Origin of the sequence: Pseudomonas sp. NFACC42-2 (assembly GCF_900116055.1) — a bacterium.
Classification (GTDB): domain Bacteria; phylum Pseudomonadota; class Gammaproteobacteria; order Pseudomonadales; family Pseudomonadaceae; genus Aquipseudomonas; species Aquipseudomonas marginalis.
This window is the reverse complement of the sequence record NZ_FOZO01000006.1, coordinates 113,110-170,780: the sequence shown is the minus strand read 5'-3', so window position 1 is coordinate 170,780 and position 57,671 is coordinate 113,110. Positions and strand designations below refer to the sequence as shown.

The following is a 57,671-nucleotide window of genomic DNA, read 5'->3' as shown; positions in this document are numbered from 1 at the left end:
CAGTCGTACGCCCGACTCCGAGCCGATGGGTGAGATCGTGGCCAATGGCCTGTGGAACACTCCAGTCTTGCCCGGCGAAGTAGCGCGGGGTGCCCATGATGGGAGTAGATCCATCACGCAGCAGCGCCAGACCACCACGAGGATGTTTAATCAGGTTCGAGTTGCCACTAGGATGATAACGTCCCTCAGCATCGAGCAAGTCCTTGAAGAGTCTGTTCGTTGCGTCCAACTGATCAGTAAACGCAAATGCCCGCCAACCGAAAAATGGCATTGCTTTTTTATCAAAAATCCCTGGCGGATCGAGCAAGCGAGCACTCAGCATCAGCGTCTGGATAGTCGTGGACAACAGAGCCGTCTGAGACACTGGATCACCGCGCAGAGCGAGCATGTACTCGCTCCCTTCCTCCTCAATCTCTTCCTCTAGCGGTTTGATCTCCTCAACAACCGTTGGACTCAGTCCTGTTAAGTGGGAGAAAAAGGTTTGGCCTTCCGCGATGGTAGCGGACAACCCGACAAAACTAGAGCGCCGCCCGCTGGCGGCCCACCAACGACGTAACAGGTAGGCCACCTGAGCCCCATAACTGCCGGAATACAGGTGAACCTCGTCCAGCAAGATGAGGTCAGGGGCTCGTTCGGCCTTAGGACCCACACCAAAGACATGGCGCAAGTCGCTGCTAGGTAAATGCCGATTCAGCATTTCCACCGATGTGAAAAGAATGTCCGGTGGGTCAGATTGTATTGTGTCGCGGGTGAATGCCAGAGTACGTCCATCTACGACGGCGCTGCACTTCGGGCAGACGATGCGCTCCAGGCCCTTTTCCACATCACTTTGGCGCAGCACCATTTCCCCGTGCTGACTGTCGTTAGGACAATTAAAGAACGGTACGCGTTTGCCCTGGGAGTGCTTGAGCCATTTGGCCTTGGCGACCTTCGTAGGTGTGTCCCCAAAAAGAACACCTACGCGCAGAGGTCGCCCTCCACGACGTCCGATCCAGCTATCGAACTTGCGACATTGATCATAGACTTCGGCGAGTTGGTCCTTTAGCAATTCATTACGAGGATAGAGAGCTAACACCCTTACCCCACCGACAGTCACTGGCGGCACTCGTTGGGAGGCCAGCCATGACAACGCGGGTAGATAGAATGCGAGGGTCTTTCCGCTACCAGTCCCAGCGGATACCAACGTACCCTGACAGATCCCCTCCTCCAAGCCAGTCAAAATACGTTCAACCGATTTCACCTGGAACTGCGAGAGACCACCCCCCTGATCCATATGATCTAGCCAGGCCTTGAGGGCCTCCAGCAATAGCGGCGATTTCACCACGTCATCCAACCTTGCATAAACGCTGGCGCCATCCACATTTCTAAGGGGGTAACGGCGGGGGCGTCTAAGGAAGCGATAGTCCGCTACCAGTGTGGCGGCTTCGGCCCACTTGTCCGTACCATGCTTGGGAAATAGTTGACGAAGTTGGGCGATCAACCGCACCCCTTCGGCCATCCGCGTACGCCAGCGCACCTCCTGATCACCCGCAAATGGCACTTGAAACAACATATTGCGATCAACCAACAGGTCTCGCAGATCCTTTGGTGTTTGAATGCTGCAATTCGGATCATTCTTGGCAGAAATTGCCTTCGGCGCGCTGAGCGCCCGTTGAAGCGCCTCCGTGACTTCATCGCGACTGAGGGCATTGTCAATCAACCCCCAGATCAGACAGCGCGCTTCCTGCGCCTCAAGCTCATCGAGTGCGAGTTCGGCCAACAGCAAATCTGGAGCTAGAGCCATGACACATTGGCCTTCGACTTCACTACGAATCGGTTGGGGTCATCATTTTCCCGGAGCCATTCCATCACCTCAGGAGTAATCAAATCCAATGAAGCCCCTCCACTCTCTATGGCCTTGAGAAATAACCGAATGGCCTCTGGTGCTGTACCTTTGAGTTGCTCTCGTAGGCCCTGCAGCATGCTCATTGCGCTGATCATCTCGTCCGAAGTCGATGCACTGGCTGGCAAGTCAGCGCGGACAATCGCTGAGTACTTGGCGTAATGCTGCCTGTAAGTCTCCAGAAGGCTCTCGTTGGCGGGTGTTTTGAGCATCCGCCCGTCTAAGACTGAAGGCGTTTCCACATACCCCAGACTCTCAATAAATTGGCGCCATTGGTCGCGGGCAGCGCTGCGGGCGTCCTCATTGGCCGATGCTGCCGCTGCCGTCAGTCGGATCCACAGGTTATCCGTGGCCAAATCCTGCACATTGCCACCTGCAAGGAGCAGCTTTTGCGCTTGCTGCGCCAAACTCCTCACGTTGCAATCAGCTTGGGCGATATCTTCGCGCACGAGTAAGTAGGGATCGACAATGCGGACCTTTTCCATCAGCGCTTGCCTAGTGTCCGCGTGCCGCCCCCACTCGCGTAGGCGCTGCTGAAGCGCTGAAATCTCCTGGCGGGTCTGGTTGGCAATTTTGGCGTTCTGCAGCCCTACACGCAGTTGGCCGCAGGTTTGAATCAGAGTCGACATCAGCTCTCCCACTCTAGGCGCTTAATCAGTTCATGACGTTGGGCGAGTGCATGTTCAGACTCAACCGAACGAGTCTGGCTTTGGATCGAGCTATTAAGGCTGTTGAAGAAGCGGTTCAATTCCGACACATCGCACGCCAATTGGCTTAGACGAGGCAGGGGCACGGCACACAATGCAGCTAGACGTAAAGGTGCCGCTTCGTCGGTCGACGGTATGCTCATTTTATGTATCCGCTGGATAACCGATTCAATTCCGTCCAGTGATAATCGACCAATAATGCCGTGAACTTCAGACTCTTTGATGCCAGATGGCCATGCCGCGAGATCCAAGGCTTCTTTCACCAACTGACGCATCTCTTCGCGCCAAGCTATGCGCGCGTGGTCAGCTTCAAAAGCAGCGCTTGTCAAAGGCAAAAGCGACTGCATCGTGCTCTGCAGAGTGCTCGCCAGCGCAGGCAGGCCAGCAGTAGAAATACGCTCAAGCACATCGGACGCGTCTTCGCTCAGACGATCGCGGCCTTTCAACCCTAGGACCCACCGCTGTGGCAGTTCAGCCCTCCAAGCCTGCCGCAGGCGGTCGCTATCAATCGCCATAACCGTGCCGCCTCGATCGCCTTGGAAGCATCCGATTAGTTGCTTTAACCGATCCTGCAATTCGGATCGCGCGGCAGTTGCCTTACTTCGGACTTCCAAACATCTGGCCACCGATGAGTCTACACGCGAGTCTCGGTAAATCGACTCATCCGGACTGGCAGCGAATAACTCTTTGAAGTTAGGAGCATCCGGTTGGCCACGCGAGCTCAGCCCGAGAAGGAGGCTTTGGGTGTGCAGGGCGCGCGCTAGCATGCCGGTGTCGCACTCTGCTTCAGTGCTGAGCAAGCGTAGCACTTGGCTTTCCAGTTGCTCCAATAGGACGTTAGCCGCCGCATAATCGGCTTCTGCGCCCTCGTAACACCAAGACTTTGCGTTCTTTTCCCAGCGGGCCAACGCCTTGAGTCCAGTCTGGACACTAGCCGGAATCGGCTGATCCTGGCCGACAACTTGAATGATCAAGCCATTGTTGGGATTGCCTACCGTAGTCGTGGGTGGCAACCAAAACCAACTCGCCTCGATTTTCTGGCCTTTCAAGCAGAAATTACCGAGATCCAAGCGAATGTCCAGCGCAGAGGCGATCAGATTGCGCGTTTCTCTAGCGTATGTATTTGGCAACCGATTGTTAGGCGTCCATGCTTCAAGCGCATCCGCGTACGCTGAGATATCAGGAACAGGCAGAGTCGACTCAATTTTGGGAGTCGGTGGCGAGGAGGCAGCGGGGGTAGCAGATTGCTGAGTCCCCACAGTTAAGTTACTTGGCGTGGTCGACACCGTGGGCTGACGCTCGGGAGCGCCGGCAGTGCCAAACGGCCAGGGCAATGAGAATGTCTCGAAAACAACCTTAGAGATAGGCGCACGAGCCGTCAAACTGGTAGGTCTGCCGCCCCAATAATGCAGTACTACTTCAAGCCTTTGCGACTGAACTTGTGAATATCCCTTGCGCTGCAGTTCGGTACGCACTTCAGCAATCAGTCTCGGAGACTTGAATCCGGCCGGCGGGAATTGCCCTTCCACGAAGGAGAGCCGTTCAGCGAGGGTCTTACGCAGAACCTCATTAATGAAGGCCCTTGGGTTATAGTTCCAAACTCCACCCAGTTTCATTGCAACCTCGGCAAGGCCGCGAATAGCGTTCACATTGAACGGAAACAGCGAATAGCCCCTGCCGCTACGACCGAACGCATCCAACCGTTCCGCAGCATCAGTATCCAGCGGCTCATCGAACGTAGGCACCCATGCATACAGATCAGTACCGGCTAGTGAAGCCTTAGAGAACTCACGCTTAAGGTACCTAACCCCCCAGCGCGCGGCATTGAGGTAGCGCCCAGTTAACTCCACAAGTTTGCCGACAATCAGCTCTTCGGATAGCCCCTCGCTAGGGACTACCCACTGCTCCTTAGCGCGAGTCAAGACGGTTTGCCGACCAGCCAGAAAGCCATCAGTCACGGCAACAGCAGTACGTATCGGTGCACGTACCCGACGTCCGTGTTCATCGCTCTCGGCAATCATGATATCTAGCAACGGCTGCTGGATTCCCGACAAGGCCGCTAAGTCCTCAATCAGGAGTACGAGTTCCTTTCCATCCGTGAGAAGTTGTCGGCGAATGTCATCAACCACGTCCTGGATGGACTTTTGTTGCAAAGCCTCAGTGACCCGGAAAACGGTGCGCAAAGCATTATCTAGTACTTCCTGCAAGATTTCCGCGGCAGTGCTTCGATATCGGCCGTTAGCATTGCCTAGAAACGCTAGCGCCGACTGCACTCGATGTGGCAGGTCTTGCCCTGGTGCGTCTTCTGGTGGCTCCAGGTCCACATCGCGAAACTGCCGATCTACTGGGTTCGAAGTGCCGCCAAAGCTTGCGCCGACAATACGAAGCAGCACCTTGCTCAGCCAGAGGTCACGCGCCTCAGGCGACAGTATCAGACTGCGAGCGTGCTCAGCTACAGCAACAAAAGGTTTGAGATCACCGTTTTCCGATGGTGAGTTCTGAACCAGTTCAACGGTACGCTCACGGTATTCCTTCAACCCCTCGCCCATGGCTGCCGCCAGAAGTTCCGCCGCAGTGGACGGTGTCAACGCCTCGGAAGCACGCTGTAGTTCACGCTTTAGAGCTTCGTACTGTTCGTTGGCGAGAGGCTCGAGGATTAACTCAACAACGCGGCGCAGGCTAGCGGTTTTGGGAATCGAAACGACCACCAATTCTTTGCGACGGGGATGTCGCTCCAACTGGGCGCGCAACCAGCGCACCATATGGGACTTGCCAACACCGGAGGCGCCCGTAATGGCGACAACTACAGCGCTACCATCCGTAACGGGGCGCATCAGTTCATCCAGCAGGGCGATCTCATCAGCCGATACCTCAAGCCCACTCTGAGCCGACCGTCGCAACAACGTAGTTGGCTCATGGACGGCTAAGAGCAGGGCCTCATCGACGGTTTCAGCCTCCGTGCGTAGGCACTCGGCGGCATGGTCAGATATCGGCCAATATTGTTGCAGCATGCTCATGCCTCGCCTCCTTGCGCCGGCCGCGTGATCCATTGGAAGGTCAGGTCACTGCGCGCTCCGTTAGCGCCAGTGAGCGTGATGGAACTGCCGAGATCGGCCTTTTGCTGAGGAAGTAATTCACCGCTATTCCAAAGGTTTAGCAGCGCCCGAGACAATGCCGTGGATATCTGCCCAGGCTGGCGCAATGGCAAAGCAGCAAGGTCAACATACTCTAGGACCTCTCGCTGCCAGCGACCTCCATCTAGCACCGGCAAGACTGCACTTAGGCGCTCTACGAACTTTTCCGCGGGCATGCCTGAACCAGGTATGAGAACCTCATTCAAGGCGTCACGTACTGCCACGGTAGGGTCAATGGCAGCAAAGGGATGGCGGCTAAACCCAAGAAACGGCGCCCAGAATTGAAGGCCAGACCGTCGTCCAGAGTTGCGCATCAACAGCCGCTCTGGATCGAGGATCTGCTGTGACTCCTGCATTTCAAACTGGTCGAAGGATGCACGATAGATATCCTGTGCAAGCATCCATGCCAGCGACCGCGTTAAATCGGCAGCCCGAGCACCTTGGCTAGCCCAAATATCCGGATTGTTCTCCTCCGCCAAAGCTTGGCGGCAAGCCATCCGCCGCGTGAATGGTAAGACTTCCAGCATGGAGAGGTTCCGAGAGGGCAGGCGGTCTTTGACGAAAACAAGCCCCTCCTCCCGAACAAACAATCCAAGTTCCACCCAGCGGTTCAAGGTGTTACGTGCCTGTTTCCCTTCGTCGTCAACGAGCGCGCTTGGAGCTACAGCCTCTAGCAACTCGGTTTCGGAAATCGGTTTGGCTGCACGCAACACTGTCGCATGCAGTGCGACGAGGATGTTGGGCAATCCGTCATTGGTAATGTTCAAAAGGCTCATGCAATCAACTTCCGCAAGACCATTTCCTCATCTGCATGGGCAATTATGGAAACCCAAGATCGTTCCGGCCGGTACGGGTCCGGCAACTGGCTGTCGATAAAGACGACAGTCATCGCACTAGGAGAGGTACGCAATGCTGTAGCAGCCTGAGTCGTGATCCTCGACTCAGCCCACAGAATGAATCGGACTTCGTCAGTGGCCCCATGCAAGGCGATGGAATCGAGAGGGTCGAAGCGATCGACAAAGGTGTCGCTGCGCGTTATTGCCATTTGCTCAATCAGCCCTTCGACCAGGACGTTGCTAATCGACTGTGGCACTAGCAAGGAGTGGGGGCGTACCTTTTGCAGCATCAACGCGAAGCACGAGCGGCTATCAGCGCAATTGCGTATCAAATCGTGAATCGCAACAAACACCAAGCTAGGCTGGTCCTGCGGGAAGCTTTGGAGTGTTGGCCATTGCTCGATGCGGAGTGAAAACTGGGCGATTCTCGCTACGAACGGACGCAATCGACGCAGGGGCATGCGATTACCAGCCCAGTGCTGCTTACAGCCTCCGCAATATGCCGTCACCGGCCCCCATTGGTTGGGTAGTGCCAAACCATAGAGTTGGACTAGTGCATGCGATATCTCGACTTGAGACGTGGCAGTCCGCGCCATCAGATCAAATGCCTTATCCGTAGCCAGAAGCAGCCCGGTTCGGGCTGCATTCATTTGCTCTTCAAAGACTGCACGATCACGGTGATTCGGATGGCGGATTCGCAAGCCCGCATAGGCTACTTGGGAATCGCTGTACTCCGTATCCTCACTAGAGTTACCGCTACCGGGTGGCAAAGAACTCAACGCGGTGATTTCGATGAGACCAGCGGTGGCCATTAGGTTGAGCGTTCGCAGATTCCATATCCGGTTCATCCTCCCCTTTACGCTCAATTTGGCCCTCAGCCGATTGAGATCAACCCAAATCTCACCGTCCCGCGTAACCGGGCGAGCCGGATCGTCGAGCAAAGATTCCCATCGGTCATAGCCCAACTCATTACCAATCAGCGTCGGACCAGACATCTCCTTGGCCTGTTCAAAATCCTGCTCTGTGTAAAGCAACAGACTTGCAGAGGCTTTGCCGTCTCGTCCGCTTCGCCCAACTTCCTGATAAAAACGATCGAGCGACTCAGGAAGCGTGGCGTGAATTACCGTCCGTACGTCGCTCTTGTCTACTCCAAGGCCAAATGCTGAAGTCGCTACCATGCCATCGAGCGTGTTGGCGTCCCAGGCCGAGATCAGAGTTTGACGCTGCTGCGGGGGCGTGTCGCCGGTGAAGGCGGCTATCCGACCCAGTCCATTCTCAATCAATAAACGAGTCCATTCCTCAGCCTCATCAGGCCTAGTCACATAAAGGATGAAGGGCCGTGGCGACTTCATCACCGCTTCCAGAACGCGATTCACCTGTTCCGCAGGAGAGACCATCGCCTTCATCGCGTAGCGCGGCTCCGGCCGCAGGTAAATCCCAGAAACCACGCAATGACCGTTAGTCCCAGCAAATAGAGCTTGCAAGCTCGTGACGGTATGCGGAGTAAGGGTGGCTGAGGCTAGTGCGATACGTATGGCCTGCGGCGATTCAGGATTGCGCGCATGACGAAGGCTGGCTATGAAGGCAGGCAGCAACTGGAAGGCCGGACGAAATCCGCTACCCCAAGTTACCACCAAGTGCGCTTCATCGATCACAATGTGTGAGATACGACCTTCATATGCACAGTCGAGCAAGATGCTGCGCAGCGAACCGGTGGCGGCTTCTGGGGAGGTGAAAAGGACCCGCTGCTCGCCACTGCGCAGGGCGAGGAAGATGGAAGCCCTCTCTTCTACCGACAGGCCACTGTGAAAAGACAGATGGCGCTCCGTCCAATGGGAATCGCGAGCTTTAAGGAGTTCTGCCATTCGACGGCCTTGATCGATTGCCAACGCTACAGTAGGCACGATCACCAAGGTCAAAGTGCCTTGACCGCCTAACAGCGGGGGAATCTGGGCCAACAACGACTTGCCACTACCAGTCGGCAAATTGGCAATTAGCGTCATGTCTGCGGGCAGGTGCATCTGCGCTCGAATTGCCTCACGTTGACCTGGACCGGTGTACGCTGTTTTACCCAACAGAGTGCGTAGCGGTGGATCCGCCGTTACCCAGGTGTGAAGGCGCGCCTCGACACCATTGAACGCGTCGTCAAATATATCTTGCTGCTCACCCAGCCACTCTAACCGGGGGTAGATAGGACGTACCTGAGCAGCCCCCCCAATCACCGCCACTTCAAAGCCCTGCTCGTGCCAAACTTCACTGGCTGGCCAAGGTGGAGCAAGGGGAACTTGCAGCCAAGCCCGAGCCCCACCCTTGGCTTGGGCTAGCAGCCAATGTCGTAACAGCGCGATCAGATCAATAAAGGTGGCTGTTCCACGCTGACCCAACAGTTCCCGCAGGCATTGCTGAGCACGGCCCAAAAGGCTGTCAGCGGCGGTCTCACCTTCTAGATAGACATGACTGTCTGGCCAATGGGCCAGGGTTTCGCGCAGGTCGAATTCAGAAAACATAGTGAAGGTCATTCGTTAAAGGGCGAAATAGAAGACAAGAAGACTGCGCCTACCACATCTAAGTCGAGACTAGGATTAGCTATGGCTGCCTCTAGCGCCGCATACATTTCTTCAGCCTGGTGCAGTTCGTCTAGTTCTTGTTGTCGGGCCAGTCCTTGCAGGCGACTAGCCCTCGCCTCACCTTGCGCCCGGCGCAATCGACGCTCCTGAGCGCAGGCGTTTAACGCGCTCTGTATATGCTCAATATATGCCGGTGTGCTCCGCACTGCGGTTGTGGCGATGTCCCTCTGACTCCCGCACAGTCCGCTCCAGTTGCGTAACCAGGTCGACTTGATGCTCGCAGGTAACCTGCGCCAGCGGTGAGAATTCAGATTGAAATCACGTCGAGCGCCCTTCAACGCCGGGGAATACCCGCTAGTCAAAAACTCGCTGGGCTCAGTTTCAATCGTTCCATTACCGTGCACCCAAACTCGCATGACTAGAGGAGGCAGCAAGGTGCTGGCCTTACGAGCCAGTGCATGCCGTTTCAGAGGCAATGTTGTCTCGTTCGCCAGGTTGAGTGCCGGACGCACCATAAAGTCAAAACGAAAGTACAAATCGGCCCCACTGGGATCGCTGACTTCGTACTGCCGATTAGCCCGCCAAACCGCAAATGCACGACCGCGATCGTCAGTTTTGCAGAATTGCTCCAGCGAGGCCACAAGAGGGTCGCCGATGCGAAGTAGGCGTAGTCCTTGCGCCAGCCCTCGACGATTGGTGACGGTGTTTCGCTTGAACGCATAGAGGTGACTCAGCGGAAAACGAGCGCTTCCACCGATCGCACTCTGGTCGACTGTCGCCAAAAAATGTTTGAGGAAACCCGCCAGAGGTAACAGAGTTGCTCTCCCGCCGTCGCGATACGCATAACCAATTCGAAACGGAGTATCCGTAGTTTGGCCGCCTAATTCGCTCTCGTTACGCGAGACAAATTGCAGCGAATCTACCGCTAGCGCGTTGAAAGCGGCACGCCATTCCGCCCAATCGCTATCTACATCCTCCAGCGCGTCCATTCCGGGAATTTCCCGGCTAGCCAGAGCATCCAGGCTATCTTGGTGATTCAACTGCCGCACTTCACGCTGAACCCAGCCGCCTGGTCCGCCGAGTTGATCCGCGTGAACTTGGAGGGCTGCAGTGCCCTGCTCGGACCACCCGCATGCCAACGACTCAGAGGTCGACTCGATTAGGTACTGTAGGCTTGCCACCGATTGACGGAAGACCCCCCAACCGCTATCCAGGACTTGAGCCCAAGCAGCTTCGTCGGAATTCGCCTCATCAAGCAAGACATAGGACACGATAGGGTCGCCGGTTCCGTAGCGATCCAATCTCCCCAATCGTTGCTCAATGCGGTTCGGAGATGATGGCAGATCATAATGGACGGCCACCTTGCGCCCGCCATGCAGATTAACGCCCTCCTCAGCACGTGCATCACATACCAGTACACGCACCCGGTCGGGCAAGTTAAGAAACTGCTCCCACTCAAGCGCAGTTACCTCCCCATCTTCGTCCACTTCGACCGGCTCGTGACGGGCGACTCTGTCACCTATCTCGCGAACCAAGGCATCAGCAACCCGATCAGCATCCTGTAGCCGATCGCAAAAGACGACGACCTGGACCGCCGGGTTTTCTAGGAGCATGCGGACCTGACCGCACAACGCAATTACCCGCGCAGGGTCGGAAAGTAGACGTTCAGCCGCATGATCAACACCTCTCGCCTGAGCGAGCAAGTCAGGCTCATCCAGTCCAGCACGCGTCAACGCCTGGAGTAGCGATTGTCCCGAATGGGGGTGAACGGCTGCCTGGAGCAGCGACTGGGAGACATGGGGAAATGATCCGTAGGCTGCCAACGCCAAGCGCAAGGCTTCCAAACGATCGCGCCACGTCGCAGTAGCCTCACCACTAAAGGCAACTGACTGCATCCCAGCTCGTCGAGGCGTGGCCCATGGTACCGATGTACGACGGTTGCGCAGGAGCCTGCGGTGCAGTCGGTAGCTTTCTACCAAGTGGGTCTTGAGATCCTCCAAAGCAGCTAAGAACCGAGCATCTTCCTCGTCAGGAAAAGTATCCAATACGCTTTGCAGGGTACCGACCTTCTCCACTAGCAGAGGATCGTCAGGATAGCTCTCTAGCAATCGTTCTAGGTCGGGGCCAAGACCCCAGACGTTTTCAGGCAATAGCGTCGAAACCACTTCCGCAATGACTTGGCGGGATGCAATGCGCCGCTTGAAGCCGTCAAGGTCATCAAGCGGAAACACTACCGGGTCCAGTAGGTGTAGAACCCGAAGAAACTCCTCCGCGTTGCCCAAGACCGGGGTCGCCGACAGCAGTAACAGCCGCGGCAAGGAAAGTGCGTGGGATCGCAGTAACTCATACAGTTCGCGCTGTTCAGCGGTAGCTTGCTTGGACAGATGGTGAGCCTCATCAACCACCAACATGCCGGCGTTAGCAATCACCTTAGACAATCGCTTCAGGTCGTCATGCGCAATGACATGCAACAAGTCATCCAGTTCAGCCCCGAGACCGAACCGGACTGTCAACTCACGACGCCACTGGTACACCAAGGCAGGTGGGACAATCAGCACCGCCCTTGCAGCAGGATCGTCGATAAAGTACTGCCGCACGATGATCGCCGCCTCGATCGTTTTCCCCAGTCCCACCTCATCTGCCAATAGATACCGCTGAATAGGGTCCGAGAGGACCCGGCGTACGACATCAAACTGGTAATCTACGAGATCGATCGAAGAACAGAGAGCAGCCGAAACACCTGCCACTGCATGATGTTGACTAGCCACAGCACGGACAAAATTTGCCCTCGCATCGGCTAGGAACGGCGTCTCAGTGGCCTCAACTGCCAATAAAGGCAGAGGATCGTTAAGTGGCCAACTCCACCGGACTTGCAACTGTTCGGCCGCGAGGTTCTCCATCTCCCCATTGGGAAACTGCACAAAAATGATCGCACCATCATCCTCAAGCACACGACCGACCTGCCAATGGAGCTCTGCTGTCCGACGATAGACTCGAGTTTGCGCTGGCAATCTCGCCTGGATGATTTGAGAAAATGGCACTTCGACAGGGTCAGGCAGTATGCCCCCCGGTGCATCAAAGTATTGGACTTTCGCAGTACATTGAGACACCCCAAGGAGCTTTCCAATGCCCCACCCCAAATATAGAGGATTGGTAATCTTTACAAAGATGCCTAGCTTAACTGAGGCTCCTCGACTAGCCATCACAGAGACCTCAAAAGCGGGTATGCCTTACTGTCACCGCTTTTGAGTACCCTTCCACCCCAAATAACGCAATCGTCTCTGACGGACAGACGCGCTTGATTAACAACTTGGGTTAGGCTCATCTTTGCATCCTTGCATCCCAGGGTTAATGGGCCAATACCATTTTTCGAGGCCGATCTTACCCTATAAAAGATGCCAATAGGCCATTTGACTGAGCGGAAGTCGGTGGAAGCGGTCTAGTCAACCTGCGAAGTGGCGCGCTCTTGCTGCTGCGCCCTGTATCACTCCGACCAGGACAGCCCAATTGAGTCGTGTTGCTGGCTAACCCACGAAGGCGAGTTACAACCGCCGCTGACTTTCGTATAGCGCACATTCGATCAACGCCACCTATCCTCTCCTCGGCACTACCTGTTTCATCTGGACCAGGGAACGCCCAAGGCCGATTTGCGCGCTTACTGGTACTCCAAATTGGGACAGCCCATCTGACTCGTGGGGTGGCGCTTATTGAGGGTTGCCAAACGGCTAGCTCAGCACAGGTCTCTAATTTGTACTGATGTGTTCGGAGCCTGGGACAAGCAATGGGAGGTAAGCTACTCGGCACCTAACTCCCTACTACGCCGTCAACCCAATACCCGTGGTATTCCAAACGGTATTCCAAGGACACCATCAAATAGAAAATAGACCTTAAAATCAAACCATTACGTACACAGTTCAGATTACCCCGGCCGTCCACGGACGTCTTTTTTTGTGCCTGAAATCCAGTGAAATCAAGGGTTTCTGGGCCATTGAGGGCTTTCGAGGCTTTTAGTGTTCCAGGCGATTGGGTACTCCCAGTGATATTCCAGTCAGGGTCTTAATAGCCCGGATGATCCCTAAGCACACGCCGGTGGCCACTTGCAGGCTGGTGGCCGTTTTGATGAGGCAATCTGCCCGCCTAAGCCTTATCAACGCAGATATTAGCCAAAGAAATCCCCCCTCCTGCTTCACGAGAAGACTGGTTCTGTCCGAGCGCGAACGCCTGCGGCAACCATCAGGACGATGGCGGGCACAATAAGCACGCTGGCCGATAGCAATGCCCCCTTGAATCCGGCCACATTCAACGCACCTCCACCGATAATCACACCCAGCCCGATCGCGCTATTCAGTACAGCGGTATGGATTGCCGTGGCCGGTACCGTGTGATCACCGGCAATCCTCAAGACCCAGGTCTGCAGGCCAGTAAACAAAGCGGAAATGGCCACCCCCCAGATCACCAGCAAGATAACCACCGGCGCGATGCCCAGAAGAGGACCGTAAATGCCCAGGGTCACCAAGGCCAATGCCATCGCAATCAACGCTATCAGAATGAAAGCGCTCAAGTAGCGATCAATAAAGAGCGCACTAAGCAGATTGCCGAGGAAACCTGCGGCCCCGAAGGCGAACAGCAAGACAGCAATCAAGTACGCCGTAATCCCAGGTACCTGGCCAATAAACGGTTCGACGAAAGTGTAGGCACCAAAATGCGCAGCCGCTGTCAGGCCGGTAATGACGTAAGTGATCAACAGATCCTTACGCCGCAGCACCGCTGCGAACCCGCCCCCCCTGGCAAGCGAATGAATCTGCATGCGGGGAAGCACCAGTGCTATCGCACCGGCGCTGGCAACACACATCAAGGCCAGGCACACAAAGGCCGTGCGCCAGCCATCGTATTGGCCCACCAGATTGATCAACGGAACGCCCATGACCGTGGCGATCGTTATGCCGCCCAACACGATCGAGGTGGCTAGCCCCATGCGATGCAGCGGCACAATATGCGCGGCAGTGGCAGCCACGATTGCCCAGAACACACCATGGGCCAATGCGCCGACGGCGCGGGCGCCGAGCAACGTCGAAAATTCGGGGGATAACGCCGCCAGGCCGTTGGATACGGCCAGTATCAGCATCAACGCGATCAGCAGCGTCTTGCGCGGAATCCAGCGGTTCAGCCAGTTGGATAACAAGCCGCTGGCAGCGCCGATCCATGCGTACAACGTCACCGTCAGCCCGACGGTAGACGGGGGTTGACCCAGGTCGGATGATATCTGCGACAACAAACCAATGGGGGCGAACTCGGACGTCACCATCGTGAACGAGGCCATACACAGCACACTGACTGCACACCCTATCCGCAAGGCTGAGCTGACCATCGGTAATGTCCATCCCTGTTCACTGCTGAGTCATGGTGAAGCCACTCGCGTTGCCGGCGCTGCGCGGGTGGGTTCGACACCTTCTACGTTAGATATCCACGGACACATCATACTCGGCGAGCCGAAGGCCGAAACATCGTCCAGATACGTTGAAGGTTAACCGACTGGCGACAGCGTTCGCGAGCGTCGCCAAACCGCCTGCTTGCCTGTGCTTCTCAAGCCAAAGCCGGGTTTATCTCCAGTGAGGGACGCACTCCAATCAGGTTCGTCTTCCAATCATTATGCCGGGTCACAAAACCCCAGGGCATGTGAACTTCAATGCACGCCCGCCTTATCAGTTACGACGTGCGCTGCATGACAACCGGCGTTGCAGTAGAAAGACAGCACTCAAGTTAGGCGAACTCGGAAGTCGTCACTTTCAACTCGGGGCTGGCGGCACCGCAGGACGGGCCTTCGGAATTTTCCTGCAAGATGTCGCGCGCTTGATGAACTGGCGCGCACCGCGCCACAACGCTAACTTCCTCCGGTCGCTGCTCATCAGCGACCGGCTTTGACAGGCCGAAAAGTGTAACCTTTCACACCCCTTGATAAGACGGCATGCTTTACGCGTTCCGCTTCGTTCATGGCGGCTGTGCGTGGGGCATCTTCGGGTGCGCCGGGTTCCTACACTTCCGGTCTGTCAACCCGCGTACAGCTGCCACCCAATCCTGTTTGACAGCAGGGGGCGGTAGCTCCTTAAACAGTGTGGGAGCTTCATCATGAAAAAAATCACCCCCAATCCCCCTTCAACCGCCCTCTTCACCCTCGCCCAGGACATCTCCCCCGAAACCCTGCTGATCCAGGCCAGCGAAACCCTCGCCTCACTCAACGCCATGACCACCGACCTGGCCTTCGAACTCGAAGGCGCCAACCGTCACAAGCTACTGGGCGCCCAACAATTGATCGTGCTGGGTGAACTGTTGGTCGAGCGAGCGCTGGTACTCACCCAAGACGCGCAAACATTCCAGTAACCAAAAAGGCCGAGGCGCATTCCGCGTCTCGGCCTTTTGATGGCATCGAAGTATTTCTTGTCGAGCAGGTCGTTGACGTTCTGCGAGGCCGACCGTGTCGAGTGCTTCAAGCCCCCGCAAACGGGTTTACAATCTTAATCATTATCAACACTCAAACCAGCAAGTTAGCCAACTAACTAATTTCAAACATCCGCCTGAATAGCTAATCATCCGCGTCGCTATTGCTTTAACGATAAACCTCTCGATAATTTTTATTTCACATATATTTTACATTCCCCTACATATGCTAATGTCATTAAGACATCAACGCTGTTCCAACCAGAATCAAGGGGTGTGTATGGCAGGTGTAATGGCATCCGTTAACAGCCGTACACAACTGGTCGGTCAGAACAGGCTGGAATTATTGCTATTCCGCTTCAACGATCAACAGCTGTACGGAATCAACGTCTTTAAAGTCCGAGAAGTTATCCGCTGCCCCAAGTTATCTCTACTACCAAAGTCTAATAACAATATTTGTGGCGTTGCCAATATACGCGGCGCTTGTATCCCTATTCTAGACCTCGCGATGGCAACAGGGCTGCCCGGGATCACGGATAAAGAAAGCGCCTTTATTATACTTACGGAGTACAACAACCGTGTTCAGGGCTTTCTGGTGTATGCGGTTGAACACATCGTCAATTTGAACTGGGAAGATATCCATCCGCCCCCCAAGGGCAGCGGCGACAACAATTACCTGACAGCCGTTACCCGTGCCGATGATCGTCTGGTCGAAATCATCGACGTGGAAAAGGTGCTGACGGAAATCTCGCCCTCCTCCGAGGAAATATCGGTCGGCGTGGTGGATGACGCCGTCACCCAACAGGCCAGGCATCTGCGTGTGCTGACCGTGGACGACTCGATGGTGGCGCGTAAACAGGTGACCCGCTGCCTGGAGACGGTAGGCGTCGAGGTGGTCGCCTTGAACGATGGGCGCCAGGCGCTGGATTACCTTCGGGCCATGCTCGAGGAGGGGCGCAACCCGCACGAGGAGTTCCTGATGATGATTTCGGACATCGAAATGCCGGAAATGGACGGTTATACCCTGACCGCCGAAATCCGCGGCGACCCGCGCATGGCCAAGTTGCATATCGTGCTGCACACCTCCCTGTCGGGCGGTTTCAACCAGGCCATGGTCAAGAAAGTCGGGGCCGATGACTTCCTGGCGAAGTTTCGCCCGGATGACCTGGCAGGCCGCGTAGTCGCGCGTATCAAGGCCGCGAGCCCGATCTGAAAAGCAAGACAACACTGCTCAAGCCAGGGAGGCTGATGAGACACGTATAAGAAGAACATCAACAGAGGGCATACCATGTTGAAGTGCAATGAACTCAATCTGCAGGCGCCTGACGGCGAGGCAAAGCCCTTCTGGCGGGACGGTGCACCCTCAGAGGGGCCGTGCGCCCTGGGCTGCGGCGCTCCGCCAACCACCCAGCCCCCAACAGCTGCTCCGGTCATCACCGTCATCCCCACCTCCATGCAGGACGAGTTGGTCGCCGCACAGGAAATCTGTAGCCGCGCCAAGACCGCCGTTGTCGAAATGTTCGGCCATGCCCGCATGGGCCGGGCCCTGGAGCTTGAAGACGTCAGTGCACTGGTGGACGACATTTCGAGCTCGATCGCCCGCCATCCCAACGCCTTTATCAGCCTGGCACGCCTTAAATGCATCGACGACTACACCTACATGCATTCGGTCGCCGTGTGTGCGTTGATGATTGCTCTGGGCAATCAATTGGGCCTGTCCTCCGCACGGATTCGTCGGGTCGGGATGGCCGGGTTGCTGCACGACATCGGCAAAATGGCCATACCAGGTGCCATCCTCAACAAGCCTGGCCGGTTGAGCAGTGACGAATTGCAGTTGGTGCGCACCCATCCACTGGAGGGGGAGAAAACCCTGCTGGCGGCCTCGCAGATGTGCGAAATGGTCGTGGATGTGTGCCTGCATCACCACGAAAAGTTCGACGGTACCGGCTACCCCCATCAGTTGGCGGGTGACCAGATCAGCCTGGTGGCCCGGATGGCGGCGGTATGCGATGTCTACGATGCAATCACCTCGGACCGTTCCTACAACCAGGGCTGGGACCCCGCCGTCGCCATCCAGCAAATGTCCACATGGGACGGACACTTTGATGATGAGGTATTTCGTGCGTTTTTGAAGTCCGTGGGTATTTACCCGATCGGTTCTATCGTTCAATTGAAAAGTGGCAGTATCGGCGTAGTCATAGAACAACATCCTGATTCTTTATTGACGCCAAAAATAAAAGTGTTTTTCCTGCCCGTTCTGAATATCCATGTAACGCCGAAAATAATAGACCTGAGTGATCCCGCACAACCCGACCGGATTGTCGCGAGGGTGCCGCACCAGCGTTACGGCTTTAAAAACACCGACCGTTTATGGCTCGATGAAGAGACGCCCAAAGAGCATTAAGCAACACCCAGCGCTGTACCGCATGTATATGCCTAAGCAGCCAATGATAAAACACTATGCCTTGTGCAAAGAAAGTACCGAAATGTCGACATTCGATGATGTTGGCGACTATTAGCATGGGCAGGAAATATCATGAAATTCAACTCACTGCAGACTCGAATTTGCTTCACCGCCGGACTCTGCCTGTTTATCTCCTGTGCGAGCCTGGTGCTGTATGGCCTGTATTCCTCGAACGCCAACCAGGCCTATGTAGGTGCTGAAGTTTCAACCCTGATTGAAAGCGCCACTATCCGCGAAGTGCAAAACCTGGCTGAGTCGCGTGCCAATGCCATCCAGGCAAAACTGCAGAACGCCTTGGACTCGGCACGCACAATGGCCAATACCGTGGGAGCGAGTAAAAGTGCCCAGAGCCCGCTGAGCCTGGGCCGCGAGCAGATCAATACGATGCTGCTCAGCGTGCTCAAGGACAACCCCGACTTCAACGGCACGTATTCATGCTGGGAGCCGGACGCGCTGGACGGCCAGGACCAAGCCTTTCGTATCAATGAAGGCGGTAACAACCCGTTGACGGGCCGCTTCACACCTTACTGGACACGCAGTTCAGACGGCCATATCGCCGTGCAACCGCTGGTTGAGTACGATTCCGATGCCCGCCACCCCAATGGTGTGCTGAAGGGCGGCTGGTATTCCGGCCCGCGGGACACCCAGAAAGAAAGCGTGCTGGACCCACTTCCCTACGTGGTGCAAGGCAAAAATGTGTGGTTGACCACGCTGTCGGTACCTATCACCGCCAATGGCAAGTTCTACGGCGTGGTCGGTGCAGACTTCGACATTTCGTTTATCCAGAAACTCAGCGAGCAAATGTCCGCCGACCTGTATGGCGGCAAAGGCTCGGTGTCGATCCTGAGCAATCAAGGGTTGGTGGTGGCCGACAGTAAACGCCCGGAACTCATTGGCCAGTCATTGAAAGCGTTGTTGCCCGGCTCTTGGGAGAACGTGTTGAGCAATGTACAGAAGGGTCAGGGAGACAGCCGGTTCAACCCGGATTCCCAGGAAATCGAAGTGCAGATGCCGATCAACCTGGGCCGCACCGGCAAGCCCTGGGCGATCGTGATCCATCTGCCCAAGGCGGTGGTCATGAGCCAGGCCATTGCCCTGGAGCAGGAACTGCAGTCGCGCGGCGTCAAGAGCAGCATCTGGCAGGTCTCGGTCGGCGTGGGTATCTCCTTGCTGGCATTGCTGGCGCTGTGGTTGGCCACGGCGAAAATCGTCGGTCCGATTCGTGAAGCCGCGGCCCTGGCCGCCAACATCAGCCTGGGGGATTTCTCGCGCCGGCTGGTGCAAAAATCTGAAGATGAAGTGGGCCAGTTGTCCTTTGCCTTGAACGATATGTCGGAAAGCCTGCAACGCCAGGTGCGCGTGGCCGAGCGAATTTCCGAAGGGGACCTGGATCTGGAAGTGCGCCTGTCCTCGCCCAATGACACCCTGGGCAAGTCGTTGGAAAAAATGGTCGGCAACCTGAACACCTTGATTTCCCAGGTGCAGGCCAGCGCCACGCAAATCACCGGCAGTTCCGCGCAGGTCACCGAGTTGAGCCAGTCGCTGTCCGACGGCGCGTCCAACTCTGCCTCGTCCATCACTGAAATCAGTGCGGTGATGACCCAGATGGCAGCGCAAACCACCGACAACGCCGCCAATGCAAAGAAGGCCGACGAGCAATCCCAGGCTTCCCGCGCCGACGCCGGGGAAAGTGACAAGTTGATGAGTGAATTGATCGCCGCCATGGCGGAAATCGACAACTCGGGCAAAGACATCACGGCCATTATCACCACCATCGACAACATCGCCGCTCAAACCAATCTGCTGGCGCTGAACGCAGCCATCGAAGCGGCACGTGCCGGCGAACTGGGCCGTGGCTTTGCGGTGGTCGCCGATGAGGTCAGGAGCCTCGCCGCCCGCAGCGCCGAAGCCGCCCAGCAAACCGCCGCGCTGATTGCAGATTCCTCGACCAAGACCCAGCGCGGCATGATCATCGCAGGCCGCACAGCCGACTCGTTGAGAAATATCGTCACCGGCACCAGCACGGTGTCCAGCCTGGTGTCGTTGATCTACCAAGCCTCCAGTGAACAGGCTTCCGGCCTGCAGCAGGCGAGCATCGGCCTGGAGCAGATCGACGAAGTCACCCAGCAGAATCAGGTCAATTCCCAGCAATGTGCGGTGGCGGCCAAGAACCTGTCGGAACGGGCCAGCTCCATGCAACAGGGCCTGAGCCGGTTCAAAGTCAAAGCCTCGTAATGTCTACCGCGAAGCCAGGGGAACGTTCCCCCTGGCCCAGCCCCTTAAATCCCTTCTTTGTTCATCAAATATTAAGAATCGCCCCCCTATACTCGCCGATTGCGGGCCGTTCCCCCGAGCGGTCCCCTGCCCCGGTAGCCAGACTCCATGACGCGCCCCGCTCCCCTGCTGCTCCTGCTTGCTGCTCTATTGTTCTTCTTTGCCCTGGGTAACCACGAACTGCAAGGCTCCACCGAGGCCCGCGTCGCGGGGATCGCCATGGCCATGCACCTGGACAATGACTGGGTCGTGCCGCAACTGTTTCGTGAACCTTTCCTGGAAAAACCGCCCCTGAGCCTGTGGCTGGACGCCGGAGCGATTCGCCTGTTCGGTGGCACGCCTGGGGCGGTCCGCCTGGCCTCGGCATTTGCCGGTCTGTTCAGCGTGATGCTGTTCTATGGAATGCTGCGCCGGTTCGGGCGCCCGAAAACATTGGCCTTCAGTGCGGCGCTGATCCTGGCGACCATGGCCAGCTACTGGAGCAATGTGCGCGGCGTGGGGGAAGACTCACTGCTCAGCCTCGGCGTGACCACCGCGCTGCTGGCGTTCTACCAGGCGATGCGGCCTGAGTCCGAGCGCCAAGGCTCGACGACCTGGGCCTGGGCGCTGTTTACCGCCGGCATGGTGATCGCCACCTTGAGCAAAGGCGTACTGGGCCTGGCGATGCCGGGCATCGTGATCTTTGTGTACCTGGCCAGCACCAGCCTGATGGACAAGCGCCTGCGCCTCGCCGATTGGCTCAAGCCGGCGCTGTTCACCCTGTTGGCATTGGTGCCGCTGATGATCTGGTTGTGCTTCCTGTTCCAGCGCGGCGGGATGCAGGCCGTGGGCGAAGTACTGTGGACCAACAGCGTCGGGCGCTTCAGCGGCTCGTTCGTGGAGGCCGGGCATTACGAACCGTTCTACTACTACATCGCCAAGCTGCCCGAGGCCTTCCTGCCGTGGAACATCCTGGTGTACCTGGGCCTGTGGCACTTCCGCAGAAGCCTGGTGCGTAACCGCTACCGCCTGTTTTTCAGCGTATGGCTGGTGGCGCAATTCACCCTGCTGACGCTGGCCTCAAGCAAGCGCACGGTTTACTTGATGGCCCTGACACCGGCCGCCGCTGTACTGGCTGCTGAATATGTGCGGGTGCTGCTGGAATGGCTCAAGACCCACAAGCCGGGGTTGTATAAACACCACACCAGGCTGGTGGGCGGCGTGTTCACCCTGGCCGTCGCCTGCTACCTGATAGCCGCCTTCTGGTTCGCGCCCAAAGCCGACGTGCGCCAGTCGTTCGTGCCGTTGATCAGTCAGATCCAGGCACTGCAAGCCGAAGGCAAGGAGGTGGTGTTGTTTCAGCCCAATGAGCGGATTGCCGGCGCCAGCGTGTTCTACACTCAGGCCTACCTGCCGATCCTGCAGACCGAAGCCGAGCTTCAGCGCTTTTTGACCGCCAAGCCCGGCAACGTCGCGCTGCTGGACCATACCAACGACTTGACCACCAAGGTCACGGTGATCAAGGAGATGGCCATCAACCGCCAGCCCTACTACTTCATCGAGCAGTAAGGCCAGCGCGGGGCATCAGTGTTTGGTGAGCTTGTCCAGGTAACCCATGGCGAACGCCGAGATCACGAAGGTCATGTGAATGATCACGTACCACATCAGGTGTTGCGGATCGACGTTCTTGGCGTCCATGAAGATGCGCAGCAAGTGGATGGAGGAAATCGCCACGATGGAGGCCGCCACTTTCATCTTCAGCGACGAAGAGTCCATGGTGCCCAGCCAGTTGAGCTTTTCCTTGTTTTCATCGATGTCCAGCTGCGAGACGAAGTTCTCGTAGCCGGAAATCATCACCATCACCAGCAAGCCGCCGACCAGGGCCATGTCGATCAACGACAGCAGCACCAGGATCAGCTCGGACTCGGCCATCGAGAACACGCTCGGCAGCAGGTGAATCACTTCCTGGAAGAATTTCAGCGCCAGCGCCAGCAACCCGAGGGACAGGCCGAAATAGATAGGCGCCAGCAGCCAGCGCGAGGCGTACATAGCATTTTCGATAAAGCGTTCCATTGGATCTCACACAGCATGGCTAGAAATGGCGGCGAGTATACCAGCCGCTATAAGACACCTGTAACCACGAGAAAACTGACCTGGGCGGCATCTGTAAGAGAATTTTTCTGCTAGTGTCGAGCCCAATAACTCGGCTCGATGACGTCGGACAGGAAAAAACTCAGATGATGGATGTGCGATCCCCTTTGGCCAGCGTTGGCCTGTGCGCCGCCTTGTTGCTGGCCGGCGGCTGTTCCCCAAGCGATGAGCAGAAACAGGCCACCCTCGAAGAGAAAACCGCGAAGTTCGAGCAGTCCCTCGACAGCATCCAGGATCCGAAACTGCGCGACGCCATTGCCGACCTCGGCGGCTCGCTGCTGCTGCTGGAACGGGCGCGGGTCAAGCTCGCCACCAAGCCCATCGAGGCCGAATACGGCGAGGACAGCCTCGCGCTGCTCAAGCACTACCCCACGCCGCAAGGGCTGGTGGACACCTACATCAATGGCTTGTTCGTACTGCGCAAAGCCTCACATTCCGACTACCTGACCGATCTGCAGCCGGTCTTCCCGTTCAACTTCAATGTGCCGGACCAGTTCCCCTTCCCCCACGGCCTGGAATGGCAGTCCGTCACCTTGAGCAACAACAAGGTCGTGCCGTTCCAGCCGGAATGGTCGGAAACCGATCCCGGTATCCAGTTGAGCCCCAGCAGCTCCAACCTGACCAACCCGGATGACCTGACGGTCACCTACCCGTTCATCGATGGCATCGAGACGGAAAACAAAAGCCAGCCGCAACCCGTTCGCCTCAAAGGCGCAGTGGAAGTGATCGCACCGGGCAAAGTGCTGACCTTCGACTTGTCGAAAAAGGACGTGGGCCACAAACGCACCGAAGGCAATATCACCGTCAACCTGCTGCTCCTGGAAAAGAACTACGCCGAAATCGAACTGACCAACAGCCAACCACTGGCACCCGAAGTGGGTGACGAATCGCCCAACCCCTTGCTGGTACAGGCGCGGGACAGCACCGGGCAATTCCTCACACGCTCGGGTTCGATCAACGAAAGCAGCGCGCAAGTCGAGTTCTACCAGAAGCAATTGGCCGAGATGCAAAAGCAGAAGGCCTGGTCCGATGGGTTTGAAAAGCAACTGCTCGATGAGCAGAAAGCCTTCGAACACAAGCAGGGCAGCCATTACGCCAAGGTCTATTTCAATGGCCTGATCGACACCCTGCAGATCAATGTGCTGGACTTCTCCACGGCCACGGTCACCCGCAAGGACCTCGACCTGCCGGTCCTGCGCTTCGACAAGAACAGCCTGGAAAAGACCGTACAAGCCTTGCCCATGCCGGTTACCGTGTACGACGACGGCGCCGCCAGCTGGCTCAAGGACGCCTCGTTGACCGAGGAACAACTGAAGAACAGCGTCACTATCAGCCAGTCCGTCGAAGACGCCAGCGCCGCCCATATCGTGTTCGACCACCCATTCACCTTCAATGACGACCTGGTGGGCAGCGAGCGCAACAGCAGCGAATCACCGGTGACGTTCTTCACTGCCGACGAGAAAGGTGAACGCGGCGAGCCCATCGAATTGCCGACCGAGGCGTATGAATTGAACCCGGCCCGCGGCACCCTCACCTACGACCTCAACCTGTTCCCGGAAAACCCGGCGTTTGTGGTGGGTTCGATCCCGCTGTTCCTGGCGACTATCGAGAAAGGCGACATCGATGCGGCCAAGCTGCCCAAGGGGTTGTCGCTCAAAGACAACGCATTGATCGTCGACCAAAAGGAGTTCCCCGCCGACAGCTGGCGCTTCTATGCCAAGGACGCCAGCGGCAACTACCTCAAGGAAATCCTCGGCGTCAGCCATCGCGCCGAGGAATACGGCACGGCCTTGTTTGACGTGCATTACTTCTACGGCCAGCCGACCGCACTGGAAAGCTACCAGCGCACCGACCTGAGTACCGTGCAATACGGCTTTGAGGTCAAGCTGGACAAACCCGAGAGCAAATAACCGCGCCTACAGCGCCAGTTGCTCATGGCTGCCATTGAGCTGCCGCAAATGGGCCTGCATGTGCAGGCACCAGATCTGCGGGTCACCCGCCAGCTCATAGCCGTGCAGGGTCAGGCTGTCGACGATCGATTGCAGCATGCTTTCTGCCACGAAGGGCCCATGAAACGGGCCCTGGGACTTGATTGTGGAAGGCTGCTCACCCGTCATTCCGGCGGCGAACAACAAGGTCCACATCCCATTATCCCCCGCGAGCGGGCGAACGGAACATTCGATTCGGGTAACCAGGCCGAAGCACTGGCGGGTAAGGCAAAGGTTGCGCGGCATGGCGGCGACCCTCGGTAGATCGGTGTTCAGCCTCAACCTATGGCGAGGCTGTTTCTATCCAGCGACTCCTGTGGATATCCCTACGCTCAGAATAGAATAAAAACACGACAAACCAAGGCTGTAGGGACCAACGGGCGTTGGCCCCTCGGAAGAACGTCAATTTAGTGACGCAACCAGATCCAAATGTGGGAGGGGGCTTGCTCCCGATGCAGTGTGTCAGTCGACATCTACATGACTGACCTATCGCAATCGGGAGCAAGCCCCCTCCCACAGGTTTGATCCGGCCTGGCCTCAGAACTCAGGTGGGCTTGGCTTCGGCCAGCGCCTGCTGCGCCAACTCCTTCTCGGCTTCCTTCAGGTCTTCCTCGCTGATCATCTCGGCAATCGCGCGCAAGCGCTCGACCACGCGGGCATTGACCGTGCCTTCCGGGAACTGCCCCTCGGCGTCCGGCTCACCGGCATCCTCGCCCACCAGAAGGCTCAATGCCTCGTCGGCCTGACGCACCGCGTAGATGTGGAATTGCCCGGCGCGCACGGCCTGCAACACCTTTTCATCCAGCATCAACGTGGCCACGTTCGCCTGGGGAATGATCGCCCCTTGCTCGCCGGTCAAACCGCGGGCTTCGCACAGGCGGAAGAAGCCTTCGATCTTCTCGTTGACCCCGCCCACGGCCTGCACTTCACCAAACTGGTTGATCGAACCGGTGATCGCAAAGCACTGCTTGAGCGGCGTCTTCGACAAGGCCGAGATCAAGGTACAGGCCTCGCCCAGGGACGCGCTGTCACCGTCCACGTAACCGTAGGACTGTTCCAGCGCGATACTCGCCGAGATCGCCAGCGGAAATTCCTGGGCATAGCGGCTGCCCAGGTAACCGGTGAGGATCATCACGCCTTTGGAGTGAATCGGCTGCCCGAGGTTAACTTCACGCTCGATGTCGACGATTCCGCTGCCGCCCGGGTACACCGTGGCGGAAATCCGCGCCGGCACACCGAACGCCGAGTCGCCGACCTCCAGCACCGTCAGCCCGTTGCACTTGCCGACCGCTGCGCCGGCGGTGTCGATCAGGATCACCCCGGCGAGCATATCGTCGAGAATCCGCGCCGACACACGCCCGGTGCGCGTGGCCTTGGCCTTCAGCGCGCGCTCGATATGGCCGGCATCGGTCATCTCATCGCCCGCCAGGTGCCGGATAAAGTCCGCTTCGCTGACCAGCTGGAACAAATCCCCAATACGTGCCGACAAACGGCCCTGGTGCTCCGCCAGCCGTGCGCTGTAGGTGGCCAGCCGCGCGACCGCGTCAGAAGTCAGCGGCGCCATGCCTTCTTCCGAAGTGCGGGTCTTGAGCAACTGGGCGAACTGCTCCAGGCTCTCGTCCACCATCGGGATGTCTTCGTCGAAATCCACCAGCACCCGGAACATCTCCTGGAAGTCCGGATCGGCGTCCTGCAGCGCGTAATACAACTGGCGCGAACCGATGATGATGACCTTGACCTGCAATGGGATCATCTGCGGGTTAAGGGTCACGGTGGCCAGGCGGCCCAGTTCGCCCAGGGGCGATTCCATCTTCAGCTTGCGCGACTGCAGGGAACGCTTGAGGGCGTCCCACACAAACGGCTCGCTGAGCATCTTCTCGGCTTCAAGAATCAGAAAACCGCCGTTGGCACGGTGCAACGCACCCGGGCGTAACTGCCGATAGGTGGTGTACAGCGCGCCCTGGTCGGTGCTGTATTCGATACGGCCGAACAGGTTGTCGTAGGTCGGGTGCGGTTCAAACACCACCGGCGCGCCACCGTTGACCGCATGGCCCACCACCAGGCTCGGGCAGTATTGCTCTTCGAGCAGCTTGCGGGCCTGGGCGTCGGTCTTGGCGTCGTCCACCAGTTGCTCGACCACGGTTTTCAGCAGGTACACCTGCATGGCCTGCAGGTAACCGCAGACACCGGCGTTCTCCGCGTACTTTTCCGACAGCGGTGCGAGCAAAGGCTGCAGGGCCAGGGTGATGGTTTCTTCGTTGAACTGACGCAGTTGGTTATTGGACTCGCGCTTCCACTGGGGCAGGCTGGCCAATTCCTCGTTGAGGCGTTCTTCCAGCTCGGAAATATCCGTGTGGAAACGCTCGCGATCCACTTCCGGCAGCTGGGAGAACTCGGCCTCATCCAGGGCCTTACCGTCGAGCATCGGGGTGAAGGCAATGTTGGAACTGTCGCGGTACAGCGCCACGTCCTTTTCCAGGGCCAGGCGCTCGATCACGTCCAGGGCCTTGTCATAGCGCTGGTTGAAGGCGCGGTCGATGGCACTCTTGCGCTGTTGATAAGTCGGGTGTTCGAACACCGCCGGGAAGGTCGCGACGAGGTTGTCGACCAGGCCATTGATATCGGCAATGAACGCTGCCGCACCGCCGCCTGGCAATTCCAGGGCGCGGGGTTCGCGAGGCTCGTCAAAATTGTTCACATAGACCCAATCCGCCGGGGTCTGCAGGCGCTTGCCCTCGGCTTTCAGGTAGCGTTTGACGAACGAAAAGCGGCCGGTACCCGGCTCGCCCATGACAAATACGTTGTAACCGGGGCGTGGCATGGCCACACCGAACTGCAACGCTTCAACCGCACGTTCCTGGCCAAGCACACCGCGAAAGGGCTCCAAATCATTGGTGGTCGAGAAGCTGAACTGTTCAGCGGAGAAAGGGCGAGTCAGCGCTTCGGGCGCTAGACGCAAGCTGGCAGCAACAGGATCAGGCATCGGGCTTCCTTACATCAGGCGGGGCAGATGACGGCATTCTGGCTCCCTGTTGCGCGCTCTGGCAAGGCGCGCCGTTGGGAAACCCTGGACACGGGAGGCGCCCTGCAAAAAAAATCGCGACATTGCTGATTGTTTTATAAAAACACACGGAACCCTTGGAACGTGCCTAAACTCCAAACTGCGCGGGTTGGACTAATAACCGATCCCTAGGGCGCTATGAAGTGCCTGAACCCTTGTCCATTGGTTTGCACACAAAGAGAACAAAGCTATGAAACGGATCCTTCTCGGTACTCTCTTCACCGTCGTCTCCCTCAATGCAATGGCTGAAGCACCAGGTGGCCCGAACTGCGGTTGGGGCAACATGTTGTTCGAAGGCCAGCGCGGTACTCCAGCTCACTTCCTGGCTTCCACCACCAACGGTACTTCGGGTAACGCCACCTTCGGCATGACCTCGGGCACCAACGGTTGCAGCACCAACAGCGCGCTGACCTACGGCGGCAAGTCCTGGATTGCCATGAATGGCATGATGAACGAGCTGTCCGAAGACATGGCCAAGGGTAATGGCGAAGCACTGACCACCTACGCCGTGGTACTGGGCGTTGCCCCGGAAGATCGCGAGCACTTCGCTGCCGTGGCTCACGAACACTTCCAGCAAATCTTCAGCAAGGCCGATGTGACCGCTGAAGACGTGCACAACAACACCCTGGCTGTACTGAAAGGCGATGCCCGTCTGGCGAAATACGCTACCCAGGCTTAAGCTCGTCCTGCCCGCGCCTACCCAGGCGCGGGTTTTATTTTTGGACCCGCCTCTCCTTGGGTCTCTCTAATTTCCGACTTAAGTTGCCCCTATGCTCAAACGCTTTGCCTGGATGGCACTCTTTGCCTGCGCCCCGCTGTACGCGGCACCGCATCTTGATGATCAACGTTTGCAGCAACTGGCCAATGATCCGTTCTGGCTTTCTCTGGGCCATTACGAAGCCGGCAAAGTCAGTGGCTGGCGCAGCTATGTCAGTGAAAAGAAATTCTTTCTCGCCGCCGATGGCGCCCACCACCCGGATGCAGAACTCAAGGCCACCGTTGAAGCGCTTTACGCTCCGGCCAGCCTGGGTGAAAAACACGCTCAATGCGTTTACCCCGCACGTACCCGCTGGCTCAAGGATCAGTTGCACCTCACTGACCTGCCCGCCGTGGACTGCAAGGAATTCAAGCAATGGTTCAAGGACGTCGCGCCCCACAGCGCGGTGATGATCTTCCCAGCGGCCTACCTCAACAGTCCGTCGTCGATGTTCGGCCATACCCTGTTGCGTATCGACCAGGCCGACGTGCAGAGCAACAAGACTGCGCTGCTCAGCTACGCGATCAACTTCGGCGCCTATATCGAAGGCTCGGACAACAGCATCCTGTACGCCTGGAAAGGCCTGATGGGCGGCTACCCCGGCCTGTTCGCCCTGGTGCCCTACCAGGAAAAACTCTCCGAATACCGTAGCCTCGAAAACCGCGACCTGTGGGAATACCGCCTCAACCTCACCCAGGTCGAGACCGAGCGCATGGTCGAGCACGTGTGGGAACTCAAGCAGATCCAGTTCGACTACTTTTTCTTCGATGAAAACTGCTCCTATCGCCTGCTGGAGCTGCTGCAAGTGGCGCGCCCCGGCCTGCGCCTGACCGAGCAATTCCCGCTCACCGCCATCCCCACCGACACGGTCAAGGCCGTGAAGGACGCGGGCCTGGTGGAAAAGATCGACTACCGCCCCTCCCGCGAGCGCGAGTTGCTGGAGCGTGCCAAGCCGCTGAACAGCGACGAGCAACAATGGGTACTGAAGGTCAGCGACGACCAGCAGCAATTGCAGGCGCCAGCCTTCAAAGCATTGCCTCGCGACCGCCAGGCCCTGATCATCGACGCCGCCTACCGCCTGGGCCGCTACCGTGCCAATGGCCTCGAGCGCGACACCGCGCGCTCCCAACGCAGCTTCGAACTGCTGCGCGCGATCAACCAGAACCCCGCGCCCGACCTGACGATCACGCCCCCCGGCCTGCCCGAAAACGGCCATGAATCGCGCACCTGGCAAGCCGGCATCGGCACCCGTGGCGACAAGGCCTTCGGCGAATACGGCCTGCGCATGGCCTATCACGACCTCAACGACAACGCCGAAGGCTTCCCCCTCGGCGCCCAGATCGAAATCCTGCAGATGAAACTGCGCCAGTACGAAGGCAACCACTGGCAACTGCAGCAACTGGACCTGGCCACCATCCGCTCCCTGACCCCGCGCAACGCCTTGCTGCAGCCGTGGTCCTGGCAAGTCACCGGTGGCCTGGAGCGGGTGCCCGGCAAACACGACGACGAAACCCTGGTCGCCCACGTCAACGGCGGCGCTGGCGGCACCTGGCAACTGCGCGACGACATGCTCGGCTTCGCCCTCGGCACCGTGCGTGTGGAACATAACAACGACTTCAACGAAGCCATCTCCCCCGCGGCCGGGTTCAATACCGGCGTGCTATGGAAAAACCCCCTGGGCAATTTGAGCCTGGAAGCAAAAGGGGATTTCTTCACCAATGGCGAGGTACGCCGTAGCCTCAGCCTGAACCAGCAGTGGGAACTGTCCCGTAACCTGGGCCTGCGCCTGAGTGCCCAGCGCGAGTACAGCCACTTGTCGACGCCGGTGAATGAAGTGATGCTTGAGGTGAAGTGGTATCACTACTGACTAACACCTTTTGTCAGCATTGCCCGCACCATCAGGAGTTCATTCGACATGGCCGTTACCTGCACCACCCTTGAAGAAGTTCGAAACAACATCGACCGCCTCGACCAGCAAATCGTCACCCTGCTGGCCGAACGCGGCCGCTACGTCTCCCAGGCGGCACGCTTCAAAAAAGACACCGATGGCGTCAAGGCCCCGCAGCGGGTCGAGCAGGTGATCGCCAAGGTGCGGGATCTGGCGCAGACCGTGGGCGCCAACCCCGAGGTGACCGAGCAGGTCTATCGCGCAATGATCGCGGCGTTTATCCAGCAGGAATTGGCGGAACATGCGGCTCTGGCGACCAACCAGGCGACATAGGCCCTCGTGGTGAGGGCGCCAACGCCTTCGGCGCCCACCGCTCGATCTCATCGTGCTCCACACCTTTCTCACACCCCTTTCACACCTCCCCGACAAATCCCTATCTAGACTTCTCCTATCAGCCGTGAAACGGCCAGGGAGCAAGCAATGTGGCGGTATGCAGTAATGCTGTGTGCGGTGGTGTGGCTATCAGGTTGCCAGTCAACCCATCAGGAATTGCTGGCTCGGGGCTATCCGCCCGCCTTTGCCGATGGTTTTGACGATGGGTGCAGCAGCGGCCGCCAGGCGGCGGGGGTGATCACCGGGGTGTTTCGCAAAAACGTGCCGCGTTACCTGAAAGACCGGGTCTACGCCGAAGGCTGGGAGGATGGTTTTCGCCAGTGCAAGGCCATGCGTGAGAACGAGGAGCTGCGCGACTACAAGGACAATCACTGGGATGACCGTGAACGCGCCTGGCAACAGGAGAAGAACCGAGATGCTGCGCGGGCCTATCGCTCGCAATAGGTCGCTTTCAGACATCCATCGAAACTAAAGCGCGGTGAACATGGCCCAAGCTCCATAGAGGGAGAACGTCATGAGCCGAGCTTTTGTAAATGAGGACAACGCCGCCGCCCAGGCCGATCAGCCGGTGGAGCGCCAGGTCAGTGAGCAGCCCAATCGCCTGACCGCGCAAGGGTTGGCGCAATTGCAGGCCAAGGTTACGCAGCTACAGGCCGCGCACAGCACCGAGTCCGCCAAGGGCGAACAGGCCGATAAGCAGCGCCAGGCCGACCTTGAGCGGGATTTGCGCTACTTCAACCAGCGCGTGCAAAGCGCCCAGGTGGTGGCGCCCGCTACGTCTACCGACAAGGTGCAGATCGGCAGCTGGGTGACGTTCGCCAATGAGCATGACGAGCAGCAGCGCATTCAATTGGTCGGGGAAGACCAGGCCGACGCCAGCGCCGGCCTGATCAACTGGGGCTCGCCCCTGGGCCGTGCCTTGCTGGGCGCCCAGGTGGGTGACGAGGTGCTGTGGAAGCGCCCCGTCGGCGACCAGTTGATCGAGGTGCTGCGCATCGAGGCCGAGGCTTAGACGATGCCCTGGGCCAGCATCGCGTCGGCAACCTTGACAAAGCCCGCAATGTTCGCGCCCTTCACGTAGTTGATCCGACCGTTCTCTTCGCCGTAGTGCACACAGGCATGGTGGATCGACTGCATGATGTTGTGCAGCTTGCTGTCCACTTCACCGGCGGTCCACAGCAGGCGCATGGCGTTCTGCGACATCTCCAGGCCGCTCACGGCGACGCCGCCGGCATTCGATGCCTTGCCCGGCGCAAACAGGATGCCCGCCTCGATAAAGATATCCACAGCCTCAAGGGTGGTCGGCATGTTGGCGCCTTCGGCCACGCAGATGCAGCCGTTGCGCAGCAGCGTGCGGGCCGCTTCGGCGTCGAGTTCGTTCTGGGTAGCGCATGGCAGGGCAATGTCGCAGGCCAGTTCCCAAGGGGTCTTACCGGCGCGGAATTCCAGGCCGTAACGGCCGGCCAGTTCGCTGATGCGCCCGCGCTGCACGTTTTTCAGCTCCAGCAGCGCCGACCATTGCTCCTCGGTCAAGCCGCTTTCGGCGTAGAGCGTGCCTTCGGAGTCGGACAGGGAAATCACCTTGCCGCCCAGGTCCATGACCTTGCGCGCCGCGTATTGGGCAACGTTGCCGGAGCCGGAGACCGCCACGCGCTTGCCTTCCACCCGCTGGCCGTCGCGCTTGAGCATTTCTTCGGCGAAGTACACACACCCGAACCCGGTGGCTTCCGGGCGGATCAGGCTGCCGCCGTAGGTCATGCCCTTGCCGGTGAGCACGGAGGTGAATTGGTTGCTCAGGCGCTTGTACTGGCCGAACAGGAAGCCAATCTCACGGGCGCCCACGCCGATGTCTCCGGCCGGCACGTCCACGTCTGCGCCGATATGGCGGTACAGCTCGCTCATGAACGCCTGGCAGAAGCGCATGACTTCGGCATCGCTCTTGCCTTTGGGATCAAAATCCGAGCCGCCTTTGCCGCCGCCCATGGGCAGCGAAGTCAGGGAATTCTTGAAGGTCTGCTCGAAGGCGAGGAATTTCAGCACCCCCAGGTTTACCGACGGGTGGAAACGCAGGCCGCCCTTGTAGGGGCCGATGGCGCTGTTCATCTGGATACGAAAGCCGCGGTTGACCTGGACCTTGCCGTGATCATCCACCCACGACACCCGAAAGGTAATCGCACGCTCCGGCTCGCAGATGCGCTCCAGGATGCCCGAGGCCAGGTAATGGGGATTGGCTTCAAGGAACGGCCACAGGCTGCGTAGGACTTCTTCTACGGCCTGGTGGAATTCCGGCTGGTCGGGGTCGCGTTTTTTCAGGCGGGCGAGGAAGGATTCGACGGATTCGATCATGAAAAGTCTCGGCAAATTGATTGTTTTTAAATGAGATTGAGCCGGACTTTATCAATTCATGTCGCACCGCGACAGGGCAAAATGTCGCTTTTGTGAATTTAAATGGTGCATTAGATATAAATAAACCCCGGAAAAAGGGATTTATCGCACTTAAAAGGGGATTAGCAAGGCAGGCTATGCACCAGTAGGGAAAAAGCTATCGGGGGCAAGCCCCCTCCCACATTTGATCGGTGTGGGTAAGGAAAAATGTACAAAAAAAACGGAGCCCGAGGGCTCCGTTTTTTTCACACCAGCCGGATCAGGCCAGTTTTTTGTGCCGTACACGGTGCGGCTGGGCAGCAGCTTCGCCCAGGCGCTTTTTACGGTCCGCTTCGTACTCGGTGTAGTTGCCTTCGAAGAACACCGCTTGCGAGTCGTCTTCGTACGCCAGGATATGGGTCGCGACGCGGTCAAGGAACCACCGATCGTGAGAGATCACAATGGCGGCGCCCGGGAAGTCCAGCAGGGCTTCTTCCAGGGAACGCAGGGTTTCAACGTCGAGGTCGTTGGACGGTTCGTCGAGCAGCAGGACGTTGCCGCCCTCTTTCAGGGTCAGGGCCAGGTGCAAGCGACCGCGCTCACCACCGGACAGGTCCTTGACGAACTTCTGCTGGTCGCCGCCTTTGAAGTTGAACCGGCCGACGTAGGTGCGCGACGGGATTTCATAGTTGCCGATGCGGATCTGGTCGGAACCGTCGGAAATTTGCTGGAACACAGTCTTGCTGCCATCCAGGTCTTCGCGGCTCTGGTCCACACAGGCCAGTTGCACGGTTTCGCCGATTTCGATGCTGCCCGAATCCGGCGTTTCCTTGCCCATCAGCATGCGGAACAGGGTGGATTTACCCGCACCGTTACCACCAATGACGCCGACGATCGCGCCTTTTGGCATGGAGAACGACAGGTTGTCGATCAGCACGCGGTCGCCATAGCCTTTGCACACGTTCTTGAACTCGATGACCTTGTCACCCAGGCGCGGACCGGCCGGAATGTAGATCTCGTTGGTTTCGCTGCGCTTCTGGAATTCCTGGGACTGCATTTCTTCGAAGCGTTGCAGACGTGCCTTGGATTTGGACTGGCGGGCCTTGGCGCCTTTGCGCACCCACTCCAGTTCTTCCTTCATGGCTTTTTCGTGGGCCGATTGCTGCTTGGATTCGGCGGCCAGACGGTCGGACTTGGCTTCCAGCCAACCGGAGTAGTTGCCCTCGTAAGGGATACCGGCGCCACGGTCGAGTTCGAGGATCCAGCCGGCAACGTTGTCGAGGAAGTAGCGGTCGTGCGTGATCGCAACCACGGTGCCGGGGAAATCGTGCAGGAAGTGCTCCAGCCAGGCGACGGAGTCGGCGTCCAGGTGGTTGGTCGGTTCGTCGAGCAGCAGCATGTCGGGCGCCGACAGCAGCAGGCGGCACAGGGCCACGCGACGTTTTTCACCACCGGACAGATGTTCGACCTTGGCGTCCCACGCCGGCAGGCGCAGCGCATCGGCGGCGACTTCCAGCTGGCGCTCCAGGTTGTGACCGTCGCCGGCCTGCAGGATGGCTTCGAGCTTGGCTTGTTCAGCGGCCAGCTTGTCGAAGTCGGCGTCCGGTTCGGCGTAGGCGGCGTAGACCTCGTCCAGGCGGGCCTGGGCGTCCTTGATCACGCTGACGGCTTCCTCGACCACTTCACGCACGGTCTTGGTCGGGTCCAGGATCGGCTCCTGGGGCAGGTAACCGATGTTCAGTTCCGGCATCGGGCGGGCTTCGCCTTCGAACTCGGTGTCGACGCCGGCCATGATTTTCAGCAGCGTGGACTTACCCGAACCGTTGAGGCCGAGCACGCCGATCTTGGCGCCGGGGAAGAAGGACAGCGAAATGTTTTTCAGGATTTCCCGCTTCGGAGGGACAACTTTTCCCAGCCTATGCATGGTGAAGACGTATTGAGCCATGGTGAACCTAGCGTCAGTGACTGATGAATTAAGCGGGCGAAGCCCGTGCCAGGCCATGCGCCGCGCGGGCCGTTGACTATCATCAATGCCAGCGAGCGGAAAAAGCCTGAATGTCTGGGGCTGGAACGCCCCCGCGTAACCGGCAAAGCTACCTGAATGCGCTTGGTCAGTCCAGCCAAGCGGGGCTGGCACTTTGCCACAAGTCAAGGCATGCTAGCCGCCCTTCGGGCGTCCGGCTTATAGTGCACGTCGCGCGCCAGTCCAGCCAAACCGCAGGATCACAGCTTGTCCAAAGTCACGCCGCCAACGCCCTTGCGCGCCGCTCATGTAGCGCCGGGAACGCCCCTGCACGGCACCCTCAAAGGCGCATTGGCGACGCTTGTCCTCCTGCTGCTCGCATTATTGTTCTGGCAACTGCTGGACCAGTTGCAGCAAAACCAGAAAAACCAACAGCAATACACCATCGACTACAGTGCCGACCTGGCTGAACAAATCAGCCTGAACATGGCCCTGAGCGCAAAAATTGCCCTGAACCTGCTACCGATGGTCGAGCCGCCGCGCGACATCGAACAACAGCAGGCCTTGACGCGCACGTTGCAGCGCTCGCTGCCGGAACTGCGCAGTATCGCCCTGCTGGCGCCCAGCGGCGCGATGATCAGCGACAGCGCCAATGACAGCCAGGACAGCGCCTGGCTGGAAGAGTTGGTGCAGCGCAGCCACGGCCAACCCTACTACCTGAGCAATAACAACGACGGCACCCTCATCTATCTGCTGCTGCACCAGCCCAGCGGCGGCTCAAGGATGTACTGGGCGCTGCGCCTGGCACCCGAGTACCTGGTCAACCTGACCCGCCAGGACAGCCAGGGCCAACGGCCGATGTGGGCCATCGAGAACCGCCTGAACCACCGTGTGGTCAGCCGTGACAGCGGCATGCCGGCGCAATGGGGCGACGCCCTGACCCCGGATGACCTGAATAAAAGCGTGCTGGTCACGCCCCTGAGCAAAAGCGACTGGCAATTGCGTGGGATGTTCGACCGCGCAGCCGTGCTGGAACAACTGCTGCCGGCGTTTATCGGTAAATGCCTGCTGGGCCTGGCCTTCTCGCTGATCCCCGTGATCGTGTTGCTGAATATGCGTCGCCGCCAGCGCCAGGTGCATGAAGGCCGGCGTCGGTATCAGGATATTTTCGAAGGCACCGGCGTCGCCCTGTGCGTACTTGACCTGTCGGGCCTGAATGCATTCTTTGGCAAGGTGCACTTGCAGACCCGCGAGCAACTGCACGCCTGGCTGCAAACCTCCCCCGAGGAATGCCGGCAGTTGCTCACCGAACTGCGCATCACCGAGATCAACCAGGTGGCGGTGAGCCTGCTCAGAGTGGGCTCCTGCGAGGAAGCATGGGAGCGGCTGATCGATGATTGCCCGCGCAACACCACGTCCATCGGACATCAGATACTTGAAGCGGTCCTGACCCAACAGAATCAGCTTGAGTTGGAAATCCAGCTCAAGGATGTGGCCGGCAACGAACAGTACCTTTGGATGGTGATGCGCCTGCCGGAACAGCAGGACGACTTCAAGGCGGTGATCCTCAGCATCAGCGACATCACCAGCCGCAAGCTGATCGAGCTGTCGCTGGTAGAACGCGAAAGCTTCTGGTCGGACGTGGTGCGTACCGTGCCCGACCACTTGTATGTGCAGGACGTGATCAGCCAGCGCATGATCTTCAGCAACCACCATCTGGGCCACACCCTCGGCTATATCAAGGCCGAACTGCAGCAAATGGGCGAGTATTTCTGGGAAATCCTGCTGCACCCCGAAGACGCCGAGCATTACCACGATTTGCGCCAGCAGCAACGCCAGGCCGGCTACGCGACGCAGTTGCACTGCCAGTTGCGCTTTCGCCATCGCAACAACCAATGGCGGCGCTTTGATATCCGCGAGCAGGCCCTGGCGCGGGACAAATCGGCGCAAGTCACGCGCATCATCGGTGTGGCCAAGGACATCACCGACCAGATCGAAGCCAGCGAGTCCCTGCGCGACAGCGAAAAGCGCTACCGCATGCTGGCCGAAAGCATCAGCGACGTGATCTGCTCCACCGACAGCCAACTGGCCCTCAACTACATCAGCCCGTCGGTCAACGCCGTGCTGGGTTACGACGTGGACTGGGTATTCAAGAACGGCTGGCAGTCGATCATCGCCAACCCGCAGCAACTGACCGGCATCTATAGCTTGCTGGAACAGGTCAGCCGGGCGCTGGGCGATCCCGACGCGCTGAACAGGCTCCGCGATCAAGTGCAGACCCAATTGTTCCTGTTCGACTGCCTGCGCGCCGACGGCCGCAAGGTGCCGATCGAGCTGCGCCTGGTGCTGGTGTGGGATGAGCACGGCGCCTTCGAAGGTGTCCTCGGCGTGGGCCGCGATATCAGCCAGCAACGCCGCGCGGAAAAAGACCTGCGCATGGCCGCCACCGTATTCGAACACTCCACGTCGGCGATCCTGATCACCGACCCGGCCGGTTATATCGTGCAGGCCAACGAGGCGTTCAGCCGGGTCAGCGGTTATGCAGTGAGTGACGTACTCGACCAGTTGCCGAACATGCTCACCGTCGACGAACAACAGGAAGCCCACCTGCGCTACGTGCTCAAGCAATTGCACCAGCACAGCACCTGGGAAGGCGAAGTGTGGCTCAAGCGCCGTAACGGCGAGCACTACCCGGCCTGGGTCGGCATTACGGCGGTGTTCGACGACGAAGGCGACCTGGCCAGTTACGTGTGTTTCTTCAGTGATATCAGCGAACGCAAGGCCAGCGAACAGCGCATCCACCGCCTGGCCTACTACGACGCCCTGACCCACCTGCCCAACCGCACGCTGTTCCAGGACCGCCTGCACACCGCGCTGCAATCAGCCGAACGGCAGAAGTCGTGGGTGGTGCTGATGTTCCTTGACCTCGACCGTTTCAAGCCGATCAACGACTCCCTGGGCCACGCGGCCGGCGACCGCATGCTCAAGGAAATGGCGACCCGCCTGCTCGGCTGCGTGGCCGAAGACGATACCGTGGCACGCATGGGCGGCGACGAGTTCACGTTGCTGCTGCAACCACGGGTCAACCGCGAAATGGCGCTGAACCGCGCGATCCATGTGGCCGAGCAGATCCTCGCCAGCCTGGTGAAGCCCTTCGTGCTGGAGGGTCGCGAGTTCTTTGTGACCGCCAGTATCGGTATCGCACTCAGCCCCCAGGACGGCAACGAGCTGAGCCAGTTGATGAAAAACGCCGACACCGCGATGTATCACGCCAAGGAACGCGGCAAGAACAACTTCCAGTTCTACCAGGCCGATATGAACGCCAGCGCCCTGGAACGCCTGGAACTGGAGAGCGACCTGCGCCACGCCCTGGAGCAGGACGAATTCGTGCTCTATTACCAGCCGCAGTTCAGCGGCGACGGCAAACGCCTGACCGGCGCCGAGGCGTTGCTGCGCTGGCGCCACCCACGCCGTGGACTGGTGCCGCCGGGGGACTTCATTCCGGTGCTCGAAGAGCTGGGCCTGGTGGTGGACGTGGGCGACTGGGTGATCAGCGAAGCCTGTCGCCAGCTCAAGACCTGGCACCAGAACAAGGTGCGGGTGCCGAAAGTCTCGGTGAACATCTCTGCGCGGCAGTTCTCCGACGGCCAACTGGGCACGCGCATCGCCACCATCCTCAAGGACACCGGCCTGCCGCCGGCGTGCCTGGAGCTGGAGCTGACCGAAAGTATCCTGATGCGCGAAGTCAACGAAGCCATGCACATCCTCGACAGCCTGAAAAACCTGGGCCTGAGCATCGCGGTGGACGACTTCGGCACCGGTTATTCGTCCCTCAACTACCTCAAGCAATTCCCCATCGACGTGCTGAAAATCGACCGCACCTTCGTCGATGGCCTGCCCTCCGGAGAACAGGATGCGCAAATCGCCCGCGCCATTATCGCCATGGCCCACAGCCTCAACCTGGCGGTGATTGCCGAAGGTGTGGAAACCCATGAGCAACTGGACTTCCTGCGCGAGCATGGTTGCGACGAGGTGCAGGGGTATCTGTTCGGGCGGCCGATGCCGGCACATCGGTTCGAGGCGCAGTTCAGCAATGATGCGCTGTTCATGTTCGACTGAGATTTTGTGGTGAAGCCACTGGCCTCATCGGGGGCAAGCCCCCTCCCACATTTGAATGTATTCACAAGTCAAAAGGTGGGAGGGGGCTTGCCCCCGATGAGGCCGGCACAGTCACCACCCATCCCGAGATGAGCCCCGCTTGTCCGCGACATGATGTCCTTTCATATGCCATCTAAAACCCATTGGGTTAGAATGCCCTCCTTTTCTGCCCCCGATCCTTGAGGACCGCCATGTTCAGCCGTGATTTGACTATTGCCAAGTACGACGCCGATCTCTTCGCCGCCATGGAGCAAGAAGCCGTGCGCCAGGAAGAGCACATTGAGCTGATCGCTTCGGAAAACTACACCAGCCCTGCGGTGATGGAGGCTCAAGGTTCGGTTCTGACCAACAAGTACGCCGAAGGTTACCCAGGCAAGCGCTACTACGGTGGCTGCGAGTACGTCGACGTGGTTGAGCAACTGGCCATCGACCGTGCAAAAGAACTGTTCGGCGCCGATTACGCCAACGTCCAGCCACACGCCGGCTCCCAAGCCAACAGCGCCGTGTACCTGGCCCTGCTGCAAGGCGGCGACACCATCCTGGGCATGAGCCTGGCCCACGGTGGTCACCTGACCCATGGCGCCAGCGTTTCCTCCTCCGGCAAGCTGTACAACGCTGTTCAATACGGTATCGATGCCAACGGCCTGATCGACTACGACGAAGTCGAGCGCCTGGCGGTCGAGCACAAGCCAAAAATGATCGTGGCCGGTTTCTCTGCCTACTCGCAGATCCTCGACTTCCCACGCTTCCGCGCCATCGCCGACAAGGTGGGCGCCTACCTGTTCGTCGACATGGCTCACGTAGCCGGTCTGGTCGCCGCTGGCGTCTACCCGAACCCTGTGCCTTTCGCTGACGTGGTGACCACCACTACCCACAAGACCCTGCGCGGTCCACGTGGCGGCCTGATCCTGGCACGCGCCAACGCCGAGATCGAGAAGAAGCTGAACTCCGCCGTATTCCCGGGCGCCCAGGGCGGCCCACTGGAGCACGTAATCGCTGCCAAGGCGATCTGCTTCAAGGAAGCCCTGCAGCCTGAGTTCAAGACCTACCAGCAACAAGTGGTGAAAAACGCCAAGGCCATGGCCGGCGTGTTCATCGAGCGCGGTTTTGACGTGGTGTCCGGCGGTACTGAAAACCACCTGTTCCTGCTGTCGCTGATCAAGCAGGACATTTCCGGTAAAGATGCTGACGCCGCCCTGGGCAAAGCCTTCATCACCGTGAACAAAAACTCCGTACCGAACGACCCACGTTCGCCGTTCGTCACCTCCGGCCTGCGCTTCGGCACCCCGGCTGTGACCACTCGTGGCTTCAAGGAAGCAGAGTGCAAGGAACTGGCCGGCTGGATCTGCGACATCCTGGCGGACCTGAACAACGAAGCCGTGATCGACGCGGTACGTGAGAAGGTCAAGGCCATCTGCAAGAAGCTGCCGGTATACGGCGCTTGATTGCAGTTGCTTGACTAAGAAGCCCGGCTCTTGAGCCGGGCTTTTTTATGCCAATTGTCCAGTTTGAAATGCGCCCAAGTGTGGGAGGGGGCTTGCCCCCGATAGCAGTGTGTCAGTCACATATAGGTTTACTGACCCGCCGCCATCGGGAGCAAGCCCCCTCCCACAGTTGACTGCATCACACGTCAGGGTTGGTAGACTTTGGCAAAGCCTTCGCGGATTTTGTCCTCCGGCAACTCATCGGCAATAAACACGATCACACTCTCCCGCCCTTCACCCTCGGCCCACTCGGTATCCCAGTCGAAACCATAGAGCTTGAGCACGCCCTGGAACACCATGCGGCGGTCTTCGCCGGCAATATTGAGCACGCCCTTGTAGCGCAGCAGCTGCTTGCCATGGTCTTCCAGCAGTTCGTTCATGAACTCACTGAGACGGTCGATATCCAGCGGCTGGTCGGTGCGCAGCACCAGGCTGGATATACGGTCGATGGACGGCGCCTTGCTCACCGGGCGCAGGCTCATGCCGGCGTTGAGATTAAAGCCGCGCACATCGAGCAGTTCGGCCAGGTCAATCTTGCCGTGCTCGACCACGCGAATCGGCGCGCGGCGGTTGATGCGTGTGAGGCGTTCACTGAGTGCCTCGAAGGCAGCGTCGTCCACCAGGTCACGCTTGCTCACCAGCAGCCGGTCGGCGAAACCGATCTGCGCCTGGGCGATGGTCTGGGTCAGGTGGTGCTCGGCGTGGGCGGCGTCCACCAGGGTGATGATGCCGTCGAGGATGTAGCGTTCGCGCAGTTCTTCATCGATGAAAAAGGTCTGGGCCACCGGCGCCGGGTCGGCCAGGCCGGTGCACTCGATCACCAGGCGGTCAAAGGCGATCTCACCGCTGTCCAGGCGCTCGAGCAGCAGATACAGGGCCTTGGTCAGGTCGGTGTGGATGGTGCAGCACACGCAGCCGTTGGACAGGGTCATGACTTGCACCGGTTCTTCGCCCAGCAATTGGGTGTCGATACCGGCGTCGCTGAATTCGTTTTCGATCACGGCAATTTTCAGCCCGTGCTCTGCCTTGAGCAGATGGCGCAGCAAGGTGGTCTTGCCCGCGCCGAGGAAGCCGCTGAGAACCGTGACTGGAATGGGAGAGGACAAAAGAAATTCTCCTTAAAGGAACACAGAAACAAATGTGGGAGGGGGCTTGCCCCCGATAGCAGTGTGTCAGGCACTGATCTGTCACTGACACGCCGCTATCGGGGGCAAGCCCCCTCCCACAGGGAGTTGCGTTAAATCAACAGCACTTGGGGCCACCCTTGCCGCCGTATCGGGCTTCCTGGCGTTCCCGGAAGAACGCCTTGTAGTCCATCATCGGCTTGTCCGGGTGCTTGGTTTGCATATGCTCGACGTACGTGTCGTAGTCGGGCATGCCGACCATCAGGCGCGCGGCCTGACCGAGGTATTTACCGAGGCGACTGATGTCATTGAACATGGTTGCAATCCTCGATTATGCGTCCGGTACTGCCTGGAACGGGGCTTCTTTATCCGTACGCTCTTTGTTGCCCCAGGCGGCGACGCCGACCTTGAGCGCATAGAACAGGATGCTGAACACCACGAACAGGAACAGCACAGTCAGCGTTGCGTTGGTGTAGGCGTTCCAGATCACGTGCTGCATCTGGTCCACGCTCTTGGCCGGGGCCAGGATCTGGCCGTTTGCCAGGGCATCACTGTACTTCTTCGCCAGCGACAGGAAGCCGATCGCCGGGTTGGCGTCGAACAACTTGATGAAGCCCGCGGTGGTGGTGCAGATCAGCAGCCAGACCGCCGGCAGCATGGTCACCCAGATGTAGCGCTGGCGCTTCATTTTGATCAGCACAACGGTGGCGAGCATCAGCGCGATACCGGCCAGCATCTGGTTGGAGATACCGAACAGCGGCCACAAGGTGTTGATGCCGCCCAGCGGGTCGATCACGCCCTGGTACAGCAGGTAACCCCACATGGCGACGCAACCGGCGGTCGCGATCAGGTTGGCGGTCCAGGACTCGGTGCGCTTGAGCGCCGGTACGAAGGAGCCGAGCAAATCCTGAAGCATGAAGCGACCGGCACGGGTGCCCGCATCGACGGCAGTCAGGATAAACAGCGCTTCGAACAGGATCGCAAAGTGGTACCAGAACGCCATGGTGTTTTCACCCGGCAGCACACTGTGCAGGATCTGCGCGATACCCACCGCCAACGTCGGCGCACCACCGGCACGCGCGAGGATGGTGGTTTCACCGATGTCATGGGCCACGGCCGACAGCGCCTCGGGGGTAATTGCAAACCCCCAGCTGCTGACGGTTTGTGCCACGGTCACCACGTCGGTGCCGACGATTGCCGCCGGGCTGTTCATGGCGAAGTACACGCCTGGCTCGATCACCGAAGCGGCGACCATCGCCATGATCGCCACGAAGGACTCCATCAGCATGCCGCCGTAACCGATGTAACGGGCGTGGCTTTCGCTGGCCAGCAGCTTGGGCGTGGTGCCCGAGGAAATCAGCGCGTGGAAGCCCGAGACCGCGCCACAGGCAATGGTGATGAATAGGAACGGGAACAGGCCGCCCTTCCATACCGGGCCGGTACCGTCGATGAACTGGGTCAGCGCCGGCATTTTCAGGTCGGGCATGGTCACCAGGATGCCAATCGCCAGGGCGATGATGGTGCCGATTTTCAAGAAGGTAGAAAGGTAGTCACGTGGCGCGAGGATCAGCCACACCGGCAGTACCGCGGCCACGAAACCGTAGCCGATCAGCATCCAGGTGATCTGGATCCCGGTGAACGTGAAGGCCTTGGCCCAGACCGGATCAGCGGCAATCTGCCCGCCCAGCCAGATCGAACCGAGCAGCAACAGCACGCCGATGATGGAGATTTCACCGATACGGCCCGGGCGGATGTAGCGCATGTAGATGCCCATGAACATCGCAATCGGGATGGTCGCCATCACCGTGAAGATGCCCCATGGGCTCTCGGCCAGGGCCTTGACCACGATCAGCGCCAGCACCGCAAGGATGATGATCATGATCAGGAAGCAGCCGAACAGCGCGATGGTCCCCGGGATACGCCCCATCTCTTCGCGAACCATGTCGCCCAGGGAACGGCCGTTGCGACGCGTGGACAGGAACAGGACCATGAAGTCCTGCACCGCACCGGCCAGCACCACGCCGGCAATCAGCCAGAGCGTGCCGGGCAGGTAGCCCATTTGCGCCGCCAGTACCGGGCCGACCAGGGGGCCTGCACCGGCAATCGCCGCAAAGTGGTGACCGAAAAGGATGTGTTTGTTGGTCGGCACATAGTCCAGACCGTCATTGTTGAGCACTGCGGGGGTGGCCCGCCGTGGATCGAGTTGCATCACATTATTAGCGATGAACAGGCTGTAGTAGCGATAAGCGACCAGATAGATGGCCACGGCAGCGACCACGATCCACAGGGCGTTGATCGCCTCGCCTCGGCGCAAGGCCACTACGCCCAGGGCGCACGCTCCTACGATTGCCAGCACCAGCCAGGGTAGGTGGCGTAGCAGGCTATTATTATTTTTCATTTTTATATTCCAGCCAGGGTGGACAGAAAGGACAGCCATCCGGAGTTTAGCGCTACTGGCCTTAAAGGCCACCCCCCTACGTTGGTCTAGAGCCTTGCAGAGGCAAAAAAAGCAGAAAAACCCACCCGATGATGGCGCAGGGCTACAATCCTTTTATCCACAGAGGGTTTCACCATGACCGAGCAAGCGTCTGATCGCCGCCGTTTTCGCCGGATCGCCTTTGATGCCAAGACCGAACTTCGGCAAACCGGCCAGGAGTGGCCCGTGCAATTGGTGGATTTGTCGCTGAAGGGCTTGCTGGTGCAAAAGCCCGACCCCTGGAAGGGGAATAAAGCCCTGCCGTTCGACGTCGACATACGCCTGGACCCCAAGGCTCATATAAAGATGCGAGTGCATCTGACCCACGAAGCGGATGGCCAGCTGGGATTTGTGTGCACAGACATCGACCTGGACTCGATCAGCCACTTGCGGCGGCTGATCGAGTTGAACCTGGGCGACCAGGAAGAGCTGGAGCGGGAGCTGGGCGCGTTGCTGGAGGTGTAACGGCTCAGGGAAACGCCGTACGTGCGGGAAATTCGCTTTCCATGTCCCAGTAGCCCTTCTTCTGACTTGAGGCGCCGTGCCACTGCCCGTCGACAAACCGATAAGTCAGATAACGGGTGGCAAAGTCATCCTCACCGTCGCCGTCCATAAATGACGACACCTGCAGCAGTTCGTCCGCGCCGCCACTGGTTGGCGTTACGATCTTCCACGCCGCCTTGCCCGTATGCGCCAGGGTCAACGCCTGGACTTTGCCGTCGGCGCCCTGGTAACCCAGCGGCTTGAGTTGCTGTTTGCCAGGCAACAACAGCTGCGTGGCAGGCCCGCTGTAGCTGCCCATGGGGGCGGTCTGGTCGATGGTCAAAAAATACACAGGTTCGGGCAGCCCTTTGAGCGGGGCTTTCTTGACCTGGGCCAAGGGGTAGCCGAGGTCTTCGTGGGCGATCACCTCACCCGTGGCCGAGACCAATCGCACCTGGGCGTCCAGCAGCGGGTTGTCGACCAGATCACCGGGCTCGTCGAACGAGTCTTCATCCAGCCCACTGCCCCAACTGTCCTTGTGCAGCTGGGCGCTGATGCGTTGGTCTTCGAGCACCTGCAACACACTGCCGTCCTGTGTCACCAGCGTTTGCGCCAGGCGATAACCCGTTGGCAGCTCAGCCCAGGCCATGGCGGGCAAGCCGGCCAAGGCGATAAACAGGACGACTACACCCCAGCGATTCGATCGTTGCATGGCGTCCATCCCTGAATTATTCGAAAAGTGCATCCAACGCCTGTTCCAGGCGCGTGACCCCAATCACCTGCAATCCAGGTGGCATTTCCTTCGGCGCATTGCCCTTGGGCACGATCGCGCGTTTGAAGCCGTGTTTGGCCGCCTCCTTCAAGCGTTCCTGGCCGCTCGGCACCGGACGCACTTCGCCGGACAGGCCCACTTCACCGAATACCAGCAGGTCGTGGGGCAATGGCCGGTTACGCAGGCTGGACATCACCGCCGCCATCAACGCCAGGTCGGACGCGGTTTCCAGCACCTTGACCCCGCCCACCACGTTAAGGAACACGTCCTGGTCATGGGTCGGGATCCCCCCATGGCGGTGCAGCACCGCCAACAGCATCGCCAGGCGGTTTTGATCCAGGCCCAGCGTGACGCGGCGTGGGTTGGCCAGATGGCTGTCATCCACCAGCGCCTGGACTTCCACCAGCATCGGCCGGGTACCTTCCCACGTCGCCATGACCACGCTGCCTGGGACTTCTTCCTGGGCGCGGGTCAGGAAAATCGCCGAGGGGTTGGAGACTTCCTTCAGCCCCCGGTCGGTCATGGCGAACACACCCAGTTCGTTCACCGCACCGAAGCGGTTCTTCACCGCCCGCAGCAAGCGCAAGCGGCCATCGGACTCGCCTTCGAAATACAGCACGGTATCGACCATATGCTCCAGCACCCGCGGCCCGGCCAGCGCGCCCTCTTTGGTCACATGGCCGACCAGGAAGATCGCCGTGCCGCTCTGCTTGGCGTAACGCACCAGCAACGCCGCACTCTCGCGCACCTGGGACACGCCGCCCGGCGCCGATTGCAGTTGTTCGGTGAAAATCGTCTGGATCGAGTCGATCACCATGACCTTGGGTTTTTCGATCCGGGCCGTGGCGATGATGCTTTCGATGCAGGTTTCGGTCATGACCCGCAGTTGGTCCTGGGGCAAGCCGAGGCGGCGGGCACGCATGGCCACCTGTTGCTGGGATTCTTCGCCGGTGACGTACAGCGCCGGCATGCGGCTGGCGATGCTGCACAGGGTTTGCAGCAGGATCGTCGACTTGCCGATGCCGGGGTCGCCGCCGATCAACACCACCGAACCATCCACCAGGCCGCCACCCAGGACCCGATCCAGCTCACCGGAGGCCGTCGAGAAACGCGGGATCTCTTCAACGCTGACTTCCGCCAAGGTCTTGATCTGCGCCTGCTGCCCGGTCCAGCCGGCGCGGCCGGTGGGGGCCGAGGCGCCGCCGCTTTCGATCATGGTTTCAGTCAGGGTATTCCACGCACCACACTCGGTGCATTGGCCGGCCCACTTGGGAAAGGTAGCGCCGCACTCCGTGCAGCCGTACATGCGCTTGGCCTTTGCCATTTGAAAACCTCCAACCGAAAAACCGCGATGATAGCTCAGCGCGACGCCGGGGTCCGGATTTCACCGCTGGCCAATCGTGAAGCACTGTTGCCGACCGGATCTTCGGCATTGAGATCGGCACCCTTGGCCTTGAGTTCGTCGAGCAACTCGAGGCGCTTGAACAGGCCGGCGTACATGGCGGCCGTCTGACCGGCACCGTTACGTTGGTCGGGGTTGCAGTCGCTGGCCAGCAGGCGCTGGGCAATGTTCAACTCACCCTTGAAGATCGCCCCCATCAACGCGGTGTTGCCGCGTTTGTCCTGCACACAGGCGTCGGCACCGGCGGCGAGCAAACGCTCCACATAAGCGCTTTCGCCGTGGTAGGCGGCGAGGATCAGCGCGGTGTAGCCCTTGTCGTCCTGGGTGTTGAGGGGGAAGCCGGCGTCGATGAAGGTGTTGAGCATGTCGAGGTCGCCACGGCGGGCGGCGTCGAAGTAATAGTCCTGGAGCTGCGCCTTGAGCGCGACCGGGTCGGGCGACTCGGCATGGGCGACAAAGGCCAGCATGGTCATCAGTAAACCGATAGAAATACGCATGGGTTCTCTCCTGCCAGAGGTCGACGCCCGGGAGGGCGTCGACCGAAACCAACGTCAGTCAGTGAGTTTTTCGGCCAGCGCCTTCACACGTGCCAGATCACCCTTGGCGACCTTGGCCACGCCGGTGCCGTATTCCGGATCGGCCTTGTAGAGGAACGACAGGATGATGTGCTTGCTCTCGTCATCGGTAGTGGCCAATGAGCCGCCGAAATTGTCGATCAAGTCCTGGCGTTCTTTCGGGCTGTAGGAGCGATACAGATCACCGGCCTGCTTGAAGTTCTGCTCACGCTGGATCTTCGCCTGCTGGGTGCTGCCCGACAGCGCCGTCTGGCTGTAGCGCGCGGTTTGCGGCTCTTCACGGTTTTCCAGGCGGCTTGGCTGGTAGTTCACGCCACTGGTGGTCTTGCCGAAGTTCAGCGCGCCGTCCTGGTTACCGTTGTTGACGGTGACCCGAGGGGCGTTGATCGGCAGTTGCAGGGCATTGGCGCCCAGGCGATACATCTGCGTGTCGGCATACGAGAACACCCGGCCTTGCAGCAGGCGGTCCTCTGACGGCTCGATGCCCGGTACCAGGTTGGCCGGAGCCATGGCCACTTGTTCGGTTTCCTGGAAGACATTTGCCGGGTTGCGGTTGAGCACCATCTGCCCGACTTTGCGCTCGGGCACATTCGGCCAGATCTTGGTAGCGTCAAGCGGGTCGAAATCAAACTTGGCCAAGTCTTCCGGCTTGAGTACCTGCACATACAGGTCCCACTTGGGGAAGTCGCCCTTGTTGATATGGGTGACCAAGTCATTGGTCATATGGCTGTAGTCACGCCCCTGCACTTCGCTAACTTGCTTGGGATCGAGGTTCTTGATGCCTTGCAGGCTCTTCCAGTGGAACTTGACGTAGTGCACTTCACCCTTGGCGTTGATCAACTTGTAGGCATGTACGCCATTGCCGTCCATTTCCCGATAACTGGCCGGAGTACCGGAGTCGGAATACAACTCGGTAAGTGTGCGAGTGGCCTCGGGAACATGGGAGAAGAAGTCGAAGCGACGGGAGTCATCATCCAGGTTAGTGCGCGGGTCCGGCTTGAAGGCGTGGACCATATCGGGGAACTTGATGGCATCGCGGATAAAGAACGTCGGGAAGTTATTACCCACCAAGTCCCAGTTGCCATCGGCGGTATAGAACTTGGTGGCGAAGCCGCGCGGGTCACGCAGGGTTTCCGGGGAATGATTGCCGTGCACCACGGCCGAGAAGCGCACGAACACCGGGGTCGTTTCGCCAGCAGCGAAGACCTTCGCCTTGGTCAGGTCACTGAGGTTATCGGTGACGGTGAAGGTGCCATGGGCGCCGGTACCGCGGGCATGCACCACGCGCTCGGGGATGCGTTCACGGTCGAAGCGCTGCAGTTTCTGGATCAGTTGCACGTCCTGCAGCAGCACCGGGCCGTTGGCGCCGGCGGTTTGCGAGTTCTGGTTGTCGCCGACGGCGGCACCGTTGTCACGGGTCAGGTTGGCGGCTTGTACGGAGAGGGAAAGCAGGCTGGCGGTTGCCAGTACCAGCACATGACGCGCCAATACCGGGCCGCGATTCATTGGATTCTTCATCAAGGTTTCCTCTGGTTTTTTTAATGCACATTCAGTTGTGCTTGCCAGAGGCTAGTGACCCGAGAGTCAGAAGATAAATAGAAAAACACCACCAGGTCGATTAATAAAATAATGTGGTAAGCCGCTGAAATAGCGGGTATTTCGCGCGCGATTGGTGGCACTTTGCAAACTATTTGCGATTTAATGTGTCGATAAAAACTGACAGTGTTAACGGTTGTGTCGGGCATGCCCGCTGCGACTGATTTACACTGAGCGGCACCCTTCTCATCTGTAACAAGGAATAACCTATGGGCGTGATCAGTGAGTTCAAGGCCTTCGCGGTCAAAGGTAATGTGGTCGACATGGCCGTCGGTATCATCATCGGCGCCGCCTTCGGCAAAATTGTTTCCTCGTTTGTAGGCGACGTAGTGATGCCGCCCATTGGTCTATTGATCGGTGGCGTGGACTTTGGTGACCTGGCGATTACGCTCAAGGCGGCACAGGGCGATGTGCCTGCCGTGGTGCTGGCGTACGGCAAGTTCATCCAGAGCGTGATCGACTTTGTGATCGTCGCGTTTGCGATCTTCATGGGCGTCAAGGCCATCAACCGCCTCAAGCGCGAAGAAGCCGTGGCGCCTAGCCTGCCACCGACACCGAGCAAGGAAGAAGTGCTGCTGGGCGAGATTCGCGACCTGCTCAAGGCGCAGAACGACAAGCCGCTTTAACCCGTACCGGCTTGGAAAAAGGCGCCTCCTTGAGGCGCCTTTTCATTACCAGTAGTTTTCCACTGCCACCTGTCCCGGCCGCCGGCTAAGGCTCAGTTGCATGTCGCGCTGCTTGAGCAACTGGCGAGTGTCATCCACCATCTGCGGGTTGCCGCAAATCAGCACGCGGGAGTGTTCCGGGGTCAGCTCGACGCCGGCAGCGCGCTCCAATTCTCCATTTTCGATCGAAGTGGTAATACGCCCACTCAACGCCCCCGGATAGTGCTCTCGGGTCACGATGGGGATGTAGGTCAGCTTGTGCGCATATTCTGCCAGGTACTCCCGCTCGCCCAACCCCTTGATCAGCGACTGGTACGCCAGCTCCCGGGCTTCCCGCGCGCTGTATACCAGGAGGATGCGCTCGAATTTCTCCCAGACTTCGAAGTCCTGCAGGATCGACAAAAACGGTGCCACCCCGGTGCCGGTGCCTAACATCCACAAGTCCCGGCCATCGACGAAGCGGTTCAGGGTCAGGAACCCGGTAGCCTGGCGCTCCACCATCAAGGTATCGCCCACCCGCAATCGGCTGAGTTCACTGGTGAATTCACCGCCTGGAACAACAATCGAGAAGAAGTCCAAGTATTCATCAAACGGCGAGGACACCACGGAATACGCGCGCCACACCGTGCTGCCATCCGCCTTGGTAACGCCCAGGCGCACGAACTGACCGGCGGTAAACCGGAACCCGGGGTCACGGGTGGTTCGCAGGGTAAACAGGCTGGGGGTCAGGGATTGCACATCAAGCAAGGTCTGGCGGGTAAATTTCTCAGCACTGGCCGTCATGGGGGACTCCGTTCTACAGGTGCCCTAGTGTCCCTCAAACTCGAGCCCGGAAACACCTCTGGTTGGTAGTGGCATTATATAGGCACAAAATAATGGCAACCTAATATCAACTCTGATCAATTTGCTATTAGCTCCTTTATCCGCGCTACAAGCACGCTCTAAGTTGATCCGCTACAGGTGCTTCAACTGACTAAAAAATCGAAAAAAACCACTAAGCCTCTTAGCTAAGCCCGCCGCGACCTTAGAGAAAATTTCTTAAACGCTGCCCCGCAAGAGCGAAAATTTTGTTTCGCGATGTAGCTCATGTCCTACACTAATTTCCGTGCAGTGGGAGTTCAGGACGTATCCCATGTCATGCGGAAACCCATGGAGAGTTACCAATGGTCAACTGGCGCAATACCCGACTTCCCAAACTGGAGGGCGAGAGCGAGGTTACTACTCTTTTCGAGATGGCTGTCAACCACACCTACGCACTCGGCTTTCAATACTGTTCTTTCACGATGAGCTCTCAACTACCTAACAACCAAACGAAACCTGTTCGCCTCAACAACTATCCAGATGAATGGAACAAACTGTATAACCAGGCCCACTTCTTTGACGCTGATCCCGTGGTGGAACATTGCAAACGTTGTGTACTGCCCCTTGTCTGGGAAGAAAAAATCTTTAAAGACTCACCCAACCTGTGGTCTTTAGCTCAATCCTTTGGTGTGCATTTGGGATGGACCCAAGCCGTGCATGATTTCCAGGGTGTGTTCAGCATGCTGACCCTGGGTCGCAGTGCGGGTGAAGTGACCCCGCAGGAGCTTTATGAAAAAGCCGGCCAGGTCCTGTGGCTGTGCCATGCGATGCATGCGGTAGTCGCGAAGACTTACGCACACAAGCCCAGCATTAACCCTGCAAACAAATTAACCCCGCGCGAAACCGAAATCCTCAAGTGGTCAGCCATGGGCAAGACCGCTGCGGACATCGCCGTCATCCTGTGCCTGTCCGAACGCACCGTGGGCTTTCATATCTGCAGTTGCTTCAAAAAGCTGGGGGTCAATAACAAGATCGCCGCCGTGCTCTGCGCTTCGAAAGCGGGGTTGTTTTAATCAGCGTTGAAACACCGCATGTAATCCCTCTGGAAAAAAAGTAACATTTACGACCCATTCTGAGTGCTGGGCTGTCCCCACGGGGTGTCGCCCGCTGTTCACTCAGACGGTTCCGCAGCCGACTGCCGAACACCCATCGATGACCCAGAGCCTCCCTCGCCATGCCCCTGCTCGACAGCCCCTTCGCCCAGCTCGATCTGATCCGCCAGCCAGAGCAACATAACGATCCGCTGCAAGCCTTCGACGCCGCCGACGAGTACCTGCTCAGCTACCTGGCGGAACAGCAACCGAGCGCTGCGACCCGCGTGCTGGTGCTCAATGACAGCTTCGGCGCCCTGGCTGCGAGCCTGGAAGGCCGGGTGCAGGTGACCTCCAGCGGCGACTCGTTCCTGGCCGCCCTGGGCCTGGATAAAAACCTGGTGCGCAATGGCAAGGCCTTTGACGCCGTGCCGTTCATCCCCGCCAGCGAGGTGCCCAGCGGGCCGTTCGACCGGGTGCTGATCCGCGTCCCCAAGACCCTGGCATTGCTGGAAGAACAGCTGATCCGCCTGCAAGGCCAACTCGCGCCGGGCGCCGAAGTGATTGCCGCAGGGATGGTCAAGCACCTGCCACGGGCGGCCGGTGAGTTGCTTGAGCGCTATATCGGGCCGATGCACGCCTCCCTGGCCGTCAAGAAAGCCCGGTTGCTGATCGCCACCCAGGCCGACCGCCCCGCGGCGGTCTCGCCCTACCCGACGCGCTACACCCTCGACGCGCCGGCCATCGAACTGCTCAACCATGCCAACGTGTTCTGCCGTGAAGGCCTGGACATCGGCACCCGCGCCTTCCTGCCGCACCTGCCCAATAACCTGGGCAGTGCCCGCGTGGCGGACCTGGGTTGCGGCAACGGCGTATTGGCGATTGCCAGCGCACTGCAAAACCCCGACGCCCGGTACACCTTGGTGGACGAGTCCTATATGGCCGTGCAATCGGCCCTTGAGAACTGGCAAGCCGCCCTCGGTGAGCGGGAGGTGACAGTACGCGCCGGGGACGGCCTCGCAGGCCAGGAGCCGGATTCCCTCGACGTGGTGCTGTGCAACCCGCCGTTCCACCAGCAGCAGGTGGTCGGCGACTTCCTCGCCTGGCGTATGTTCCAGCAGGCGCGGGAGGCGTTGGTGGTCGGCGGCGCCCTGTATATCGTCGGCAACCGTCACCTGGGTTATCACAGCAAGTTGGCGCGTTTATTCCGTGGCGTAGAGCAAGTCGCCGCCACGCCCAAGTTCGTGATTCTCAAAGCGCGCAAATAAAAAAAACCCTGCCTTTCCAGAAGAAGAACAGGGCTTGCCCTCAAGTTAACAGGCAGCGGGCCGCGAAGCCCGGATCGGGATGTCAGTGGGTGGTCAGGCCGGCCGCATTCATGAACATGCGCATCAGGCTGGCCACCACGAACAGGGCCAGCACACTGCCGGTCCAGATCATCGCCAGCCAGCCGAGGCGCCGCCACAGCGGCTGTTTCTCGGCCTGTTCGATCTCGTGCAACGTAGGTTTGCCGGACATGCAACGCCCCTCCTAGTGATAGCCGTCTTCGTGGGTGACCTTGCCGCGGAACACGTAGTAGCTCCAGAAGGTGTAGCCCAGGATGAACGGGATGATGAACAAGGTGCCCACCAGCATGAAGCCTTGGCTCTGGGGCGGCGCAGCGGCATCCCAGATCGACACCGAGGGCGGGATGATGTTCGGCCACAGGCTGATCCCCAGGCCGCTGTAGCCGAGGAAGATCAACACCAGCGTCAGCAGGAACGGCGTGTAGTGGGCATTACGCGCCACGGCGCGGATCAACCCGTACATGGTCACCAGCACCAGGATCGGCACCGGCAGGAACCAGAACAGATTCGGCAGGGTGAACCAGCGCGAGGCGATTTCCGGGTGCGACAGCGGGGTCCAGATACTCACGATACCAATCACCGCCAGCACCACGAAGGCCAACGGCCGCGCCAGGTTGTGCATCTTCTCCTGCAACGGGCCTTCGGTTTTCATGATCAGCCAGGTGCAACCCAGCAAGGCATAGGCCACGATCAGCGCCACGCCGCAGAACATCGTGAACGGCGTGAGCCAGTCCAGCGAGCCGCCGGCAAACTGGCGATTGACCACCGGGATCCCGTCGATAAACGCCCCCAGCGCGACGCCCTGGAAGAACGTGGCCGCCAGCGAGCCGCCGATAAACGCCTTGTCCCACAGGTGACGCTTGTGGTCCTTGGCCTTGAAGCGGAACTCGAAGGCCACGCCGCGAAAGATGAGCCCCACCAGCATCAGGATCAGCGGCAGGTACAGGGCCGACAACACCACCGAATAGGCCAGCGGGAACGCGCCGAACAACGCCGCGCCGCCCAGCACCAGCCAGGTTTCGTTACCGTCCCAGACCGGGGCCACGGTGTTCATCATCACGTCACGGTCGGTCTTGCCCGGAATAAACGGGAAGAGGATGCCGATGCCCAGGTCGAAGCCGTCCATGACCACGTACATCATGATGCCGAAGATGATGATCACAGCCCAGATCAGCGGAAGATCAATACCCATCTCAATTCCCCTTGTGCTGGATGTGGGCGTGGTCGTCATCGTTGCCATCATCGGCGGCGGACAACGGACGGGCCGGTGTGCGTTTCTGGCCAGGACCACCGTGGGTCGGTTCCGTGCCTTCGTGGGTCACCGGGCCTTTGCGCACCAGGCGCATCATGTAGCCCAGGCCGGCGCCGAACAGTGCGAAGTACACCACCACGAACAACACCAGGGTGATCGTCATCTGCGCCAGGCTATGCCCGGAAGAAGCATCCGCCGTGCGCATCAACCCGTAGACCACCCACGGCTGACGGCCGATTTCGGTGGTGAACCAACCGGCGAGAATCGCGATCAGGCCGGACGGCCCCATCCACAGCGCCAGGTACAGGAACGGCCTGGACGTGTACATCTTGTCGCCCCGGCGCAGCCAGAGGCTGAACAGGCCGGTGAAGATCATCAGGAACCCCAGGCCGACCATGACCCGGAACGACCAGAACACGATGGTCGAATTCGGCCGGTCTTCCGGCGGGAATTCCTTGAGCGCTGGCACCTGTTTGTCCAGGGAGTGAGTCAGGATCAGGCTGCCCAGGTACGGAATCTCCACCGCGTATTTGGTTTTTTCGGCCTTCATGTCCGGCCAGCCAAACAGGATCAGCGGCGTTGGCTCATTGCCTTTGTTTTCCCAGTGGCCTTCAATCGCGGCAATTTTCGCCGGCTGGTGCTCGAGGGTGTTGAGGCCATGGAAGTCGCCGATCACCGCCTGGATAGGCGCCACGATCAGGGCCATCCACATCGCCATCGACAACATTTTGCGGATCGCCGGGTTGTCCTTGCCGCGCAGCAAGTGCCAGGCCGCCGAGGAACCGACGAAGAACGCGGTGGCCACGAACGCCGCCGTCGCCATGTGCATCAGGCGGTAAGGGAACGACGGGTTGAAGATCACCGCCAGCCAATCGGTAGGAATCACGCGGCCGTCGATGATTTCAAAGCCTTGCGGCGTCTGCATCCAGCTGTTGGACGCCAGGATCCAGAAGGTCGAGATCAGCGTACCGACGGCCACCATCACGGTAGAGAAGAAGTGCAGCTTGCGCCCCACCTTGTTCCAGCCGAACAGCATCACGCCGAGGAAACCGGCTTCCAGGAAGAAGGCCGTAAGCACTTCGTACGTCAGGAGCGGCCCGGTGACGGCGCCGGCGAAGTCCGAGAAGCGGCTCCAGTTGGTGCCGAACTGGTAGGCCATGACCAGACCGGAGACCACGCCCATGCCGAAGTTAACGGCAAAGATCTTCGACCAGAAATGGTAGAGGTCACGGTAGGTATCGTTATGGGTCTTGAGCCACAAGCCTTCCAGCACCGCGAGGTAACTGGCCAGGCCGATGGTGATCGCCGGGAACAGGATGTGGAATGAGATGGTGAACGCGAACTGAATTCGGGCGAGATCTAGCGCCTCCAAACCGAACATAAGTCTTCCTCTGTCAGGTAATACCGGCTGCTGGCGGGAGCCTGCACCCACTGCCCCCACGGATATGGAGTCTGGCGAATTTCAATTCGTTTCTTTTTTTAACCAGCCACGCAGGGAATCGGGCCTTGCGGCCACCAGAACAAATTCCAAAATGACTTTGATCTGGGTCAATCACAGTGAAAAGAGTAGTCCCATTTTCGCAGCTGGCCTGTGTGGTCTTTTGCCGCGTGACAGCTTGCCTCAGCCTTCTTCTCGCAACTAATTGTTACAGCTTGATGCTAATCTGCCTCTTCCCTCCGGCCTTGACCTGAACTCCCGATGCCCAGTGAACCCACGTTGCTGTTACGTCACCACCGCCCTTTCATCGCGTTCTGGCTGGCACGGATCTTCACCGCCAGTGGCTTCCAGATGCTTACCGTGGCCATTGGCTGGAACCTCTACCAACTCACCGGCAACGTGCTCGACCTGGGGCTGGTCGGCCTGGTGGAGTTCGTGCCGCGCGTGCTGTTCATGCTGCACACCGGGCATGTGGCCGACCGCTATGAGCGACGCAAAGTCGCGGCCATTTGCCAGACCGTGCAGGCGCTGATTGCCCTTTCCCTGGCCATAGGCGGCCTGACCGGCAACGTGACCCGCGAGATGATCTTTATCCTGGCCTTCCTGCTCGGTGCCGCACGCTCGTTTGAAATGCCCACCACCCAGGCCCTGCTGCCGAGCATCGTGCCCAGTGCGCTGTTCCCGCGTGCGGTGGCCTCGTCGCAGTCGGCCCAGCAACTGGCAACCATCGTCGCCCCGGCCCTCGGTGGTTTGCTATACGCCTTCGGCAGCGTCTGGGTGTATGGGCCCACGGTGGCGCTGTACCTGATTGCCTGTGTGCTGACCCTCAACCTGCCCGCCCGCCAGACCCCGCTCAACAAAGGCAAGGCCACCCTCGATTCATTGCTGGCCGGTATCCGCTTTATCCGCAGCCGCCCGGACATCCTCGGGGCGATTTCCCTCGACCTGTTCGCCGTGCTGCTGGGCGGCGCCACCGCGTTGCTGCCGGTGTTCGCCAAGGACATCCTGTTGACCGGCGCCTGGGGCCTGGGCCTGTTGCGCTCGGCGCCGGCGGTGGGCGCGCTGTTGATGTCGTTGTGGCTGGCGCGCTTTTCGGTAGATCGGCAGGTGGGCCGGGTGATGTTCACCGCCGTCGGCGTATTCGGCGTGGCAACCATCGCCTTCGGCCTGTCCACCTCGTTCTGGTTTTCCCTGGCGGTGCTGGTGGTGCTGGGCGCGGCGGACATGATCAGCATGGTCATCCGTGCGTCCTTCGTGCAGCTGGAGACGCCGGATGAAATGCGCGGGCGGGTGAGTGCGGTCAATGGTCTGTTTATCGGCGCGTCCAACCAATTGGGCGAGTTCGAATCGGGGATTACCGCCCATTGGTTCGGCACCGTGCCCGCCGTGGTGATGGGCGGCATCGGTACGCTGGTGGTGACCGGGGTGTGGATCAAACTGTTCCCGACCCTGGCGAATCGGGATCGTATGCATGTGCCGGTGGAAGAGAAAAGCACTTAGGCACGGATGCAGGCCGAAGATGGAACGCATTCTTAAGCTGGGGTCACGTAAGGGTTACAACATTACTGGAATAATCCGGTGCTAACCAAATACCTTTCGACGGGCCCTCAGTTGATGAACAACGTGAATAATGCCAGCGTCCCCATCGGGATGACGCCCCCCCACCTATTCCCGACTGCCTCCTGGAACACCCCCAACGACAACTACATCCTGATGAACGCCAAGGATCGGTTCACGACAAGCGTCGCAAAGGATCTGAACAGCGGATACATGAGTCCAGAGGTCAGCCAAATAGCCGATGCCGTGATGTGGCCGGGTAAAAAAAACAACCCTCAAGTGCAAGTCAAGACCTTTGCCGTGGATGGCATCCAAGCCAGGGACATCATATTTATTCAGCGTGTTCCGGCTGTGCCTGACGAGCCGAATATCGTGCTATTTGTTCCAGAAAAGGAAGGTCGTTCACTTCACTCATTCACGACCACCGAAGAAATGAACACATGGGTGAAAACCCAGGCCAACGAGCCCAAGCGACTGGAGTCCTTCAGCCAGCATTTTGCGGGCGGTGAGTCATCCGAAAAAAAACACGGGTTATCGATACACTGATTCGGTTCAGAAACAATGATATCAACGCCATCGTCGGCCCCTATGCCAATGAAGGCGACAAT

The 57,671-nt window shown here is 59.0% G+C and carries 42 protein-coding genes and 1 pseudogene (1 of these 43 running past the window's edge); 20 read left to right on the top strand and 23 right to left on the bottom strand.

The window, feature by feature from the left end; all coding sequences use genetic code 11:
• The 7 genes from dpdJ to BM416_RS14640 form a co-directional block, all read right to left on the bottom strand.
• Positions 1 to 1,783, bottom strand: the beginning of a protein-coding gene (gene dpdJ, locus BM416_RS14670; protein ID WP_092488526.1) for a protein DpdJ. 2,978 nt of this gene lie to the left of the window's left edge; the window shows 1,783 of its 4,761 coding nt (coding positions 1-1,783); it begins with the start codon at positions 1,781 to 1,783; the stop codon falls past the left edge of the window.
• A complete protein-coding gene (locus BM416_RS14665; RefSeq protein WP_092488525.1) occupies positions 1,774 to 2,511 on the bottom strand; it encodes a hypothetical protein in 738 nt (245 codons plus the stop codon). The genes dpdJ and BM416_RS14665 overlap by 10 nt, the downstream gene beginning before the upstream one ends.
• Positions 2,511 to 5,606, bottom strand: coding sequence for a protein DpdH (gene dpdH, locus BM416_RS14660; RefSeq protein WP_092488524.1), 3,096 nt, complete (start codon positions 5,604 to 5,606; stop codon positions 2,511 to 2,513). The genes BM416_RS14665 and dpdH overlap by 1 nt, the downstream gene beginning before the upstream one ends.
• Entirely contained in the window at positions 5,603 to 6,499 is an 897-nt protein-coding gene (dpdG, locus tag BM416_RS14655; RefSeq protein WP_092488523.1) for a protein DpdG, read from the bottom strand. Before dpdG ends, dpdH begins: the two co-directional genes overlap by 4 nt.
• Positions 6,496 to 9,066, bottom strand: coding sequence for a protein DpdF (gene dpdF / locus BM416_RS14650; RefSeq protein WP_175539064.1), 2,571 nt, complete (start codon positions 9,064 to 9,066; stop codon positions 6,496 to 6,498). The genes dpdG and dpdF overlap by 4 nt, the downstream gene beginning before the upstream one ends.
• An 8-nt stretch (positions 9,067 to 9,074) precedes the next feature.
• A complete protein-coding gene (dpdE, locus tag BM416_RS14645) occupies positions 9,075 to 12,329 on the bottom strand; it encodes a protein DpdE (protein ID WP_092488521.1) in 3,255 nt (1,084 codons plus the stop codon).
• Between the two features lie 983 nt (positions 12,330 to 13,312).
• Entirely contained in the window at positions 13,313 to 14,446 is a 1,134-nt protein-coding gene (locus BM416_RS14640; protein WP_256577518.1) for an MFS transporter, read from the bottom strand.
• An 806-nt stretch (positions 14,447 to 15,252) separates the two neighbouring features.
• Here BM416_RS14640 and BM416_RS14630 point away from each other — a divergent pair.
• From BM416_RS14630 to BM416_RS14610, 6 genes and pseudogenes are all read left to right on the top strand, one after another.
• On the top strand, positions 15,253 to 15,504 hold the full coding sequence (locus tag BM416_RS14630) for a DUF6124 family protein (protein ID WP_092488519.1): 252 nt from the start codon (positions 15,253 to 15,255) through the stop codon (positions 15,502 to 15,504).
• Positions 15,505 to 15,841: 337 nt separating this feature from the next.
• On the top strand, positions 15,842 to 16,774 hold the full coding sequence (locus tag BM416_RS14625; RefSeq protein WP_092488518.1) for a chemotaxis protein CheV: 933 nt from the start codon (positions 15,842 to 15,844) through the stop codon (positions 16,772 to 16,774).
• Between the two features lie 75 nt (positions 16,775 to 16,849).
• Entirely contained in the window at positions 16,850 to 17,965 is a 1,116-nt protein-coding gene (locus tag BM416_RS14620) for a cyclic di-GMP phosphodiesterase (protein WP_092488517.1), read from the top strand.
• Between the two features lie 132 nt (positions 17,966 to 18,097).
• Positions 18,098 to 19,360: pseudogene (locus BM416_RS31200) on the top strand (HAMP domain-containing protein); the annotation flags it as partial.
• On the top strand, positions 19,355 to 20,260 hold the full coding sequence (locus tag BM416_RS31195) for a methyl-accepting chemotaxis protein (RefSeq protein ID WP_370737667.1): 906 nt from the start codon (positions 19,355 to 19,357) through the stop codon (positions 20,258 to 20,260). The pseudogene BM416_RS31200 and the gene BM416_RS31195, both read left to right, overlap by 6 nt.
• A 147-nt stretch (positions 20,261 to 20,407) precedes the next feature.
• Positions 20,408 to 21,847, top strand: coding sequence for an ArnT family glycosyltransferase (locus BM416_RS14610; RefSeq protein ID WP_092488515.1), 1,440 nt, complete (start codon positions 20,408 to 20,410; stop codon positions 21,845 to 21,847).
• 15 nt (positions 21,848 to 21,862) lie between these two features.
• Here the strand turns inward: BM416_RS14610 and BM416_RS14605 are convergent, their stop codons facing one another.
• Positions 21,863 to 22,351: a TIGR00645 family protein gene (locus BM416_RS14605; RefSeq protein WP_003235131.1), complete on the bottom strand. Its 489-nt coding sequence runs from the start codon at positions 22,349 to 22,351 to the stop codon at positions 21,863 to 21,865.
• Between the two features lie 164 nt (positions 22,352 to 22,515).
• Between BM416_RS14605 and BM416_RS14600 the strand changes: the two genes are divergently transcribed.
• A complete protein-coding gene (locus BM416_RS14600; RefSeq protein ID WP_092488514.1) occupies positions 22,516 to 24,339 on the top strand; it encodes a hypothetical protein in 1,824 nt (607 codons plus the stop codon).
• Between the two features lie 6 nt (positions 24,340 to 24,345).
• Here BM416_RS14600 and BM416_RS14595 read toward each other — a convergent pair whose 3' ends face one another.
• A complete protein-coding gene (locus tag BM416_RS14595) occupies positions 24,346 to 24,663 on the bottom strand; it encodes a PA4575 family protein (RefSeq protein WP_027605329.1) in 318 nt (105 codons plus the stop codon).
• 298 nt (positions 24,664 to 24,961) lie between these two features.
• Positions 24,962 to 27,400 carry a Lon protease family protein gene (locus BM416_RS14590; RefSeq protein WP_065938302.1) on the bottom strand — a complete coding sequence of 813 codons (2,439 nt, stop codon included), beginning with the start codon at positions 27,398 to 27,400 and terminating at the stop codon, positions 24,962 to 24,964.
• A gap of 268 nt (positions 27,401 to 27,668) precedes the next feature.
• Here BM416_RS14590 and BM416_RS14585 point away from each other — a divergent pair, with 268 nt between their 5' ends.
• The 5 genes from BM416_RS14585 (at position 27,669) to BM416_RS14565 (ending at position 31,528) form a co-directional block, all read left to right on the top strand.
• Entirely contained in the window at positions 27,669 to 28,157 is a 489-nt protein-coding gene (locus tag BM416_RS14585) for a DUF3015 domain-containing protein (RefSeq protein WP_027605327.1), read from the top strand.
• A 91-nt stretch (positions 28,158 to 28,248) separates the two neighbouring features.
• Entirely contained in the window at positions 28,249 to 30,102 is a 1,854-nt protein-coding gene (locus tag BM416_RS14580) for an Lnb N-terminal periplasmic domain-containing protein (protein WP_092488513.1), read from the top strand.
• A gap of 48 nt (positions 30,103 to 30,150) precedes the next feature.
• Positions 30,151 to 30,456: a chorismate mutase gene (locus tag BM416_RS14575; RefSeq protein ID WP_065947671.1), complete on the top strand. Its 306-nt coding sequence runs from the start codon at positions 30,151 to 30,153 to the stop codon at positions 30,454 to 30,456.
• A gap of 147 nt (positions 30,457 to 30,603) precedes the next feature.
• Complete coding sequence (locus BM416_RS14570; RefSeq protein ID WP_065938304.1) at positions 30,604 to 30,960, top strand: hypothetical protein; 357 nt, start codon at positions 30,604 to 30,606, stop codon at positions 30,958 to 30,960.
• A gap of 70 nt (positions 30,961 to 31,030) precedes the next feature.
• Positions 31,031 to 31,528 carry a GreA/GreB family elongation factor gene (locus BM416_RS14565; protein WP_092488512.1) on the top strand — a complete coding sequence of 166 codons (498 nt, stop codon included), beginning with the start codon at positions 31,031 to 31,033 and terminating at the stop codon, positions 31,526 to 31,528.
• Here the strand turns inward: BM416_RS14565 and gdhA are convergent.
• Together gdhA and ettA are read right to left on the bottom strand one after the other, a co-directional pair.
• Complete coding sequence (gdhA, locus tag BM416_RS14560; RefSeq protein WP_092488511.1) at positions 31,525 to 32,862, bottom strand: NADP-specific glutamate dehydrogenase; 1,338 nt, start codon at positions 32,860 to 32,862, stop codon at positions 31,525 to 31,527. The genes BM416_RS14565 and gdhA overlap by 4 nt on opposite strands.
• A gap of 298 nt (positions 32,863 to 33,160) precedes the next feature.
• A complete protein-coding gene (gene ettA, locus BM416_RS14555) occupies positions 33,161 to 34,825 on the bottom strand; it encodes an energy-dependent translational throttle protein EttA (protein WP_027605320.1) in 1,665 nt (554 codons plus the stop codon).
• 285 nt (positions 34,826 to 35,110) lie between these two features.
• On the opposite strand from ettA, the gene BM416_RS14550 reads away from it, so the two are divergent.
• Complete coding sequence (locus tag BM416_RS14550; protein WP_092488510.1) at positions 35,111 to 38,962, top strand: bifunctional diguanylate cyclase/phosphodiesterase; 3,852 nt, start codon at positions 35,111 to 35,113, stop codon at positions 38,960 to 38,962.
• A 230-nt stretch (positions 38,963 to 39,192) separates the two neighbouring features.
• A complete protein-coding gene (gene glyA, locus BM416_RS14545; RefSeq protein WP_017528864.1) occupies positions 39,193 to 40,446 on the top strand; it encodes a serine hydroxymethyltransferase in 1,254 nt (417 codons plus the stop codon).
• 185 nt (positions 40,447 to 40,631) lie between these two features.
• Here glyA and yjiA read toward each other — a convergent pair whose 3' ends face one another.
• The 3 genes from yjiA to BM416_RS14530 all read right to left on the bottom strand — a co-directional run bounded on the left by yjiA (position 40,632) and on the right by BM416_RS14530 (position 44,007).
• Complete coding sequence (yjiA, locus tag BM416_RS14540; RefSeq protein WP_092488509.1) at positions 40,632 to 41,591, bottom strand: GTPase; 960 nt, start codon at positions 41,589 to 41,591, stop codon at positions 40,632 to 40,634.
• A 136-nt stretch (positions 41,592 to 41,727) separates the two neighbouring features.
• Complete coding sequence (locus tag BM416_RS14535) at positions 41,728 to 41,925, bottom strand: YbdD/YjiX family protein (protein ID WP_003176208.1); 198 nt, start codon at positions 41,923 to 41,925, stop codon at positions 41,728 to 41,730.
• Between the two features lie 15 nt (positions 41,926 to 41,940).
• On the bottom strand, positions 41,941 to 44,007 hold the full coding sequence (locus BM416_RS14530; protein WP_065938308.1) for a carbon starvation CstA family protein: 2,067 nt from the start codon (positions 44,005 to 44,007) through the stop codon (positions 41,941 to 41,943).
• Positions 44,008 to 44,181: 174 nt separating this feature from the next.
• Here BM416_RS14530 and BM416_RS14525 point away from each other — a divergent pair, with 174 nt between their 5' ends.
• Entirely contained in the window at positions 44,182 to 44,550 is a 369-nt protein-coding gene (locus BM416_RS14525; protein WP_092488508.1) for a PilZ domain-containing protein, read from the top strand.
• A 4-nt stretch (positions 44,551 to 44,554) separates the two neighbouring features.
• On the opposite strand, the gene BM416_RS14520 is transcribed toward BM416_RS14525, so the two are convergent.
• From BM416_RS14520 to katB, 4 genes are read right to left on the bottom strand one after another with little or no spacing between them, the layout of a single operon-like run.
• The gene (locus BM416_RS14520) at positions 44,555 to 45,280 is read right to left on the bottom strand and encodes a hypothetical protein (protein ID WP_092488569.1); all 726 of its coding nucleotides are present in this window, start codon (positions 45,278 to 45,280) and stop codon (positions 44,555 to 44,557) included.
• Between the two features lie 16 nt (positions 45,281 to 45,296).
• Positions 45,297 to 46,664, bottom strand: a complete 1,368-nt coding sequence (gene radA / locus BM416_RS14515; RefSeq protein WP_024077502.1) for a DNA repair protein RadA — start codon at positions 46,662 to 46,664, stop codon at positions 45,297 to 45,299.
• 35 nt (positions 46,665 to 46,699) lie between these two features.
• Entirely contained in the window at positions 46,700 to 47,239 is a 540-nt protein-coding gene (locus tag BM416_RS14510) for an ankyrin repeat domain-containing protein (protein ID WP_092488507.1), read from the bottom strand.
• A 54-nt stretch (positions 47,240 to 47,293) separates the two neighbouring features.
• The gene (katB, locus tag BM416_RS14505; protein WP_092488506.1) at positions 47,294 to 48,835 is read right to left on the bottom strand and encodes a catalase KatB; all 1,542 of its coding nucleotides are present in this window, start codon (positions 48,833 to 48,835) and stop codon (positions 47,294 to 47,296) included.
• Between the two features lie 287 nt (positions 48,836 to 49,122).
• Here katB and mscL point away from each other — a divergent pair, with 287 nt between their 5' ends.
• Positions 49,123 to 49,539, top strand: a complete 417-nt coding sequence (mscL, locus tag BM416_RS14500) for a large-conductance mechanosensitive channel protein MscL (protein ID WP_053137928.1) — start codon at positions 49,123 to 49,125, stop codon at positions 49,537 to 49,539.
• Positions 49,540 to 49,584: 45 nt separating this feature from the next.
• Here mscL and BM416_RS14495 read toward each other — a convergent pair whose 3' ends face one another.
• Positions 49,585 to 50,361, bottom strand: coding sequence for a ferredoxin--NADP reductase (locus tag BM416_RS14495; protein ID WP_092488505.1), 777 nt, complete (start codon positions 50,359 to 50,361; stop codon positions 49,585 to 49,587).
• A gap of 380 nt (positions 50,362 to 50,741) precedes the next feature.
• Here BM416_RS14495 and BM416_RS14490 point away from each other — a divergent pair, with 380 nt between their 5' ends.
• Positions 50,742 to 51,452: a helix-turn-helix transcriptional regulator gene (locus BM416_RS14490; protein ID WP_092488504.1), complete on the top strand. Its 711-nt coding sequence runs from the start codon at positions 50,742 to 50,744 to the stop codon at positions 51,450 to 51,452.
• Between the two features lie 161 nt (positions 51,453 to 51,613).
• Positions 51,614 to 52,738 (top strand): methyltransferase, encoded by a 1,125-nt coding sequence (locus BM416_RS14485; protein WP_092488503.1) that lies wholly within the window; start codon positions 51,614 to 51,616, stop codon positions 52,736 to 52,738.
• Between the two features lie 82 nt (positions 52,739 to 52,820).
• Here the strand turns inward: BM416_RS14485 and BM416_RS14480 are convergent, their stop codons facing one another.
• From BM416_RS14480 to BM416_RS14470, 3 genes are read right to left on the bottom strand one after another with little or no spacing between them, the layout of a single operon-like run.
• Entirely contained in the window at positions 52,821 to 52,988 is a 168-nt protein-coding gene (locus BM416_RS14480; protein WP_010562540.1) for a DUF2474 domain-containing protein, read from the bottom strand.
• A gap of 12 nt (positions 52,989 to 53,000) precedes the next feature.
• Positions 53,001 to 54,008 carry a cytochrome d ubiquinol oxidase subunit II gene (gene cydB, locus BM416_RS14475; protein ID WP_092488502.1) on the bottom strand — a complete coding sequence of 336 codons (1,008 nt, stop codon included), beginning with the start codon at positions 54,006 to 54,008 and terminating at the stop codon, positions 53,001 to 53,003.
• 1 nt (position 54,009) lies between these two features.
• Positions 54,010 to 55,449: a cytochrome ubiquinol oxidase subunit I gene (locus BM416_RS14470; RefSeq protein ID WP_092488501.1), complete on the bottom strand. Its 1,440-nt coding sequence runs from the start codon at positions 55,447 to 55,449 to the stop codon at positions 54,010 to 54,012.
• A gap of 318 nt (positions 55,450 to 55,767) precedes the next feature.
• On the opposite strand from BM416_RS14470, the gene BM416_RS14465 reads away from it, so the two are divergent.
• Both BM416_RS14465 and BM416_RS30850 read left to right on the top strand, forming a co-directional pair.
• Positions 55,768 to 57,006 carry an MFS transporter gene (locus BM416_RS14465; protein ID WP_065924168.1) on the top strand — a complete coding sequence of 413 codons (1,239 nt, stop codon included), beginning with the start codon at positions 55,768 to 55,770 and terminating at the stop codon, positions 57,004 to 57,006.
• A 114-nt stretch (positions 57,007 to 57,120) separates the two neighbouring features.
• Complete coding sequence (locus BM416_RS30850; protein ID WP_256577517.1) at positions 57,121 to 57,609, top strand: dermonecrotic toxin domain-containing protein; 489 nt, start codon at positions 57,121 to 57,123, stop codon at positions 57,607 to 57,609.
• Positions 57,610 to 57,671 lie beyond the last annotated feature (62 nt).

Excerpts from the sequence above, each read along its gene's own strand:
- BM416_RS14665 (WP_092488525.1), bottom strand. The coding sequence starts at position 2,511 with ATGTCGACTCTGATTCAAACCTGCGGCCAACTGCGTGTAGGGCTGCAG.
- dpdH (WP_092488524.1), bottom strand. The coding sequence starts at position 5,606 with ATGAGCATGCTGCAACAATATTGGCCGATATCTGACCATGCCGCCGAG.
- dpdG (WP_092488523.1), bottom strand. The coding sequence starts at position 6,499 with ATGAGCCTTTTGAACATTACCAATGACGGATTGCCCAACATCCTCGTC.
- dpdF (WP_175539064.1), bottom strand. The coding sequence starts at position 9,066 with ATGTTTTCTGAATTCGACCTGCGCGAAACCCTGGCCCATTGGCCAGAC.
- dpdE (WP_092488521.1), bottom strand. The coding sequence starts at position 12,329 with ATGGCTAGTCGAGGAGCCTCAGTTAAGCTAGGCATCTTTGTAAAGATT.
- BM416_RS14640 (WP_256577518.1), bottom strand. The coding sequence starts at position 14,446 with ATGGCCTCGTTCACGATGGTGACGTCCGAGTTCGCCCCCATTGGTTTG.
- BM416_RS14630 (WP_092488519.1), top strand. The coding sequence starts at position 15,253 with ATGAAAAAAATCACCCCCAATCCCCCTTCAACCGCCCTCTTCACCCTC.
- BM416_RS14625 (WP_092488518.1), top strand. The coding sequence starts at position 15,842 with ATGGCAGGTGTAATGGCATCCGTTAACAGCCGTACACAACTGGTCGGT.
- BM416_RS14620 (WP_092488517.1), top strand. The coding sequence starts at position 16,850 with ATGTTGAAGTGCAATGAACTCAATCTGCAGGCGCCTGACGGCGAGGCA.
- BM416_RS31195 (WP_370737667.1), top strand. The coding sequence starts at position 19,355 with ATGTCGGAAAGCCTGCAACGCCAGGTGCGCGTGGCCGAGCGAATTTCC.
- BM416_RS14610 (WP_092488515.1), top strand. The coding sequence starts at position 20,408 with ATGACGCGCCCCGCTCCCCTGCTGCTCCTGCTTGCTGCTCTATTGTTC.
- BM416_RS14605 (WP_003235131.1), bottom strand. The coding sequence starts at position 22,351 with ATGGAACGCTTTATCGAAAATGCTATGTACGCCTCGCGCTGGCTGCTG.
- BM416_RS14600 (WP_092488514.1), top strand. The coding sequence starts at position 22,516 with ATGATGGATGTGCGATCCCCTTTGGCCAGCGTTGGCCTGTGCGCCGCC.
- BM416_RS14595 (WP_027605329.1), bottom strand. The coding sequence starts at position 24,663 with ATGCCGCGCAACCTTTGCCTTACCCGCCAGTGCTTCGGCCTGGTTACC.
- BM416_RS14590 (WP_065938302.1), bottom strand. The coding sequence starts at position 27,400 with ATGCCTGATCCTGTTGCTGCCAGCTTGCGTCTAGCGCCCGAAGCGCTG.
- BM416_RS14585 (WP_027605327.1), top strand. The coding sequence starts at position 27,669 with ATGAAACGGATCCTTCTCGGTACTCTCTTCACCGTCGTCTCCCTCAAT.
- BM416_RS14580 (WP_092488513.1), top strand. The coding sequence starts at position 28,249 with ATGCTCAAACGCTTTGCCTGGATGGCACTCTTTGCCTGCGCCCCGCTG.
- BM416_RS14575 (WP_065947671.1), top strand. The coding sequence starts at position 30,151 with ATGGCCGTTACCTGCACCACCCTTGAAGAAGTTCGAAACAACATCGAC.
- BM416_RS14570 (WP_065938304.1), top strand. The coding sequence starts at position 30,604 with ATGTGGCGGTATGCAGTAATGCTGTGTGCGGTGGTGTGGCTATCAGGT.
- BM416_RS14565 (WP_092488512.1), top strand. The coding sequence starts at position 31,031 with ATGAGCCGAGCTTTTGTAAATGAGGACAACGCCGCCGCCCAGGCCGAT.
- gdhA (WP_092488511.1), bottom strand. The coding sequence starts at position 32,862 with ATGATCGAATCCGTCGAATCCTTCCTCGCCCGCCTGAAAAAACGCGAC.
- ettA (WP_027605320.1), bottom strand. The coding sequence starts at position 34,825 with ATGGCTCAATACGTCTTCACCATGCATAGGCTGGGAAAAGTTGTCCCT.
- glyA (WP_017528864.1), top strand. The coding sequence starts at position 39,193 with ATGTTCAGCCGTGATTTGACTATTGCCAAGTACGACGCCGATCTCTTC.
- BM416_RS14535 (WP_003176208.1), bottom strand. The coding sequence starts at position 41,925 with ATGTTCAATGACATCAGTCGCCTCGGTAAATACCTCGGTCAGGCCGCG.
- BM416_RS14530 (WP_065938308.1), bottom strand. The coding sequence starts at position 44,007 with ATGAAAAATAATAATAGCCTGCTACGCCACCTACCCTGGCTGGTGCTG.
- BM416_RS14525 (WP_092488508.1), top strand. The coding sequence starts at position 44,182 with ATGACCGAGCAAGCGTCTGATCGCCGCCGTTTTCGCCGGATCGCCTTT.
- BM416_RS14520 (WP_092488569.1), bottom strand. The coding sequence starts at position 45,280 with ATGCAACGATCGAATCGCTGGGGTGTAGTCGTCCTGTTTATCGCCTTG.
- radA (WP_024077502.1), bottom strand. The coding sequence starts at position 46,664 with ATGGCAAAGGCCAAGCGCATGTACGGCTGCACGGAGTGCGGCGCTACC.
- BM416_RS14510 (WP_092488507.1), bottom strand. The coding sequence starts at position 47,239 with ATGCGTATTTCTATCGGTTTACTGATGACCATGCTGGCCTTTGTCGCC.
- katB (WP_092488506.1), bottom strand. The coding sequence starts at position 48,835 with ATGAAGAATCCAATGAATCGCGGCCCGGTATTGGCGCGTCATGTGCTG.
- mscL (WP_053137928.1), top strand. The coding sequence starts at position 49,123 with ATGGGCGTGATCAGTGAGTTCAAGGCCTTCGCGGTCAAAGGTAATGTG.
- BM416_RS14495 (WP_092488505.1), bottom strand. The coding sequence starts at position 50,361 with ATGACGGCCAGTGCTGAGAAATTTACCCGCCAGACCTTGCTTGATGTG.
- BM416_RS14490 (WP_092488504.1), top strand. The coding sequence starts at position 50,742 with ATGGTCAACTGGCGCAATACCCGACTTCCCAAACTGGAGGGCGAGAGC.
- BM416_RS14485 (WP_092488503.1), top strand. The coding sequence starts at position 51,614 with ATGCCCCTGCTCGACAGCCCCTTCGCCCAGCTCGATCTGATCCGCCAG.
- BM416_RS14480 (WP_010562540.1), bottom strand. The coding sequence starts at position 52,988 with ATGTCCGGCAAACCTACGTTGCACGAGATCGAACAGGCCGAGAAACAG.
- cydB (WP_092488502.1), bottom strand. The coding sequence starts at position 54,008 with ATGGGTATTGATCTTCCGCTGATCTGGGCTGTGATCATCATCTTCGGC.
- BM416_RS14470 (WP_092488501.1), bottom strand. The coding sequence starts at position 55,449 with ATGTTCGGTTTGGAGGCGCTAGATCTCGCCCGAATTCAGTTCGCGTTC.
- BM416_RS14465 (WP_065924168.1), top strand. The coding sequence starts at position 55,768 with ATGCCCAGTGAACCCACGTTGCTGTTACGTCACCACCGCCCTTTCATC.
- BM416_RS30850 (WP_256577517.1), top strand. The coding sequence starts at position 57,121 with ATGAACAACGTGAATAATGCCAGCGTCCCCATCGGGATGACGCCCCCC.